This window comes from Variovorax sp. 01T432 (genome assembly GCF_056398605.1).
On record NZ_JBFTPS010000008.1, the window covers coordinates 1 to 54,062 of the forward strand.

58 protein-coding genes and 2 pseudogenes (1 of these 60 running past the window's edge) are annotated in these 54,062 nt (G+C 64.6%); 22 read left to right on the forward strand and 38 right to left on the reverse strand.

Going from position 1 to position 54,062, the window contains the following annotated elements; translation table 11 throughout:
- Positions 1-87: 87 nt before the first annotated feature.
- From AC1DNF_RS08625 to AC1DNF_RS08645, 5 genes and pseudogenes are all read left to right on the forward strand, one after another.
- On the forward strand, positions 88-501 hold the full coding sequence (locus tag AC1DNF_RS08625; protein ID WP_478148160.1) for an ExbD/TolR family protein: 414 nt from the start codon (positions 88-90) through the stop codon (positions 499-501).
- A gap of 151 nt (positions 502-652) precedes the next feature.
- Positions 653-1,138, forward strand: coding sequence for a copper chaperone PCu(A)C (locus AC1DNF_RS08630; RefSeq protein WP_478148161.1), 486 nt, complete (start codon positions 653-655; stop codon positions 1,136-1,138).
- A 414-nt stretch (positions 1,139-1,552) separates the two neighbouring features.
- Positions 1,553-1,699, forward strand: a pseudogene (locus AC1DNF_RS08635) (SGNH/GDSL hydrolase family protein); the annotation flags it as partial.
- A complete protein-coding gene (locus tag AC1DNF_RS08640) occupies positions 1,696-2,721 on the forward strand; it encodes a YVTN family beta-propeller repeat protein (RefSeq protein WP_478148162.1) in 1,026 nt (341 codons plus the stop codon). The pseudogene AC1DNF_RS08635 and the gene AC1DNF_RS08640, both read left to right, overlap by 4 nt.
- Before the next feature lie 51 nt (positions 2,722-2,772).
- The gene (locus tag AC1DNF_RS08645) at positions 2,773-3,783 is read left to right on the forward strand and encodes a sterol desaturase family protein (RefSeq protein ID WP_478148163.1); all 1,011 of its coding nucleotides are present in this window, start codon (positions 2,773-2,775) and stop codon (positions 3,781-3,783) included.
- Positions 3,784-3,988: 205 nt separating this feature from the next.
- Here the strand turns inward: AC1DNF_RS08645 and AC1DNF_RS08650 are convergent, their stop codons facing one another.
- The 5 genes and pseudogenes from AC1DNF_RS08650 to AC1DNF_RS08670 all read right to left on the reverse strand — a co-directional run bounded on the left by AC1DNF_RS08650 (position 3,989) and on the right by AC1DNF_RS08670 (position 7,890).
- A complete protein-coding gene (locus AC1DNF_RS08650) occupies positions 3,989-4,465 on the reverse strand; it encodes a hypothetical protein (protein WP_478148164.1) in 477 nt (158 codons plus the stop codon).
- 96 nt (positions 4,466-4,561) lie between these two features.
- Positions 4,562-5,147, reverse strand: a pseudogene (locus AC1DNF_RS08655) (peroxidase family protein); the annotation flags it as partial.
- Between the two features lie 236 nt (positions 5,148-5,383).
- Positions 5,384-6,406 (reverse strand): PTS sugar transporter subunit IIA, encoded by a 1,023-nt coding sequence (locus AC1DNF_RS08660; RefSeq protein ID WP_478148165.1) that lies wholly within the window; start codon positions 6,404-6,406, stop codon positions 5,384-5,386.
- 705 nt (positions 6,407-7,111) lie between these two features.
- Positions 7,112-7,453, reverse strand: coding sequence for a type IV toxin-antitoxin system AbiEi family antitoxin domain-containing protein (locus tag AC1DNF_RS08665; protein ID WP_478148313.1), 342 nt, complete (start codon positions 7,451-7,453; stop codon positions 7,112-7,114).
- On the reverse strand, positions 7,378-7,890 hold the full coding sequence (locus AC1DNF_RS08670; protein ID WP_478148166.1) for an AbiEi antitoxin N-terminal domain-containing protein: 513 nt from the start codon (positions 7,888-7,890) through the stop codon (positions 7,378-7,380). The genes AC1DNF_RS08665 and AC1DNF_RS08670 overlap by 76 nt, the downstream gene beginning before the upstream one ends.
- Positions 7,891-8,047: 157 nt before the next feature.
- Here AC1DNF_RS08670 and AC1DNF_RS08675 point away from each other — a divergent pair, with 157 nt between their 5' ends.
- Positions 8,048-8,356, forward strand: a complete 309-nt coding sequence (locus AC1DNF_RS08675; RefSeq protein WP_478148167.1) for a hypothetical protein — start codon at positions 8,048-8,050, stop codon at positions 8,354-8,356.
- Between the two features lie 113 nt (positions 8,357-8,469).
- Here the strand turns inward: AC1DNF_RS08675 and AC1DNF_RS08680 are convergent, their stop codons facing one another.
- On the reverse strand, positions 8,470-8,985 hold the full coding sequence (locus AC1DNF_RS08680; protein ID WP_478148168.1) for a hypothetical protein: 516 nt from the start codon (positions 8,983-8,985) through the stop codon (positions 8,470-8,472).
- Positions 8,986-9,221: 236 nt separating this feature from the next.
- On the opposite strand from AC1DNF_RS08680, the gene AC1DNF_RS08685 reads away from it, so the two are divergent.
- On the forward strand, positions 9,222-9,569 hold the full coding sequence (locus tag AC1DNF_RS08685; RefSeq protein WP_478148169.1) for a DUF1488 family protein: 348 nt from the start codon (positions 9,222-9,224) through the stop codon (positions 9,567-9,569).
- A gap of 326 nt (positions 9,570-9,895) precedes the next feature.
- On the opposite strand, the gene AC1DNF_RS08690 is transcribed toward AC1DNF_RS08685, so the two are convergent.
- The 3 genes from AC1DNF_RS08690 to AC1DNF_RS08700 are packed head-to-tail and all read right to left on the reverse strand — an operon-like array spanning position 9,896 to position 12,021.
- On the reverse strand, positions 9,896-11,035 hold the full coding sequence (locus tag AC1DNF_RS08690) for a site-specific integrase (RefSeq protein ID WP_478148170.1): 1,140 nt from the start codon (positions 11,033-11,035) through the stop codon (positions 9,896-9,898).
- 36 nt (positions 11,036-11,071) lie between these two features.
- Positions 11,072-11,662, reverse strand: coding sequence for a hypothetical protein (locus AC1DNF_RS08695; RefSeq protein ID WP_478148171.1), 591 nt, complete (start codon positions 11,660-11,662; stop codon positions 11,072-11,074).
- On the reverse strand, positions 11,659-12,021 hold the full coding sequence (locus AC1DNF_RS08700) for a type II toxin-antitoxin system Phd/YefM family antitoxin (protein ID WP_478148172.1): 363 nt from the start codon (positions 12,019-12,021) through the stop codon (positions 11,659-11,661). The genes AC1DNF_RS08695 and AC1DNF_RS08700 overlap by 4 nt, the downstream gene beginning before the upstream one ends.
- 872 nt (positions 12,022-12,893) lie before the next feature.
- Here AC1DNF_RS08700 and AC1DNF_RS08705 point away from each other — a divergent pair.
- Positions 12,894-13,334 carry a cupin domain-containing protein gene (locus AC1DNF_RS08705; protein WP_478148314.1) on the forward strand — a complete coding sequence of 147 codons (441 nt, stop codon included), beginning with the start codon at positions 12,894-12,896 and terminating at the stop codon, positions 13,332-13,334.
- Between the two features lie 277 nt (positions 13,335-13,611).
- Here AC1DNF_RS08705 and AC1DNF_RS08710 read toward each other — a convergent pair whose 3' ends face one another.
- On the reverse strand, positions 13,612-14,538 hold the full coding sequence (locus tag AC1DNF_RS08710; RefSeq protein WP_478148173.1) for a LysR family transcriptional regulator: 927 nt from the start codon (positions 14,536-14,538) through the stop codon (positions 13,612-13,614).
- A 115-nt stretch (positions 14,539-14,653) separates the two neighbouring features.
- Between AC1DNF_RS08710 and AC1DNF_RS08715 the strand changes: the two genes are divergently transcribed.
- On the forward strand, positions 14,654-15,886 hold the full coding sequence (locus tag AC1DNF_RS08715; protein ID WP_478148174.1) for an MFS transporter: 1,233 nt from the start codon (positions 14,654-14,656) through the stop codon (positions 15,884-15,886).
- 186 nt (positions 15,887-16,072) lie between these two features.
- On the opposite strand, the gene AC1DNF_RS08720 is transcribed toward AC1DNF_RS08715, so the two are convergent.
- Positions 16,073-16,636 (reverse strand): transposase, encoded by a 564-nt coding sequence (locus tag AC1DNF_RS08720; RefSeq protein ID WP_478148175.1) that lies wholly within the window; start codon positions 16,634-16,636, stop codon positions 16,073-16,075.
- Here AC1DNF_RS08720 and AC1DNF_RS08725 point away from each other — a divergent pair.
- Positions 16,539-17,033, forward strand: a complete 495-nt coding sequence (locus tag AC1DNF_RS08725) for a transposase (RefSeq protein WP_478148176.1) — start codon at positions 16,539-16,541, stop codon at positions 17,031-17,033. The two genes, AC1DNF_RS08720 and AC1DNF_RS08725, sit on opposite strands and share 98 nt — an antisense overlap.
- A 494-nt stretch (positions 17,034-17,527) precedes the next feature.
- On the opposite strand, the gene AC1DNF_RS08730 is transcribed toward AC1DNF_RS08725, so the two are convergent.
- From AC1DNF_RS08730 to AC1DNF_RS08745, 4 genes are read right to left on the reverse strand one after another with little or no spacing between them, the layout of a single operon-like run.
- Entirely contained in the window at positions 17,528-18,523 is a 996-nt protein-coding gene (locus AC1DNF_RS08730; protein ID WP_478148177.1) for an NAD(P)H-quinone oxidoreductase, read from the reverse strand.
- 14 nt (positions 18,524-18,537) lie between these two features.
- Entirely contained in the window at positions 18,538-19,242 is a 705-nt protein-coding gene (locus AC1DNF_RS08735; protein WP_478148178.1) for a Bug family tripartite tricarboxylate transporter substrate binding protein, read from the reverse strand.
- 32 nt (positions 19,243-19,274) lie between these two features.
- Positions 19,275-19,532 carry a hypothetical protein gene (locus AC1DNF_RS08740; protein WP_478148179.1) on the reverse strand — a complete coding sequence of 86 codons (258 nt, stop codon included), beginning with the start codon at positions 19,530-19,532 and terminating at the stop codon, positions 19,275-19,277.
- A 36-nt stretch (positions 19,533-19,568) separates the two neighbouring features.
- The gene (locus AC1DNF_RS08745) at positions 19,569-21,005 is read right to left on the reverse strand and encodes an NAD-dependent succinate-semialdehyde dehydrogenase (RefSeq protein ID WP_478148180.1); all 1,437 of its coding nucleotides are present in this window, start codon (positions 21,003-21,005) and stop codon (positions 19,569-19,571) included.
- 112 nt (positions 21,006-21,117) lie between these two features.
- On the opposite strand from AC1DNF_RS08745, the gene AC1DNF_RS08750 reads away from it, so the two are divergent.
- The 3 genes from AC1DNF_RS08750 (at position 21,118) to AC1DNF_RS08760 (ending at position 24,153) form a co-directional block, all read left to right on the forward strand.
- Positions 21,118-22,047: a LysR family transcriptional regulator gene (locus AC1DNF_RS08750; RefSeq protein WP_478148181.1), complete on the forward strand. Its 930-nt coding sequence runs from the start codon at positions 21,118-21,120 to the stop codon at positions 22,045-22,047.
- A gap of 601 nt (positions 22,048-22,648) precedes the next feature.
- Positions 22,649-23,785, forward strand: a complete 1,137-nt coding sequence (locus tag AC1DNF_RS08755) for an NAD(P)/FAD-dependent oxidoreductase (RefSeq protein ID WP_478148182.1) — start codon at positions 22,649-22,651, stop codon at positions 23,783-23,785.
- A 20-nt stretch (positions 23,786-23,805) separates the two neighbouring features.
- On the forward strand, positions 23,806-24,153 hold the full coding sequence (locus AC1DNF_RS08760; protein ID WP_478148183.1) for a UBP-type zinc finger domain-containing protein: 348 nt from the start codon (positions 23,806-23,808) through the stop codon (positions 24,151-24,153).
- Positions 24,154-24,279: 126 nt separating this feature from the next.
- Here the strand turns inward: AC1DNF_RS08760 and AC1DNF_RS08765 are convergent, their stop codons facing one another.
- From AC1DNF_RS08765 to AC1DNF_RS08810, 10 genes are read right to left on the reverse strand one after another with little or no spacing between them, the layout of a single operon-like run.
- Entirely contained in the window at positions 24,280-24,732 is a 453-nt protein-coding gene (locus AC1DNF_RS08765; RefSeq protein ID WP_478148184.1) for a VOC family protein, read from the reverse strand.
- A gap of 60 nt (positions 24,733-24,792) precedes the next feature.
- On the reverse strand, positions 24,793-26,907 hold the full coding sequence (locus tag AC1DNF_RS08770; RefSeq protein WP_478148185.1) for a molybdopterin cofactor-binding domain-containing protein: 2,115 nt from the start codon (positions 26,905-26,907) through the stop codon (positions 24,793-24,795).
- Entirely contained in the window at positions 26,904-27,386 is a 483-nt protein-coding gene (locus AC1DNF_RS08775; RefSeq protein ID WP_478148186.1) for a (2Fe-2S)-binding protein, read from the reverse strand. Before AC1DNF_RS08775 ends, AC1DNF_RS08770 begins: the two co-directional genes overlap by 4 nt.
- A 23-nt stretch (positions 27,387-27,409) precedes the next feature.
- Positions 27,410-28,525: an NADH:flavin oxidoreductase/NADH oxidase gene (locus tag AC1DNF_RS08780; RefSeq protein WP_478148187.1), complete on the reverse strand. Its 1,116-nt coding sequence runs from the start codon at positions 28,523-28,525 to the stop codon at positions 27,410-27,412.
- 17 nt (positions 28,526-28,542) lie between these two features.
- Positions 28,543-29,685, reverse strand: a complete 1,143-nt coding sequence (locus AC1DNF_RS08785) for an amidohydrolase family protein (protein WP_478148188.1) — start codon at positions 29,683-29,685, stop codon at positions 28,543-28,545.
- A gap of 38 nt (positions 29,686-29,723) precedes the next feature.
- Entirely contained in the window at positions 29,724-30,440 is a 717-nt protein-coding gene (locus AC1DNF_RS08790; RefSeq protein WP_478148189.1) for an ABC transporter ATP-binding protein, read from the reverse strand.
- Positions 30,430-31,170, reverse strand: coding sequence for an ABC transporter ATP-binding protein (locus AC1DNF_RS08795; protein WP_478148190.1), 741 nt, complete (start codon positions 31,168-31,170; stop codon positions 30,430-30,432). Before AC1DNF_RS08795 ends, AC1DNF_RS08790 begins: the two co-directional genes overlap by 11 nt.
- Positions 31,167-32,105, reverse strand: a complete 939-nt coding sequence (locus AC1DNF_RS08800; protein WP_478148191.1) for a branched-chain amino acid ABC transporter permease — start codon at positions 32,103-32,105, stop codon at positions 31,167-31,169. The genes AC1DNF_RS08795 and AC1DNF_RS08800 overlap by 4 nt, the downstream gene beginning before the upstream one ends.
- Positions 32,102-32,962: a branched-chain amino acid ABC transporter permease gene (locus AC1DNF_RS08805; RefSeq protein ID WP_478148192.1), complete on the reverse strand. Its 861-nt coding sequence runs from the start codon at positions 32,960-32,962 to the stop codon at positions 32,102-32,104. The genes AC1DNF_RS08800 and AC1DNF_RS08805 overlap by 4 nt, the downstream gene beginning before the upstream one ends.
- Before the next feature lie 59 nt (positions 32,963-33,021).
- Positions 33,022-34,272 (reverse strand): ABC transporter substrate-binding protein, encoded by a 1,251-nt coding sequence (locus tag AC1DNF_RS08810; protein WP_478148193.1) that lies wholly within the window; start codon positions 34,270-34,272, stop codon positions 33,022-33,024.
- A 215-nt stretch (positions 34,273-34,487) separates the two neighbouring features.
- Between AC1DNF_RS08810 and AC1DNF_RS08815 the strand changes: the two genes are divergently transcribed.
- Positions 34,488-35,228, forward strand: coding sequence for a TetR/AcrR family transcriptional regulator (locus AC1DNF_RS08815; RefSeq protein ID WP_478148194.1), 741 nt, complete (start codon positions 34,488-34,490; stop codon positions 35,226-35,228).
- Positions 35,229-35,244: 16 nt separating this feature from the next.
- Here the strand turns inward: AC1DNF_RS08815 and AC1DNF_RS08820 are convergent, their stop codons facing one another.
- On the reverse strand, positions 35,245-36,138 hold the full coding sequence (locus AC1DNF_RS08820) for a LysR family transcriptional regulator (RefSeq protein WP_478148195.1): 894 nt from the start codon (positions 36,136-36,138) through the stop codon (positions 35,245-35,247).
- A gap of 258 nt (positions 36,139-36,396) precedes the next feature.
- On the opposite strand from AC1DNF_RS08820, the gene AC1DNF_RS08825 reads away from it, so the two are divergent.
- Together AC1DNF_RS08825 and AC1DNF_RS08830 are read left to right on the forward strand one after the other, a co-directional pair.
- On the forward strand, positions 36,397-37,674 hold the full coding sequence (locus AC1DNF_RS08825) for an MFS transporter (protein WP_478148196.1): 1,278 nt from the start codon (positions 36,397-36,399) through the stop codon (positions 37,672-37,674).
- A 40-nt stretch (positions 37,675-37,714) separates the two neighbouring features.
- Positions 37,715-38,416, forward strand: coding sequence for a VOC family protein (locus AC1DNF_RS08830; protein WP_478148197.1), 702 nt, complete (start codon positions 37,715-37,717; stop codon positions 38,414-38,416).
- Between the two features lie 114 nt (positions 38,417-38,530).
- Here the strand turns inward: AC1DNF_RS08830 and AC1DNF_RS08835 are convergent, their stop codons facing one another.
- The 7 genes from AC1DNF_RS08835 to AC1DNF_RS08865 all read right to left on the reverse strand — a co-directional run bounded on the left by AC1DNF_RS08835 (position 38,531) and on the right by AC1DNF_RS08865 (position 45,101).
- On the reverse strand, positions 38,531-39,706 hold the full coding sequence (locus tag AC1DNF_RS08835; RefSeq protein ID WP_478148198.1) for an FAD binding domain-containing protein: 1,176 nt from the start codon (positions 39,704-39,706) through the stop codon (positions 38,531-38,533).
- Positions 39,707-40,243: 537 nt separating this feature from the next.
- Positions 40,244-40,948, reverse strand: coding sequence for an ABC transporter ATP-binding protein (locus AC1DNF_RS08840; RefSeq protein WP_478148199.1), 705 nt, complete (start codon positions 40,946-40,948; stop codon positions 40,244-40,246).
- Between the two features lie 11 nt (positions 40,949-40,959).
- Positions 40,960-41,712 carry an ABC transporter ATP-binding protein gene (locus AC1DNF_RS08845; RefSeq protein ID WP_478148200.1) on the reverse strand — a complete coding sequence of 251 codons (753 nt, stop codon included), beginning with the start codon at positions 41,710-41,712 and terminating at the stop codon, positions 40,960-40,962.
- Positions 41,702-42,709, reverse strand: coding sequence for a branched-chain amino acid ABC transporter permease (locus tag AC1DNF_RS08850; RefSeq protein ID WP_478148201.1), 1,008 nt, complete (start codon positions 42,707-42,709; stop codon positions 41,702-41,704). Before AC1DNF_RS08850 ends, AC1DNF_RS08845 begins: the two co-directional genes overlap by 11 nt.
- Positions 42,706-43,581: a branched-chain amino acid ABC transporter permease gene (locus tag AC1DNF_RS08855; RefSeq protein WP_478148315.1), complete on the reverse strand. Its 876-nt coding sequence runs from the start codon at positions 43,579-43,581 to the stop codon at positions 42,706-42,708. Before AC1DNF_RS08855 ends, AC1DNF_RS08850 begins: the two co-directional genes overlap by 4 nt.
- A gap of 26 nt (positions 43,582-43,607) precedes the next feature.
- A complete protein-coding gene (locus AC1DNF_RS08860; protein ID WP_478148202.1) occupies positions 43,608-43,847 on the reverse strand; it encodes an oxidoreductase in 240 nt (79 codons plus the stop codon).
- A 36-nt stretch (positions 43,848-43,883) separates the two neighbouring features.
- On the reverse strand, positions 43,884-45,101 hold the full coding sequence (locus AC1DNF_RS08865; RefSeq protein WP_478148203.1) for an ABC transporter substrate-binding protein: 1,218 nt from the start codon (positions 45,099-45,101) through the stop codon (positions 43,884-43,886).
- A 121-nt stretch (positions 45,102-45,222) separates the two neighbouring features.
- Between AC1DNF_RS08865 and AC1DNF_RS08870 the strand changes: the two genes are divergently transcribed.
- The 3 genes from AC1DNF_RS08870 (at position 45,223) to AC1DNF_RS08880 (ending at position 47,733) form a co-directional block, all read left to right on the forward strand.
- Complete coding sequence (locus AC1DNF_RS08870) at positions 45,223-45,915, forward strand: TetR/AcrR family transcriptional regulator (RefSeq protein WP_478148204.1); 693 nt, start codon at positions 45,223-45,225, stop codon at positions 45,913-45,915.
- Between the two features lie 106 nt (positions 45,916-46,021).
- A complete protein-coding gene (locus AC1DNF_RS08875) occupies positions 46,022-46,489 on the forward strand; it encodes a VOC family protein (protein ID WP_478148205.1) in 468 nt (155 codons plus the stop codon).
- A gap of 26 nt (positions 46,490-46,515) precedes the next feature.
- The gene (locus tag AC1DNF_RS08880) at positions 46,516-47,733 is read left to right on the forward strand and encodes an FAD binding domain-containing protein (RefSeq protein ID WP_478148206.1); all 1,218 of its coding nucleotides are present in this window, start codon (positions 46,516-46,518) and stop codon (positions 47,731-47,733) included.
- A 116-nt stretch (positions 47,734-47,849) separates the two neighbouring features.
- Here the strand turns inward: AC1DNF_RS08880 and AC1DNF_RS08885 are convergent, their stop codons facing one another.
- Entirely contained in the window at positions 47,850-48,011 is a 162-nt protein-coding gene (locus tag AC1DNF_RS08885) for a hypothetical protein (protein ID WP_478148207.1), read from the reverse strand.
- Between the two features lie 63 nt (positions 48,012-48,074).
- Complete coding sequence (locus AC1DNF_RS08890) at positions 48,075-48,830, reverse strand: SDR family oxidoreductase (RefSeq protein WP_478148208.1); 756 nt, start codon at positions 48,828-48,830, stop codon at positions 48,075-48,077.
- Positions 48,831-48,922: 92 nt separating this feature from the next.
- Here AC1DNF_RS08890 and AC1DNF_RS08895 point away from each other — a divergent pair, with 92 nt between their 5' ends.
- Both AC1DNF_RS08895 and AC1DNF_RS08900 read left to right on the forward strand, forming a co-directional pair.
- On the forward strand, positions 48,923-49,825 hold the full coding sequence (locus tag AC1DNF_RS08895) for a LysR family transcriptional regulator (protein ID WP_478148209.1): 903 nt from the start codon (positions 48,923-48,925) through the stop codon (positions 49,823-49,825).
- 13 nt (positions 49,826-49,838) lie between these two features.
- Positions 49,839-50,018: a hypothetical protein gene (locus AC1DNF_RS08900; RefSeq protein ID WP_478148210.1), complete on the forward strand. Its 180-nt coding sequence runs from the start codon at positions 49,839-49,841 to the stop codon at positions 50,016-50,018.
- A 315-nt stretch (positions 50,019-50,333) separates the two neighbouring features.
- Here AC1DNF_RS08900 and AC1DNF_RS08905 read toward each other — a convergent pair whose 3' ends face one another.
- The 3 genes from AC1DNF_RS08905 to AC1DNF_RS08915 form a co-directional block, all read right to left on the reverse strand.
- Positions 50,334-51,410: a Fic family protein gene (locus AC1DNF_RS08905; protein WP_478148211.1), complete on the reverse strand. Its 1,077-nt coding sequence runs from the start codon at positions 51,408-51,410 to the stop codon at positions 50,334-50,336.
- Positions 51,411-51,577: 167 nt separating this feature from the next.
- Positions 51,578-51,907 carry a hypothetical protein gene (locus AC1DNF_RS08910; RefSeq protein WP_478148212.1) on the reverse strand — a complete coding sequence of 110 codons (330 nt, stop codon included), beginning with the start codon at positions 51,905-51,907 and terminating at the stop codon, positions 51,578-51,580.
- Between the two features lie 49 nt (positions 51,908-51,956).
- The gene (locus tag AC1DNF_RS08915) at positions 51,957-52,142 is read right to left on the reverse strand and encodes a hypothetical protein (protein WP_478148213.1); all 186 of its coding nucleotides are present in this window, start codon (positions 52,140-52,142) and stop codon (positions 51,957-51,959) included.
- A gap of 977 nt (positions 52,143-53,119) precedes the next feature.
- Between AC1DNF_RS08915 and AC1DNF_RS08920 the strand changes: the two genes are divergently transcribed.
- Positions 53,120-54,062, forward strand: partial view of an extracellular solute-binding protein gene (locus AC1DNF_RS08920; protein WP_478148316.1) — the 5' portion only. The gene runs 134 nt beyond the window's last position; 943 of the gene's 1,077 nt are visible here — the first part of the coding sequence; it begins with the start codon at positions 53,120-53,122; its stop codon lies beyond the right edge, outside the window.

Consider the following 54,062-nt stretch of genomic DNA (forward strand, 5'->3'; position numbering starts at 1 on the left):
CCTGCATGCCTACTTCGTGACCGGTGCACGCGTTCAGAGCGGCAGCGTCGAAGCCACTGTCGTTCCGCTGAAGAAAGGCTGAGCGCCATGGCCTTCGGAACTCAAGACGAACCCGATGAGGTGATGAACGAGATCAATATGACGCCGCTCGTCGACGTCATGCTCGTACTCCTGATCATCTTCATCATCACAGTTCCGGTGATGAAACATGCGGTCAACATTGATCTGCCCCGCGCCAGGAGCGAGCCGGAGCAGACCAAACCCCAGAACATCCTGCTCAGCGTGGCCGCGGATGGCAGTTACTACTGGAACGACCAGAAGATCGAGGATGCCGCACTGACGGGCCGACTGGCAATAGAGGCTGCGAAGGATCCACAGCCGGAGCTGCACATCCGCGGCGACAGGGCGGTACGCTACGAGCGCGTTGCGCAAGTCATGTCGGCGGCACGCGAAGCCGGCGTTCGCAAGATCGGCTTCGTCACAGAACCAGAAGCCAAATAGACCAATCATGGCGCCGAACAAAAGGCTCATGCTGCGCTCGAATCGGCTGCCAGTCTTGCGGTGTGCGGACTCCCAGCCGGTGGCCGACTTCGAGGCCGATCCGCAGGCTGATCGAGTCCAGCTGACTTCTCTTTACATTCAAGGAGCTTCCATGAAACGTCCTCTCGTGTTCACACTCACCGCTCTGAGCTTTGTTATGGCGCACGCCCAGGTCACCGTGACCGACCCGTGGGTACGGTCGACAGTGCCGCAACAGAATGCGACCGCGTTCTTCGTCAAACTCATGGCGGCCAAGGACACGCAACTCGTCGCCGCGAGCTCGCCGATCACACCGGTCGCAGAGATCCATGAAATGGCGATGGACGGCAACATCATGAAGATGCGGCAGATCCCGGCGCTCGACTTGCCTGCAGGCAAGATCGTGGAACTTACGCCGAGCGGCTACCATGTGATGCTCATGGACCTGAAGCAGCAGGTGAAGACAGGCGACACGATTCCTGTGACGCTGGTGTTTCGAAGCAAGGATGGCGAGCGCCAGACCGTCGAGGTCAAAGCGCCGGTACGCCCGCTGAATGCGGCCGCGCCGTCGGCGACGACGCAGCCGTCGCCGACGCAGATGCACATGCACATGAACTGAATCGGCAGTGATCCGGCATCAGCGTCGAAAATGAGGCTCCTTGCCCTTGCCGCCCTCTGCTGTGCGGCGCATCTTTCGCCGGCGGCGGCGAGGGCGGCGTCCGCCGCCGACGCGGCCGATTCACCCTGGGTCAGCGCGCGGGCGACCGCGCTGCAGGAGATCCCCGAGCGAAGCGACCTGCCAACCTTGTACCGAGCGCCGGACGTCGCAGGCCGGACGGTCCGGCAGATCGTCCATCCGTCGCTGGACGTCAGTGTCGCGCGCCTTCACTTCAGCAATCGATACGGGCGCGCGCCCTTGGTCCTCGGCGAGGTTCGCATCGCGCGCTCTGCGAGCGCGGTGAAGGCAGAGACGTTCCCGGGCACCCGCCTGACCTTCAGAAGCCAACCCACCGACGGCATGAAGTCAAGCCTCGATGCGGCGCTGCGCGACCCCGGCGCGCCGGCGCAACTGCAAACCCGCTACGACAGCGGCGACCACATCCACCCGAGCGACGCCGGCTACGCTGCCATGGCCGACGCGGTACCGCGCGACGCCATGCACCTCACCAAACATCCATGACTCTGCAAACGAACCCATCCTCCCTGGCCGCTTGGCTGAAGATCGCTGCAGCCGCTGCCGCGATCGGCTGCGCGCTCTGTTGGAGCAGCGCATCGAGAGCGGCCGACCGCGTCATCGTGCTCGATTCGGCGCAAGCACAGCTGACGCTAATCGACGCATCGACGCACAAGGTCGTCGACAACCTGCCGACGGGCAAGGAGCCGCACCATCTGCTCATCACGCCCGACCAGCGTTCGCTGATCGTTGCAAACTCCGTGTCCAACAACCTGATGCTCGTCGATCCGCGCACCGGCAAGCTCCAGCGCCGTATCGACAACATCGACGACCCCTACCAGCTGGGCTTTTCGCCGGACCACAAGTGGTTCGTCACCGCGGGGCTGCGGCTCGACCGCGTCGACATCTATCACTATGACGGCCAGAACTTCGCGTTAGCGACGCGGGTTCCGCTCGCGAAGACGCCAAGTCACATGACCTTTTCGTCGGACAGCCAGACCGTCTTCGTCACCCTGCAGGGCTCGGACGAACTGGCCGCGATCGACTTGGCGAGCCACGCGGTGCGCTGGCGGATGCACGTGGGTGACACGCCGGCGGGCCTCTGGATGACACCGGGTGACAAATACCTGCTCGTCGGCTTGACCGGCGAAGACGGCGTAGCTGTGATCGATTGGCGCAAACAGCAGGTCGTCAAGAAGATCCAGACAGGTCGCGCGGCGCACAACTTCCGCTCACTCAGCGATGGCAGGCATGTGGCGGTCAGCAACCGGGTCGCCAACACGATCAGCATCCTCGACTTCGACACCCTGACCAAGGTCGATGACATCACCGGCCTGCTGCCAGGGCCCGACGACATGGAGTTGTCTGCCGATCGGCGCTACTTGTGGGTAACCTTCCGCTTCGCCAGGCATGTGGGCATCATCGACTTGACCACCCGCAAGCTGGTCGAGACGATTCCCGTCGGACGCTCCCCGCACGGGATCTTCTTCGCCGACCGCGCACCGGTTCTTCCGCCCAACGCGGACTGAAGTGCCGGGTTTTTTCGCCAGCATGCATGGCTCTCAGTCGAGGAAGCATTCATGATTCAGGACCTCATTGCGCGCGCCGACAACGCGATAGCCGGGCTGCAGACGCTGTTGTATGCCGACGTCGTGCAGCCAGTGTTCTTCCGGCTCGGCCTGATGCGTTACGACGAGGATATGTACGATGCGCTGTACTGGGTGATCGTCGGCGCGCTGCAGGTTCTTGCCGCCTTCCTCGTCCTGCGCCCGCTGGAGGCATGGCGGCCGGTCGAGAAGTGGGCCGACCGCCGCGCGCTGCGCGCCGACGTGATCTACACCTGGATCGCGAAGTTGGGGTTTCTCAACATCGCGTTCTTTTTCCTGCTCCAGCCGCTGTTCAATCGCTGGCAGAGCCTGATGACCATCTACGACCTGCCGCATGTCGACATCGACGAACTGCTGCCAAGCCTCACGGACCAGCCGGTCGCATCCTTTCTGCTCTACCTGGTCGTGCTCGATTTCGCAGGCTACTGGTATCACCGCTGGCAGCACCGTTTCGGAATCTGGTGGGAGTTGCACGCGGTGCACCATAGCCAGCGGCAGATGTCGTTGTGGACCGACGACCGCAATCACTTTCTGGACGATATCGTGCAGGCAGCTTTCTTCGCCTCGATCTCGCTGGTCATCGGCGTTGCGCCTTCGCAGTTCGTGCTGCTGGTCGCCATGGGTAATTTCATGCAGAGCGTGCAGCACGTGAATGCACGGTTGCCCTACGTCCCGTTGTTGCGGCGCCTACTCGTCTGCCCCGCCTTCCATCGGCGCCACCATGCGATCGGCTCCGGTCATGAAGGCGCGCATCACGGCTGCAATTTCGGTGTGTTGTTTCCGTGGTGGGACATGATGTTCGGGACGGCGTCCTGGGTTCACACGGTCGAGCCGACTGGCATCGGTGATCAGTTGCCAGCGCCCGAAGGAATAGGCCGCAGCTATGGCAGCGGCGTGTGGGCGCAGCAATGGAGCGCATTGGCCCGGATCGGCATGCGCTTGCGCTTGCTGTGGGTGTGCACAGTTCATGAGCTTTGGTCCTAGTTGTTGATCTAAAGCTGCTCACCGTTCGTGAGCTGTGCCCCGTGGGCGAGGCCTGTGGCATGCTCTGGGCGGTGTCCACCGTGTCCGGACGTTCACCCACGGCGGCTGAAGGGCACTCCGGTGCTTGAGCCAACAACCTCCTCAGCACCGCCCGTGCCCGGCGAGGCCGCCGAGAAGGCAACTTCAGTCTTGGTGGCCGGGTCTATCACGCAACAGCGCGAAGCAGCCACGAGCCGATGCCCTTGCTGGCAGCAATGACCAGGGCGGCCAGAGCAAGATGTTTGCCGATCTCGGCCGCAACGGGCACGCCGCGTTGTCTCGCGAGCATCGCTGTCATGACGCAGAGGATGGTGTTGCCCCACAAAATCGCGGCGATCACGGCGATCTTCACGGGTGCCAGAGCGACAATCAGCACAAAGCTCAGCGCCAAGGCGAACCGAGTGGCGAAGTTGGTCAATGTGGCGCGAAAGGCGGCACGGCCTTCGATGTGCTCGGACTCCTGATAGATGTGAATGCTGAGCGAGTCCGAGAGATTGTCGGCAACGGCGAAGATCAGGAGGCCAGCGATGATCGTCAAGCGCGTGCTGTTCGCCGCGTCCAGGCCGGTGACCAGGGCCATTCCGGTGACGACTGCCGAGGTCGCCCCGTAGCTGAATTGGCGTAGATCCGCGTCGCGGTCCATCAGCGCGAGCGTAGCGCATTGCACCGATGGCTGGAACCGACGCCGATCGCGCGTGCGGTGTAGGACCGACGGACCGACAGAGCCGTTGCTCAGAGATCACGCAAGGTCGAAGCGATCAAGGCTCATCACCTTGTTCCAAGCCGCCACAAAGTCACGCACGAACGCCTGCTGCGAGTCGCTGCACGCATAGACTTCCGCGAGGGCTCGCAGTTGGGAGTTCGACCCGAAGACGCGATCAACGACGGTGCCCGTCCACTTGAGTTCGCCCGTCGCCCGATCGCGCCCATCCAACGCGCCTTCAGATGTGGCGGACTTCTGCCACTTCGTGTTCATGTCGAGAAGATTCACGAAGAAATCATTGGTCAGTGTTTCGGGTCGCTTGGTGAAAACACCGTGCTTGGACTGCCCGAAGTTTGGCGCGCATGCCACCAACCAGAACCGTCATCTCGGGAGCCGTCAGCGTCATCAATTGCGCCTTGTCCACCAGCAGCTCAGCCGCCGATTCCTCGAGTCGCTTGCGCAGATGGTTGCGGAACCCGTCCGCGGTCGGCTCCAGTACGGCGATCGAGTCCACATCGGTCTGCTCCTGCGACGCATCCATGCGCCCCGGCGAAAAGGGAACCTTCACGTCGTGGCCGCCCTTCTTGGCTGCTGACTCGACGCCTGCGCAGCCGCCCAGAACGGAGGGGAAATGTATGAGATTTCATAACCAACGGTGTTATGAGCGAAAAAAGGCCTTAGCCCGGCATGCCCTCATCTCGGCCTGCCGAACAGCCACCGCTTCTTTCTGCGCTTCAACGATCGTGGAGACACTGGCCGTCCGACAGGACGATGACCCCATAGTCGACGTCGGGCGCCTCGCGAACCGTGGAAAGCACGACGTCGCTGGTGTGCGCGCCGGCGAGCACTAGACTAGGTCTAAGCGGCGAGCACGCGCGCGATTCCAGCCCTGAACACATCCGCCGCCGCTGCCGCATTGGCTGCACCATCCAGTTGCAATCGAAATAGGCGGTCGGAAAACAGCCGGGCGACCAGCGCAAGGAGTTGAAGGTGATCGTCCTCCGCGCCGTCCTCGGGCACCATGATGACCAGCAGTTGGGAGACCGGCTCCCCGTCCAGCGCATCGAAGAAAATTGGCAGCTTGGCGCGCATGAACAGAGTGATCGGTCGAGAAATTCCGCCAATCCTTGCGTGCGGAATCGCCAAGCCTTCGCCGAGGGCGGTCGATCCCACCTGTTCCCGCCGCCAGAGCGCGCGTGAGAGTGGCGCCGGGTCGAGCCCGCGAGCGCGACCGATCGCCGCGGCCGCGACCTCGAGTGCGTGCGGCCGGTCCCGGACGTCGACGTCGAACAGGATGTCCTGGGGTTGTAGCCATCCGGCGATGCGGGTGATGTCGCTGACCGTCGAGCCGTCCCCTTGTCGTGCGCTTGCCTCCCCGTGCCGTCCGCGCGAGTCTTGGCTCATGCGGATCTGTCGCGACTCGCCGTGTACGACGACGCCGTGAATCGGGCCGCTCGAGGTGACGATCGTGACAGGCACGTGAGACATGCGAACGAGCTTGTTCGCCAGCGTCGTCGCCTTGAACACGCCAATCGCCGTGTGGCCCGGAGTGCCCATGACGACGGCATTGCAGTCGTTTTCCGCGATCGCCTGACAAATCGTCGGCGCAACCTCGCCCACCTTGACCTGCGCCACGTAGGTGGCGCCGGCATCGTCCAGGATGCTGCATGCCGGTCCCAGCGCGGCTTTCCCGCGTTCCTCTTCGAGCTTGTGCAACGCATCCAGCGACCGGTACGCGCATGCGCGCCCCTGTTCCAGCGGGGCCTGAACATTCAAGAGCACAACTTGCGATACGCGATGTTCCTTGAACATGGAAGCAGCGAAACGTACTGCGCGCAACGCCTGCTCGGAGTCGTCAACCGGCACCAGAACCTTCAGCATATCCACCACCTTGGAGCTTTGCCCCGTAAGCCTACAAGCGCAATACTGAGAAGAGTCGCGCAAAAACGGTGTAAAGATTTCCTGATCGGCCTCGAAATGCTGCCCTTGCGCGAAGTGCAGTACCGCGGCCGCACGCTGGCCGAGTTAGAGCCGGCTTGCGCGCGAGTGCGGGGTCGAGGCGTCGAGGCGTCGAGGCGTCGAGGCGTCTCCATTCTTGCCCAGATCCCCGGCGTCGTTGCATCCGGTGACTCGCGACAGTACTGTATGAACCGGGACCTGCTGACCACGATGGTCAGACATCGTTGAGACCGCCTGTTCGACGAAGGGCTCGATTCGACGGCGCTATGAACCCCGAGGGCTTGCTCGTCCAAGTGCGAGAGGGGTCGACACCTAGACTAGGCCGCAACACGAAATCACGCCCGCACATTCCACGCCTTTGCTGCCCTTCGCAAGGGAAGCCAACTGCACTCTTCGAGCGAAGGCGTGCTGGTGCTGCAGAAGTGGACAACATCTACGTCGGGACCGCGCGCCTACCCGAACTGTTACACGGCGCAGGCAGGCAACGTGCTGCCGCTCTTGACTGCTGGGCCACCGGTTTACACCGGTGCTCCCGTTCTCGGCAATGACTACGTGCTGCCTGCCAATTGGAGGGGTGACGTCATCTTGCACCGGGACAGGATGTTGGCCTGCTCGCCGGATCAGGTTCTAACCGTCGAAGCCTGGGAGATGTCCTGAAGGGGCCTTAAGCGTTTGGGAGACCCAGGGCCGATCGCTACCGGTTGGCAGTCCAGCCGGGTCCAGCTTCTTCGCCCAGGGCAGGGACAGGTCATTCCCGAGATGCAGGCAGAGGCGGACAGTCTTCACGTTCGTGCACTCCCGGAGCAGTTCTCCGAGAACGGATGCGCGCAGGTTGTACGTGCTTTCGGCCAGCGCGCGCGCTTCGGCCAGCGGCTGTCGCACCCCGACTTCGCTCAGCAGCTCCAGGAACGCGCGCTCCGGTGCAGAGACTTTCGGGCCCGTTCTGCGTTCGAAGGGACTGACGCGTATTTCATGTTGCCGGCGTTCTGCATGACGACCGCGTCGCTGCTGAAGATCTGCTTGCGGTGGTGCTCCGCCGGGAAAGCATCTGTGAACCATGCGGGCAACTTGGCCGACTTGAGGCCGTACAGCAGGAGCCTGGGCTCCTGGGCGACGTAGTGGCGCACGCCATGCCAGTCCAACGCCGCCTTGCCACCGACGTGCAGGCCGGAGATCTGTCGCTGAAGAAGGGCCAGGCAGGGGTCGCGGAGCAACGGGGCCCCTGGTCGGGTGTACACGCCGCGCGCAATACGCCGGAGCCATCCCGCTCGAACGTAGTGACCGGCCAGGTCGGCGGAGACGCGGCGAGGTCCTCGCTGGTGACGGGCGTGCCGTCCGAAAGCCGCGCGAGCAAGCCCTTTAGTATTGTCCGAGTTGTCGTAGCCACGTGCCGATTGTTCCGACACTTCAAAGCGAGCGCAAGGCTCGGTACGATGGCCGTTTCGGCATCAACCCCCAGCTGCGGGTTTGCAGGAAATCCTATCGCTTGAGTTGAAGGTGACGCTCATCCGCATCTGCGCCGCGATCTAGCGCTGAGCCAGGAAACTCCCATAACATGGGCAGATGACCCGAGACGATGAAGAGCAACTCTTGGCGTTTAGCGCCGAACAACGCGCCCATTTCGATGAGGCGGCATGGGTGAAGCTTGCCGAGACCGGCCCTGTCAGCCGCGACGAGGTTGTTGCCACGGCACTGTTTCTCGGCGGGGGATACTGGTACGGCCACGAGGAGGCGCTGTACCGCGTCGCTGAACGCCTGGCACCAGGTTCCGTCGGCCACTTTGCCGATCGAGCAAGAGCCGTCCAGTTCAATTGCAGCCGCTTCGACAGCATGCTGAAGACCCGAATCGCACATGAATCACGCCACGCCTGAGCTCGCGGCAGCGCTTTCGACAATGCTCGACCGGATCGACGAACGACACGGCCGCAGTCATCCTCGCGGTGGGCCGCTTGCTTCTTGCTTCCTCGCGCGTGCGGCCGCACTTGCTACAGCTTGAACCTAAGCGACTGATTGTCTTGGACTTCCGGGTCCGCTTGAAACAAAGCGTGCATCTCCAGCCAGCGCGTTGGCTCTGGCTCGATCTCCATGTGCCTCGCGACACGAAGCAAGCGCTTCATGTTGAGCGAAGTCAGGTCGGTGTCCAAGGGTGGACGAGTCATCCGGCTTCGGGTCGACGCGCCGAGATAGATCCAGTCCAGAAGCGCCTTCTCTGGCGTGGCGCGCGGATAGTCGAACCTCTGGTCACGCACGTCTTCGCGCACTTTGGCATCAGCGCCGTCCATCACGAGCCGCGCCGGCATGGCGAAGAAGCGGAAGGTGCCGGCCTGAGTCCGGCGCTCACCCACCTGTGGATTCGTCCAAGATGGATCGGTGGGGATCACGCAGGTGATGGTGTCGTCGAAGTTGTAGGTGATCCCTTCCTGCTCGAGTACTCGAGACTCACGACGCTTCGGGCGCGCACGTATTGGGCGGCCGCAGCCGGGCACGCTGGCGTGCCCCATACAGATCGATATGGCCGGGCAGCGGGTCTCCGCCCCCGGGCAAGTGCTCCGCCGCCTCGGCCCACGGCGGCACGATCGTCGGGAGGGGCAGGCGACCATGCGCCCGGCGTGGGATCGAGCTGGAGATACCGAAAGCCTGACCGGCGACGGGCGTCGCATCCTGCTGGGGGCCGATTATTCGGCTTGCATCGCCTCGAATCCGACCTGAAGATCCGGTCATCAAGCAGGAGTACGCAATGCCTGAATCGCCAACCAGTCCCTTCGTCGAACCCGGGGACACTACCAACGTCGAACCTACGGCAGCTGTCGACGGTGACGTGCCGGCCGCGTATGAAAATCTCGAAGACAAGGGAGGTTGCCTAACGGTTCGCGTCAGGCGGCCGGGCGGCGGTTCGGTCCCGGTTCGCATCGCGAGGGAAGCAATGGAAGATCACTTCGGCGCCGGGCGAGGCGAGAAAAGCCTCGCCGATGCGTTCATCGCGCACAGAGAGGCCATCCTTGCCAAGGTGGCCGAGCTGGCTCCGTCGGGCGACTTGTACACGACCGAGAACCCGATGCGCCTCGACGTCGACGATTTTGACTAAACCTTTGGACTGGCGCCGGGAATCAGTTCCCCGCTGCGGCTGACCACACGGCATTTCAGCATCGCGGCGAGCAACTCATCGCGCCCGGGTCCGAGCACGCCCCGCAGCCGGGGCAGAAGCCGGCTCTCAAGCATCCTGAGGAGGAGGGCGCGGACACGAAAGAGACGGATGACACGTCCGGTGCCAAAACTGTCTGAATCGCCTGCGAGTACTCCAGTCTCGCCCGACGTCGCTGGGGCGCAGCTCCGAAAGGCAAAGCAGCCACCAGAACGGTTGGTCGCGAGCGCTATGTGAGCATGCTCTCTGTCGCCTGTGCCTTCGGCCGGTCAACCTTCGTCGGGCCTTGGTGTCTTCGAATCCATCATCCGCGCCACGGCGCTCGTCTGCGCTGCTCCCGCCCGGAAGTAACCCGTCACGGTGTCCGCGCTTCGATGCCCGGTCATGGCCATGGTCTCCTGCAGGGGCATGTTCTGCCGGCCCGCCTCGGTGACGAATCCGGAGCGCAGGGAGTGCGCCGAGAAATCACCGCCTACGCCGGCGAGCGCGCAACGGGCCTTCACGATGTCGCGGATGGCCGTTCCGGTGAGGCCGTCTTCGCCTAGCCTGCCGGCCTTGTTGATCCGACGGAAGAGGGGGCCCGAGCTGATCCCGCTCGCCTTTAGCCAGGCGTCCATCGCAGTGGCGGCCGAGCCGACAACGGGCTTCACGTCCTCCGCGCGCACCTTGCCGTTGTGGTTGGTCTTGGAGTGCGCCAGCGTGTAGAGGTAGGCCCCTTCGTCGACCCGCCGCAAATTCTCGAAGACCGCCTCCGAGACTTCAGATCGTCGACGGCCACCAGAGGCCCAGGCGAACAGGAGGAGGGCGCGGTCGCGCTTGCCTCTCAGCGAGTCGTCGCAGGTCTCCAGCACCGCCTCCAGCGGCTCCTTGGTCAGCGCGCGCTGCTTGTGGGGCAGAGCGCTGCGTTTCGCGTAGGCCTTGCGGGTCTTGCTGAGCAGGGCCTTCACCGCGGGGTCGATGCACGGGTTGAGCTGCTTGGCCAGGTGGTGGGCCATCGACAGGACCGAGATCCGGTGCATGAGCGTGTTCAGGGCCGGCGCGCCGGGCTTGCCTTTGAAGCCGGCCTCGACCAGGGCTGCATCGATTTCCGGCGGCAGCTGGTGCACCAGGCCGGCCTTGGTCGAGCGCTCGGCGTGGTCGACGACGAACTGGACGACGACGGGCACCGGCACCGGCAGCTCCATCTGGCGGCCGTAGCGCGCGCCGAACCAGGCGGCCCAGTAGCGCATGGCCGTTCGGTACGAGATACGGGTGTTGTCCGACTCGCCCTCGGACATCAGATCGTGCGCGGCTTCCTCGGCCATCTCGGACAGCTGGCCAGGATCCAGCAGCGCGTGGTTTCGCCTGAGGGGCGTCAGACCGCCCGGCGAGGGAATGGGTCCGGCCGGCTGCATAGTGAGTTGGCGCATTTGCTTTCAACCAAGCGAGGGACTGTTCCGCTCGCGCTATCCAAGCGGGGGGATGCGTTCGGTCCAATTCTCGTCGCCCGTTTCGTCTCCGGAGAAGCGCAGGTGCCTTCGCAAGATCTCATTGCCCCGTAGGTCTACAGCTCGATCGAGGATCGCCTGTGCGTCATCGAGTTTTCCATGGCGTTGAAGGCCGAAGAGAAACTCCGACGTCGAGGTGACCGCAACGTCATCGGGCAATCGAATCAGGAAGTTCTGCTTGCGAACCATGCTGTCCTCGAACACGAGGATTGCACCGAAGTCAGCGTTCTCAAGCTCCCGCGCAAGGACCTCTGCGGCCGCTTGTTCACCGCGATCTTTCGTCTTGGTCAGAGGGTTTACACTGCGCAGCACCTCGAACTCCTCGAACACTTCGGTGCTAGCGATCCGCACGCGCAGGGGTTCGTTGGCGCGGATCCAGTCAGCCACCTCTCGCGCGCCCGGCTTGTCGAGGTCACGGATGACTTCGAACCGGACCATATCGGGAATGATCACCGGCAAGCCGAGGATGAGAAGAGCGTCGAGCGCGGCACCGGCGGCGAGCGTAATTAGGGGACCGGAATCCGTGACGATGAGAGCGAGAGGCTTCATTCGCCACCGCGCAAGGCGCGCTCAAAAAGTGCATCCTGCTCGGGCCGGCGCTTTGGGGACACGCGCGGGAGTGCCAGGCCGCGTTTGCCCAGTTCGATTAGCACCTCGCCATATGCGAGGCCAGTCGAGCGCGAGAGTTCTCGCCAGGTCAGCGTCCCCTTCGCATAGAGCCCCAAAAGCAGTTCGACTTGAAGCCGATTCTGCGACGCGGCTCCTGCATTGGGCGCGGCGGGGGTGAGGATGCCCACGGCCCGGCCGTTGCGGGTGATCGTGACCGGACCTTCCCCAGGCAGGGACGCTAGGAGCTCGCCGAGCCTGGACTTGGCTTCGGAAGCGGTGATCTCGCGAATAGCGCTCATGTGGAGATGCTAGCCCAGTCAGGCAAATTGAACAATTCAGGCAATTTGGGCGGTGCGGTGCGGCGTGCCGCTGGCTCGCAACGGACGTCAGCGCGGCCTGAAGGTAATGGCCGACTGATCCCAAGCAATAGGCGTTCTTTCCACCAGGGGCGCACTGCAGTCGCAACGGTAGGCCCGCAGATAACTGGCCCTTATTGAGGGGGAAAGATTGCGGGGCAGGGCGCCTTGAATCGGAGGAGTGCGACGGTCGACACATGAGCGAAATCCCGGGAAACCGGTAGCCGCGGAATCCAGGAAGCCGATGTCCGGGCGGCGCCCGACCAAGGGCTCGCCGAGGGCCTCAGGCCCACGGGACCGAGAGCTGATATTGCCTCGCTGGGTCACCGGTTGGCGGGCGCGCGGCCTCTTCGGGTCTTTCGGCGGGCGACCTGCCCCCTCCTGCCGTGCCATTCAAAAATCACGAGGCAGTCCAGGACGACGAAGAAGGCCGGTGTCATCTCTGATCTTCGAGTGACAGGAGAAAGCTTGCTTGCAGTTGGAACCCGCTGCTGACGGCCAGCCCATCCGCCGAGCGGGCGACCTAGGGGCAGGCGCTCCTGTCAAATGTTGCGGGTCCGCTTCGGTGCGATGAACGACCGACCGCTGCCATCCAGACCGGCATTCGATGCTTCCTAGCGCGCCCGTGTTCTTAACCTAGCAGCCCCCCCAGCGTTCAGCCGGCGAACAACTCGACCCGGCCGCTGCGAATCAGCCGGCCGACCGGTCCGATGTAGTCATCGAGCCGGCCACCATCGAGTTCACCGCCGGGCGCGACCCTGTCGCGCATCGAAAACAACAAGCTGTCACCGACCTTCGGCGTACTTGCGCGCGTGATGATGGGCCTGGGGATCGACTGGGTCGAGCTCACTGCGCCAAAGACCCCTGAGCCCGGCGAACGGCTTGTGAGCTTCGCAGAGCCGGGTGACGGCGATAAACGCACGGTGCGCGAATCGACGGCCGTCGTGCTGCACTCGCATGAATCGGCACTCTCGCTGCAGTTGCTCGTTGATGTGCGCACGCGCGACCTCGAAGCCTCCGGCGGACTGATCGGTCATCGCGGCGAAGAGTTCTGCTACGTGCTGTCGGGCAAACTGGCGCTGCATCTCAAAGGCCAGGCGACGCGCGTGATGACGGCCGGGGCGAGCGCGCTTTTCGACAGCGCCACACCGCACGCCTACGTGGCCGCTGGCTCGGGCGGAGCGAAGATTCTCATCGTGGTGAATCGGCAGTTCGGCATGCTGGGCGGCGATCGAGGCGAGTCTGTGCCCGCCTGAGGCTCGAGGTCTTCCGAATTTGCAAAAGTCTGTACCTGGACGCCGATGATGACTTGGCCAGGGCCATCCGGGCGCTGACCGCCGAGATGCGCGGCGCCTTGGCGGCCATTAAGATGGACGCTGACGGGCTGCCGAAGGAGCGGTTGGTCCTCGTGCGCGGCCTGTTGCCTCCCGTTTATCGGGCCGACCTGTTGGCCAGCCGGATGCTGGCCAACGCCGGGGCCCAATCCCTTGCGCTTGCAAAGCGGTCTACATCGGCTAACGCCGGGCCCTGCGCCTACCTCGGCCACTCGAAGCGCATCGCCTCGATGAATCGCTTCAGCTTCGGCGGCTGGAGTCGGGCCTGCGGGTAGACCAGATAGACCGGCAGGGCGGCGGCCTGCCAGTCGGGCACCAACTGGATCAGGCGGCCGTGCGCGAGGTCCTCGGCCAGCAGCCAGGTCGACCCCACGCACACGCCCATGCCCCTCACGGCGGCGCTGCGTAGGGCGTAGAGACTGTCGGTGCTCAGGCGCGGGCGCAAGGCGACGCGGCAACTCTCGCCGCTTTTCGAATGCGACAGCAGGATCTCTGTTCGGTAGAAGGTGCGCAGTGCGAGCCAAGGCAGTGCCGCGAGTTCGCGCGCTTGCGTCGGTGCCGGCAAGTCCTCGAGCACTGAAGGCGCAGCGACCACGATGCGGGGTACCTCGCTCAGCTTGATGGCGACGAGGCCGAGGTCGTTCACTTCACCGACCTGAATCGCGCAGTCGACCCCCTCGGCGATGAAGTCGGGGCGCCGGTCGTGCAGTAGCCATTCGACGCTCACCCGCGGATAGCGCTGGACGTAGGCGGCTAGCGGCCCGACCAGCAATTCCTGGCCGAAGGCGTGCGGCGCCACCACGCGCAGCATGCCTTCGGGTTCGTGCTCGTCACCCCGCAGGTCGGACTCGAAAGCCTGCCAGCTCTCGATCAAGTCCCTGGCGCGCTCGACACAGCGCTCGCCGTCCTCGGTCAGCTTCATCGCGTGCGTGGAGCGGCGCAGCAGCCGCACCCCGAGCAAGCGCTCGAGCGCCTGCAGCCGGCGACTGACGGTCGGCTGCGTGGTTCGCATCTGCGCCGCCGCGGCCGACAGGCTGCCGGCCTCGACGATATGCACGAAGGTCTTCATCAATTCGATGCGATCGGACGAGGCGGCGACGGAGGAGGGGAAGGTGGACGGGGTCATGGTCGCAACTTTCTTGTATACGCAAATCGTATAACTGTTGTGCACTCGTCGCGGCTACCAGCGGGAAGGAAGTCGGCTCAAACTAACACCGTCCTATCAATAAAGGGTTTGTACCATGTCTTCTATTCAAACAGCGCATGCAGGTGCTGCCCGCGATGGCGAGGCGACCGCAGCGCAAATGCCGCCTTTGCTGGTCTTGCTGCTCGCCAGCGGCGCCGGCCTCGCGGTGGCGTCGATCTACTACAGCCAGCCGATGCTGGGCGTCCTGGGCGCCGACATTGGCGCCTCGACCCGTGAGGTGGGTCTCGTGCCCACGCTGACGCAGCTGGGCTACGCGCTCGGTATCCTGCTGCTGGCGCCGCTCGGCGATCGCTTCGACCGTCGTCGGATCATTCTCGCAAAGGCAGCGGTGCTGTGCGCGGCCTTGCTGCTGGCCGGTGCGGCACCCGGCATCGGGCTGCTGCTGGTGGCCAGCCTCGCGATCGGCCTGGCCGCCACCATGGCACAGGACATCGTGCCCGCCGCGGCCACTTTGGCACCCGAGTCGCATCGCGGTAAGGTGGTCGGCACGGTCATGACGGGGCTGCTGCTCGGAATCCTGCTGTCGCGCGTCGTGAGTGGCTTCGTGGCCGAGCATTTCGGCTGGCGCACGATGTTCGTGGTGGCGGCGGCCAGCATCGCGCTGATCGGCGCTGCGGCTTGGCGCGGTCTGCCGCGCTTCCGGCCGACGACGAAGTTGGCCTACGTTGCGCTTCTGGGCTCGCTGGCCGCGCTGTGGCAGCGCCATCCCGGCCTGCGCCGGGCGACGCTGGCGCAGGGGCTTCTGGCGATCGGCTTCAGCGCATTCTGGTCGACGCTGGCCGTGATGCTGCACGGCGAGCCCTTCCATCTCGGCAGCGCCGCGGCCGGTGCCTTCGGGCTGGCTGGTGCCGCCGGCGCGCTGGCCGCGCCGCTCGCCGGCCGGCTGGCCGACAGCCGCGGTCCCGAACTGGTGACGCGCCTCGGCGCCGGGATGGTCGTGGTGTCGTTCGCGGCAATGGCGCTGATGCCGCTGCTGTCGCCCCACGCGCGGCTGTGGCTGCTGGCGGCCAGCGCCATCGGTTTCGACCTCGGTGTGCAAGCCACGCTGATCGCGCACCAGACCATCGTCTACGGCATCGAGCCCGCGGCCCGCAGCCGGCTCAACGCCGTTCTGTTCACCGGCATGTTCATCGGCATGGCTGCCGGCTCTGCGCTCGCCGCGCTACTGCTGCCCCAATGGGGCTGGATGGGAGTGACCGTGCTTGCAACGGCATCGGGCGTCAGTGCGCTGGCGACGCGCCTGTGGCCTGCGCGGCGGACGGGCTAGCCCAGGGCTAGCCCCAATACTCATCACGTAATGATTTGAATCGTCTCATTGAAGACGACTGACTCCAGGGGCTTGGCATGACGTCGTCGAAGCGGCCAGTTGCTCATCTTTCGTTTGACGCCGCGCGGATTGCGACGCCCGCTACGCCTGGCAACGCGCTCCTGCAAGATCTCCTCAAGCACGCCCTCATGGAACGCTTTCCTCTGCACAGGGGGGAATAGCGTTGAAGGCGGGGAGTTTGCGGGACAGCCGGTCGGGATCCACATTCGCCTTTAGCCCCGCCTCGTGCATCAGCGCGCGCACCGCGAAGCGGGTCATCAGGAGCCCGTAGAACTCCTGGCACACCAGGTCCGGGGTCTTGCTTCGCAAGACGATCCGGGCCCCGCGCAGGTGGGTCTTGAGTTCGTCCAGGGCTGCTTCGATCTCCCAGCGCTCGTGGTACAGCGCGGCCGGCTCCTGGGCGAGGGCTTGTTGTGCGTTCAGCACGCTGGTGACCAGGCGATAGATCGGCTCGGCTCCGGCCACGCCCTCCAGGCGGTACTCGATCACGCGCAAGACAATTGCGTTGGTCTGGTGTCGGCGATCGCGCTCGGACGGATAGATGCGACTCAGGTAGGAGCCATCGGCCAGTCGCCGCTCGCAGGAAAAGCGCATGTTCTTGCGGGTCCTCCACAGCAGCTGTACCTGCGTGGCGAGCGCCTCGCGCCACATCTCGAAGCCTAAGAATCCCCGGTCGGCCAGGCACAGCATCGTGCTACCCGCACACAACGAATACAGCGTCCTGCAACTCATCGCCGAAGTCGGGACCGACCTCACGAAGTGGCCCACTGACAAAGACTTTGCCGCCTGGACGGGCCTTGTCCCTGGCGGCCATCAAAGCGACAAACGAAAGCGGTCGGCCAAGCGAAGTCGCAATCGTGCCGGCAGGATCTTCTGCGTGATCGCGCGAAGCCCGGCCCGCGGCAAGGACATCGCCTTGGGCGGCTTCTACAAGCGCATGGCCGCACGTCGCGGCGGCCTGGCCGCAAACATCGCGCTCGCACGCAAGCTCGCCGCCTTGTTCTGGCGCGTGATGGTCAAGGGCATGCACTACGTGGAGCAAGGCCTGCAGCAATACGAAGCCAAGGTCCTCCAGACCAAGCAATGATCCCTACGCCGACTCGCCCATGAACTCGGTCAGCGGCTCGTGCCAATGTCCAATTCAGCGCGAACCGCGAACCCATCTGTAAATAGCGCCAACTCATGAACGGTGACGTTGTCATTCAGGTTCATGGAAATCGATCGGGTCCCAAGGCGGAGCGCGACGTCGCGGCCCCCCCGGGGCGAGTCGCATCTCGATCGACAGGTTGCGTCTGGCGATCACAACAGCCGGGAAACTCCCTTGTTCGCAGAGAGTATCGCCCGTGCAGCGGCGGCGCCAAATCGCGCGAGCTTTGTGCTCTCGTCACTCGCCGGTGAATTGACCGAGTTGGAGGGCGAGGCACTCGTCGTTGGGAAGGTTGAAAAGTTAGCGGCTCCCGATGGCTCGAGTGAGAACGGGTCGTCGCGACCTCGGCGACAGACGAGGTCGCCGTACGTGCGATCGCCACGATGGGGCGGCCCACCCCGCTCGACGGAGCGGGTGACCTGCGGACCGGTTCTTCAGCGCGCAGCGTGACCGGGCAGCAACAGGATCTTGCCGATGCTCTCGCCCGATTCCATGCGCCGATGCGCCTGAGCGGCATCGGCGAGCGGGTAGGTGCTGTCGATCACAGGGCGGATCGCGCCGGTCGCCAGTGCATCAAGCCATCGCTGCGCGAAGCGTTGAGTCATGGCTTGCTTGACCTCAGAGGGTCGCGACTTCATCACCGTGCCGAGGATCTGCAAGTGGCGGTACAGCAGCACGTCCATTGGAAGCGCTGCGCCTTCTGCGCCCCCGAGCAAGCCCACGACCACCATGCGCCCGCCCACCGCCAGCGAACGCACGTTGCGCTCCAGGTAGGGGCCGCCGATGAAGTCGATCACGACGTCCACGCCCTTGCCTTCCGTCATCCGGGCCACCTCGGCCTGGAAGTCTTCACTGCGGTAGTCGATGACCTCGTCCGCCCCGAGGCCCAGGACCGCATCGCGCTTGTCGCCGCCCGCGGTGGCGAAGACGCGCGCGCCGGCAGCGTGCGCAAGTTGCACCGCGGCCGAGCCCACCCCGCCCGCCGCCGCATGGATCAGCACCGACTCGCCGGCTTGCAGTCGGGCCAGATGAAACAAGGCCTCGTGCGCGGTCACGAACACCTCGGCGACCGCACCGGCATCGACCAGCGCGAGCTCTTCTGGCACGTGCATGGCCATGCGATGATCAATGCGTGAGAGTTCGGCATAGGCGCCGCCACCCACAATGCCCATGACGCGGTCACCCACGGTGAAGCCCTGCACCAGCGGCCCCACCTCGACCACGGTTCCGGCAATCTCCAGGCCCATGGTGTCCGCATCGCCGAAGAAGGCGCGGCCGTAGGCACCCTTGCGATGCGAGAGATCGGCGCGGTTGACCCCGATGGAGGCGTTGCGCACCAGCAGGTCGTGGGGTCGGACTTCCGGCGCGGCGATCTCGCGGCTCACGAGCACTTCGGGTCCGCCGAAATCGTCGAAGACGATGGCTTGCATGGGTTTTCTTTCTTTCATTCGAGGGTGATCTTCAAGTCCTTGACCGACTCGGCCCAGGCCTTGTCCTGCTGCGTCAAGAACTGTCGGAATTGCTGCGTCGTTCCGGTCTCGGGCTGCATGCCAAGCTGTTCGAGCCGCTGGCGCAACGCAGGATCGGCAAAGGCCTGTACGGCCGCCTTGTTGAGTTTTTCCACAATGGCTGGCGGCAGGCCGCGCGGGCCGAAGAACCCGAACCAGCCCTGTACGCCGAAGCCGGGATAGCCGGATTCGGCCACGGTGGGCACGTCCGGCAGTATCGGCACGCGGCTCGGCCCCGTGACGGCAAGCACCTTGATGCGCTTGCTGGCGTGATAGGTCATGGTGGTGGCCAGCGAAGTCTCGAACGACAGGTCGACAATGTTAGCGAGCAGATCCTGCATCGCAGGCGTGGCGCCCTTGTAGGGGACGTGGACCATATCGACCTTGACCGCCTTCGCCAGGATCTCCGCCGTCAGGTGCGGAATCGAACCGGGGCCCACGCTGGCATACGTGACCTTGCCCGGATTTGCCTTTGCATACTTCACGAACTCCGGGAAATTGTTGAATGGTGTGTTTGGAGCAGCGATCACGGCGCCCGGCGTGTTCACCAGGTTCGTGATGGGGGTAAAGTCGCGCGCGGGATCGAAGGGCAGCTTTCGGCTCAGGTGCGGGCCGATGGACAGGGCGCTGACCGTCAGCACGCCGAGAGTATGGCCGTCCGGTGTGGCGCGGGCTACGGCGTGCGTGCGATGTTGCCGCTGGCGCCCGAGCGGTTGTCGACGACCACGGCTTGCCCGAGCGACGCACTCAGGCGATGGGCCAGTTCGCGCGCCACCACGTCGGTGACGCCACCGGCCGGGAATGGAACGATGAGCGTGATCGGCCGGCTCGGGTAGCTGTCCTGCGCGAAGGCGCCACTGCACAGGGCCCCCGCCGCGCAGATCAGCGCGGCGGCGCAGCGGCTCCAGGTACTGCGGTTCATGAGTTTCATGTTCTTGTCTCCTTGGTCGCCCTGCGAAGGCAGGCTTCAGATCTGGCTGATGAACTTCGTGGTGAGGTAGCTCTGGATGCCTTCGGCACCGCCTTCGGAGCCGTAGCCGCTGTCCTTGATGCCGCCGAATGGCACCTCGCAGACGATCATCTGGGCGTGGTTGATACCGATCATCCCGGCTTCGAGTTCGTTGCCCACGCGCACGGCGGTGCGCGCCGACTCCGTGAAGGCATAGGCCGCCAAACCGTAGGGTAGGCGGTTCGCCTCGGCAAGGGCTTCGTCGATCGTTTCGAACGGACACACCACGGCCAGCGGGCCGAAGGGCTCTTCGTGCATGACCTTGGCATGGCTCGGCACCTCGGTGAGGATGGTGGGCTGCCAGAACAGGCCCGGACGGTCGATGCGTTCGCCCCCGGTGCGCACGGTCGCCCCACAAGCACGGGCGTCGGCCACCAGGGCCGCGACGGCCTCGACGCGCCGCGCGTTCGAGATCGGACCCACCTGCGTGTCCGGATCCAGGCCATCGCCAATCTTCAATGCCTGCGTTTCGGCGACGAGCTTCGACAGGAAGGCCTCATACACGGGGCGCTGCACCAGGATGCGCGTCGGCGACAGGCAGATCTGCCCCGTGCCGCGAAACTTGCCTGCTACCACCAAGCGGGCCGCCGCGTCGAGGTCGGCGTCGGCGAACACCAGCACCGGCGCATGCCCGCCCAGCTCCAGCGTGATGGGCTTGAGCGCCTGGCCCGCTTGCGCTGCGAGCAGCCGCCCCACCGGCACCGAGCCGGTGAAGGAGACCTTGCGGATCACGGGCGACTCGATGAGGTGGCGCGAGATCAGGTCGGGCATGCCGAACACCACGTTCAGCACACCGTTGGGCAAGCCGGCGTCGTCCAAGGCGCGTGCAATGGCCAACGCGGTGGCCGGGCACTCCTCTGCGGGCTTGATGACCACGGAGCAGCCAGCCGCCAGCGCGGCCGCGATCTTGCGGCTGGGCGTGATGGCCGGGAAGTTCCAGGGTGCAAACGCCGCCACGGGTCCGATCGGCTCCTTGTGGACGCGCTGATACACCTCCGGGCGCCTCGAAGGCACGGTGCGGCCGTAGACGCGGCGCCCTTCTTCGGCGAACCATTCGAAGTAGTCGGCGGCACTGGCGACCTCGTACTGCGCTTCGTGCAGGGCCTTGCCCTGCTCCAGGGTCAGCTGCCTGGCGATGGCCTCGGCGCGCTCGCGCAGCAGGGCGGCCGCACGGCGCAACACCTTGGCCCGGTCGTAGGCGGGCGTCCTGCGCCAGACCTCGAAGCCACAATCCGCCGACTGCAGTGCGCGGTCCAGATCCTGTGGACGCGCATGAGGCACGCGACCGATCACCCCGCCGGTTGCCGGGTTGAACACCGGCGAGTTGTCACGGCCCGCCCCGTTGATCCACTCCCCTTCGATGAAGAGAAACAGCTCGTCATACCAAACAGACACACGATCTCCTTTGCATTGCATGCTTAAATCGATGAATTCGGGGGATCGTAGAGGCGCAGTTACCAGCGAACAATCCCTTCCCCCGCGAAACATCTTTGCAAGGAGCGCAAATATGAGCCAGGCCCGCACCATGGAAAACCTGGAGGTCTTCGTCGACACCGTGCGTGCCGGCTCCTTCTCCGCTGCGGCGCGGCGCAGGGGCGTGGCCGTGTCCTCGGTGGCGCGGCAGATTGATGCGCTGGAAGAAGAACTGAAGGCGTCGCTATTCACACGCTCCACCCGGGCCATGCGCCCAACCGACGCGGGCGAACTGCTCTTCCGCCGCGCCGTCCAGATCCTCAGTGACCTCGCCGACGCCCGGAGCGAGGTCAGCTCGGTCGAGGCCGCGGTCGAGGGCGTTTTGCGGGTGAGCTGCCTGCCCACCTTCGGACGGCGCTACGTGGTCCCCTGCCTCGCCAAGTTGTTTCAAGCCCACCCGGGCCTGAGCGTGGAGCTGGACTTGACAGAGCGGCTGGCCGACCCGACCACGGAAAGGCTCGACCTGGCCATCCGCTTCGGCAACTTGCCCGACAGCGCCCTCTTCAGCACCCGGCTCGCCGACCAGAGCTACGTCGTGTGCGCTGCGCCGGACTACTTGCGGCGTCACGGCCCGTTGCAAGCGCTGGATGCCCTGGACAATCACCGGTTGATCGACAAGCGCCGAAGCCAGAGCCCGCTGGGCTGGCGCGAGGTGCTGGGAGATGACCTGCTGCAACACGGCTGCTGCGCGTTCGAAGCGGACGACTTCGACGCCCAGCGTCAGGCTGCCGTCGCCGGAGTCGGCATCGTCCGCCTGCCCGATTGGGTCGTCGGGCACGACATCGGCCGCGGGGCGCTGGTGGCGCTGCGTCCGCAGGGCCTGCCACTCGCCGAGGCGACTGGAATTCATCTCGTGCGCGCGCTGCCGCGTCCCAGTGCTCGCCTGAAGGCCTTCGCGACCGCATTGACTGACTTCGTCGGCCGGCCGGCGAGTTGGCAGCGCGCGATGGGCGGCGAGGCCTGACGACGAACCAGATCAAGGTGCGACGAAGCTAACCCGCCCGCCGCACAGGCCACAGGCGCAGCGCGAGCGCGCCCGCCCCGACGCCGTCGCCAGCGCAGTCACGCCCATCCATCCCCATTGCGGCGGCAGCAGCGCGGCCGGTGCAGAGCCGGCGGCCATGCCGATGAACATGCCGGTGAACAGAACCGCGTTGAGCCAGCTGCGCGCCGCGGGCTCGATGCCATAGACGATGGTCTGGTGCGCGAATCAGCATGGCCTGCACGCCGAGCTCGAAGCCGACGGCGCTGGCCGCCAGCAGCCACAACTGGCTGAGGGCCGCCGCACTTACGCAGTCCTGAATCTTGCATCTGCAATACACCCGAAGCTGCATGAAACCGGCTCGCAACGCCGGCCGTCGACAGTCGAGGAGTCGCCCAGCCGCGGCTCACCAAGGAACACAGATGACCCCCCCGGGCAGCGCGACCCGCACGCCCTCCGGGGGATCTCATGACGGACGAGGATCCTTCCGCCACGCCGCCGACATCGCCAGCTGCGGTTCATCTGCTCTAGGGCGCCCAACTCGCCGCGGGCCTTCGAGATCTGCGACTTCCTGAGCCGCAGCATGGTTCCCTATGACTGGGTCGAGCTCAACGAGGCCTCGGCCCGCAGCCTCCCGGGCGTCAGCGGGCTCGACGATCCGGCCCTGCCGCTGGGCGAGTTCCCCGACGGCACGCGACTGCTGTCGGCGAGCGTGCCCGAGATCACCCAGCGGTTCGGCTGGGTGAGTCGGCCGCGGCTGGCGCGCTACGACATATCAATCTACGGCGGCGGGCCCGCCGGGCTGAGCGCCGCGGTGTATGCCGCATCCGAGGGCCTGAAGACCGTGCTGGTCGAGCGCCAGGCAATCTGCGGACAAGCGGGCAGCTCGTCGCTGATCGAGAACTATCTGGGCTTTCCGTGCGGCATCTGCGGCGCCGAGCTCGCGGAACGCGCTCGCCAGCAGGCCGTGCGCTTCTGCGCCGAGATCCTGCGGCTGCGGGAGGGAACGCACGCGATGTTCGTCGACGATGGCATCCGCGTCGACCTCGCCGACGGCAGCCAGCTGTCGGCCCGCGCCAACATCTGCGCGACCGGCGTCGAGTGGCGCCGCCTTGGCCTTCCCAACGAAGAGCGGTTGCTGGGCGCCGGCTCGTTCTACGGCGCCGGCTCGAGCGAGGCACCGATGTGCGCCGGCGAGACGGTCTGCGTGGTGGGCTGCGGCAACTCGGCGGGACAGGCGGCGATGAAGCTGTCGCAGTACGCACGCGAAGTGGTGCTGCTGGCGCACGGCGCACGGCGCACGGCGCAAGGCGCAAGGCGCAAGGCAAGCCGACACCTTGTCAGACTACCGGAGGCGCAAGATCGTCGACTCGCCCAGGATCCGGGTCGTGACCTGATGCGAAGTGATCGCACTGGCCGGCGACCGGTTCCTCGAGGGGATCACCGTGCGCGACCGCCCGAGCGGCCATCTGGAGGCGTTGTCCGCGCAGCGCGTGTTCGTCTGCATCGGCGGCCTGCCCAATACCGAATGGGCCCGCGACACGGCCATCGTCCGGGATGCCGCGGGCTACCTGGTCACCGGTCCCGACCTGCTGCTGACGCCCGACCACTCAACTGGAGCCTCCATCGCCCGCCCTTTCACCTGAAGAACAGCGTGCCCGGGTCATTTGCCGTCGGCGACGTGCGGCACGGCTCCGTCAAGGGGTGGCGTCCGCGGTGAAGGCGCGATGGCTGTTGCCGTTGTCCATCAACATCTTGCCACTTCATGAGGAGTTCGACACGACCAAGCCATGCACGCATACCGCCGGCATCCGCCACATGGTGCCCAGCGTCAGCGGCTGCGAGGAATGCCTCAAGACCGGCAGCACCTGGGTGCATCTGCGGCTCTGCCGGACCTGCGGCCACGTGGGTTGCTGCGACGAGTCGCCAAACCGCCACGCACGCGCGCACTTCCATGCGACATCGCACCCGATCATCGAAGGCTATGACCCGCCGGAAGGCTGGGGCTGGTGCTTCGTCGACCGCGTCGGGCTCGACTTGGGCGACGACACCACGCCGCAGATCGGGCCGATCCCGAGATACGTCTGATGCGGCGGCATCCCGTCGAGGTCCTTGAGATTCGGAAATGGGTGGCTCCATTACGCCGGTAGGTGACACCCGGCGAGCCACCGATGACCAGCGCCTTGCGCGCCGGCTTCGCGGATTGCGGCGCGTTCATGCCTGCGCTCCCTGGCCCCGTGCCTCGTCGGCCGGATAGTTCAGCTCGATCATCACGCCCGACGGATCTTCGACGAACACTTGGTGCAAGCCTATGCTCGGGACAGTGCGTTCGCGGAAAGCCAGGCCAGCCTGCTTCAGCCGTCGGCGCATGTCGCGCAGGTCGGTCGCCAGGAAAGCCAGGTGGTCGATTGCGGCGCTGCCGTGCAGAGACTCTTCGCTCTTGTCGCCGAGGTAATCGACCAGCCCCTGGGGAGCGTCGGGGTCGATGCCGATGATGTGCACCACGCCGTACTGCGCCTCGTCGTCGCCCTTGTAGAGCCAGAGGCCGGGAAAGTCGAAGGGCGGCCTGAATCCTTCGCGGAAGCCGAGCACGTCGACATAGAAGTGGCGCGAAGCCTCTAGCTGTTTGGTGCGTACCGAGTAATGGGCAAGGTGCTGGATGGCCATGACGAGGTCCTTGGACGTTGGATTCGGAGCGGGTTCGGATCGAGTTCGGATGACCGGCGCTCAGCCCGCGTTGATCAGATGCGCCAGGCGTTCGGCAGAAAGCGGCAACTGCCGGGCGCGCAGGTCGAGGGCGTGAGCGACGGCGTTGGCCACGGCCGCGGCGGCCGGGCCGGCGGCCGCTTCGCCGACGCCCAGGCTGGGTTCGAGCGGCCGCTCCAGCACGCGCACGGCGATCTCGGGGACCTCATCGAAGCCCAGGATCGGGTAGTGCTCCCAGTCGAGCGACGTGATGCCGGTGTGGTCCCAACTCACGCTTTCCTTCAGCGTCCAGCTGAGTGACTGCAACAGGCCGCCCTCGATCTGGTTGACCAGCCCGTCGGGATTGACCACATCGCCGGCGTCGACCGCGACCCAGGCCTTCTCGACCCGGACCTTCTCTTCGACGCTAACCTGTATCGCGATGGCGCAGTAGGCGGCCTGGTTCTTGTAGCGCCCGATGGCAATGCCCAGGCCGCTGCCGGTGCCGCTCTCCCCGCGCCGGCCCCAGCCCGCCATCTCGGCGGCGACCTCCAGCACCTCGCGGGCGCGCTTGTCGCCGAGGTGGCGCAGGCGGAACTCGACCGGGTCGCAGCCGGCGAACTGCGCCAGCTCGTCCATGAAGCTTTCGATCGCATACAGGTTGGCATAGGAACCGAGCGAGCGCAGCGCCGAGACGCGCACCGGCGAGCCGGCGATGAAGTGGTAGTCGACCTGCTGGTGGGGCAGGTCGTACAGCACGATCGCGTTGCGGTCGCCGCCGCCCGCCGGCAACGGCAGGTCGCGCGGAGCCGGCCGCGGCAGCGGCGGGTCGATCTCCCACGCACCGAGCAGGTTGACGCCATCGCCCCAGCCAGGCCGGTTCATGTGGGTGTGGCTCCACAGGGACAGGGCCCAGCCGCTGATGCGTCCGGCATTGTTCAGACCGGCCGTAACCTGCACCACGCTGGCCGAGCCGAATGGAGACATTGACATCTCGTCCTCGCGCATCCACTGCACGCGAACCGGAAGGCCGATACGCGTGGCGACGAAGGCGGCGTCGAAAGCTGCATCATCGGCGCCGTTGTGGCCGTAGCAGCCGGCTCCCGGTGAATGGATGACATCTACCGTGCTGGCGTCGCGTCCGAGCGCCGCGGCGATCTGGTCACGCAGCGGATAGACGCCCTGCGTGTGCGACCAGACGCGCAGCCGGCCACCGCGCGGATCGGCCAGCGCGCACGACGGCCCGATCGACGCGTGAGCGAGGTATGGACGCGAGTAGGCGGCGCTGTGGGTCTGGAGCCCGGTCCCCGGCGTGCCCGCCTCGTGGACGCGCCGCGGGCTGGCGGGCAGGCCCTGCAGCAGCGAAACCGTGTCCTGGCCCGCGTGCGGGTCGAGCATGGCATCGAAGTCGAGCAGCTTGCGGGCCTTCGGCAGCGCGCGCACCAATGCGCCTTCGTGCGGGCCCACGAGGGCCAGGAAACGGCCGCTGTGCACGACCTGCGACACGCCCGGCAGCGCCTGCAACTCGGCCAGAGGCACCGCCGCCAGCTGCTGCGCGGGATGCCGTCCACGCAGCATGCGCACGTGCTGCATGCCGGGAATGACCAGGTCCTGCAGGTAACCCGCGCCGGTCAGCTTGGACATGAGGTCAACGCGTGGCAGCGAGCGACCCACGTAGGGCTCGGATGCATGGCGAGCAACGGGGGGCGGCGCGACGATCGGGATATCGAAATCGGTCGCGGGCGCGAGTTCCCAGTAGTCGGTTCGCCGCTCGTCGCCGACAGCCCCGAAGCAGCCCGCCTCGACCTGCAGTTCGGACGGCGCAACGTCCAGTCGCCGCGCCGCATGGGCATTGAAAAGCGCGTAGGCATGCGCGCAAGCCCAGCGCAGCGCGGCGCCGCCATACTGAACCGAGAGGCTGCCTGCCGTATAGCCCTCGTCGGGCGAGCAGTCGGTGTGGCCGGCCACAAGCCGCACCTGCATCGGAGTCAGGCCGAGCGCGTCGCAGGCGATCTGCACCAGCGCCGTCTCGATGCCCTGGCCCAGTTCGACCTTACCGGTGAACACCGTAACCTGGCGTTCCGGCCCGATGCGCAGCCATTGGTCGAGCCGTGGGTGGGCCAGGATGGCCGGCGGCGTGGGGGGCACGGAGCTCATGGTCGGCCTTGCGTGCGAAGTCGGTCCGCCGCCGCGTCGATCGCCTTCAGGATGCGCGTGTGGGCGCCGCAGCGACAGAGGTGCCTGTGCATCGTCTCGTGCAACTCGGCCTCGGTCGGCGCGGTGGTGCGATGAAGCAGGGCCGTCACCGACATCAGGATGCCGTTGATGCAATAGCCACACTGCGCGGCCTGCAGCGTGACGAAGGATTCGAGCACCACCGCGCCGACCGGGTCTTCCCGCAAATGCTCGACCGTGGTGAATTCGCGCCCTGCCGTGCCCCACAGCGGCATGTCGCAGGACTGGACCGCGCGGCCATCCATCCAGACAGTGCAGGCGCCGCAGTGGCCGGCCCCGCAGCCGAAGCGCACGCCCTTGCAGTCGAGGTCGTTGCGCAGCACGTAGAGCAGCAGGTCGTTCTCGTCGGCCTGCACGTGGTGTGCGCTGCCGTTGACCTTGATTTCGAAGGAGGAAGTCATGGAATCGATGGAAGGTGTCGGGCTCAGGCAGCGACCGGCGCCGTGGCCGGCTTGCGAAGACCGGCCGCGCGTTGATACGGCGGCGGGTAGTAGGGCGTGATGCCGAGCGTCTCGGCCGCCCGCCAGACCCAGCGCGGGTCGGCCAGGAAGGGGCGGGCCAGGGCCACCTGGTCGGCTTGGCCCGAAGCCACGATCTCGGCCGCCTGCGCCGGTTCGCTGATGCCGCCGACAGCACGCGTGGCGATCCCGCTGCGGCGCCGGACCTCCGCGGCCAGCCCGACTTGATAGCCGGGGCCGAACGGAATGCGCTCGCCGCGCACCGCGAAGCCGCTGCTCACGCAGACGTAGCCGAAGCCGATGTCTTTCAGGCCCCGCGCCAGCCGCACTGCGTCATTGGGCCCAAGGCCGCCCTCGGCCCAGTCGGTGCCGGTGATGCGAGCGCCGAGCACGTGGCTGCCGGACACATGCTCGCGCAGTCGCCATGCGATGTGAAGCGCCAGCCGATCGCGCCCGGCCGCGTCACCGCCCCAGGCGTCGCCGCGCCGGTTCGTGAGTGGCGACTGGAACTGGTGCAGCAGGTAGCCATGCGCGCAGTGCAGCTCGATGACATCGAAGCCCAGTCGAACAGCCCGCCTGGCGGCGTCGACGTAGGCATCGGACAGACGCTCGATGCCAGCGTCGTCGAGCGCTTCGGGCGTGTCCCACTCCGGCGCGAAGGGCAGGGCACTCGGTGCCGCGCAGAGCCAGGGCGCCGCGCTGTCGTCGCCAGGCTGCAACGGACCGCCGCCCTCCCACGGCACGTGGGCCGACCCCTTGCGGCCCGCGTGGCCCAACTGGATGCCGAAACGCGTGCCGGGCGCGGCCACCGCGCGTGCCGCCATCAGCACGCGCGCCAGCGCGGCCTCGGCGGCATCGCTGTAGAGGCCGAGACAGCCATGCGTGATGCGCCCGCGGGCCTCGACCGCGGTGGCCTCGACCATGACCAGGCCGGCACCGGAAAAGGCGAGTTGCATCAGGTGCTGCACGTGCCAGTCGCTGGCAACGCCATCGCGCGCGGAGTACTGGCACATGGGGGAGACGACGATGCGGTTGGGAAACAGCATGCCGCCGATCGCGAGTTCGCTGAACAGGAGGGACATGGGAGATGCTCCGGGTTTCAGCGCTGCGGCGCGATGTGGAGCAGCTCCACGGCATTGAGCCCCTCGATCCGCGCGACCTCTTCGCTCGACAGGCCCCGCACCGAAGCGATCAGCTGCCGTGGGTGTTCCTCGCCCATGTCGTAGGGATAGTCGGTGCCGAGCAGAACGCGCTCGGCACCGAAGAGGTCGACCAGGTGGCGCAGCATCTCGGGATCGAAGACCATGGTGTCGACGTAGAAGGTCTTGAGGTAGCTCGAGGGTGCGCGATCGATCACCGTGCGGCAATCCGGCCGCGCGCGCCATGCGTGGTCCATACGCGCCCAGTAGTGGGACACGTAGCCGCCGCCATGCGCGGCGATGAACTTGATGTTGGGATAGCGCGCCACCACGCCGTCGAAGATCAGGTGGCTTACGGCCACGCTCGTGTCGAGCGGGTTGCCGATCACGTTGTTGAAGTAGTGGTCAGTCAGCCGGGCGCCCTCTGAAAAGCCGACCGGATGCAGGAAGAGCACCGCGCCGAGTGCATCGGCGCGGGCGAAGAAGGGCTCCAGCCCAAGCTTCGCATCAGTCAGGTCGAGGCCGTTGACGTTGGTGTTGATCTCGATGCCGCGCAGGCCTAGCGCGCCGATCGCATGGTCGAGTTCCTGGATCGCGAGTTCGGCGTTCTGCAGCGGCACCGAGCCGAGGCCGACGAAGCGCTGCGGCGTGGCGGCCACGAGCGCCGCGATGCCTTCATTCACCTGCCGTGCCAGCGCCGCGCCGCGCTCCGGCGGCGTGAAATAGAAGTACTGGAACGGCGCCGGGCTGATCGCCTGGATGTCGATGCCCATGCGGTCCATGTCCTCGAGGCGTTGGTCGATACCGGTCAGTTTGGGTGCGCGTTCCCGCATTTGCGCCACGTTGGTCTGGCGCGTGAGTTCGTTCGCATGGATCACGCTCGGGTCGTGGCGGCCGACATCAAGGTCGCTCGCCGCCTTGGCGACTTCCGGGTTCAGGTAGTGGCAATGGACGTCGACCACTGGCGGGCGGTCGCCGCGCACCGGGGCGGACGCGCTGGCCGTGCGAGCCATCGAGAGAGCCGCCGACCGCGCGCGGCCGCTGGCGGCCGGAGCGTGGCGATGGGTCGGGTCGGTGCAGTGGGGGGAGCAGGTGTAGAGCACGTGAAGTCCGTTGGGGGGGTGTGATTGATGGATTCGGCCTAGAAGACGCCGAGATGGCGCGTGGCGAGTTCGGGCTCGGCGCGCACCGAATCGGCGCTGCCGGCATGGACAATGCGACCGGTGTTGAGCACGACCACATCGTCCGCCACTTCGAGCGCCAGGTGGAAGTTCTGCTCGACCAGCACGATCGACAGGCGGTCGGCCTTGAGCGTCCTGATGGCCTGCGCCACCTCCGCGACGATCAGCGGCGCGAGCCCCTCGGAGGGCTCGTCGAGCAGCAGCACGCGCGGGTTGCCCATGAGTGCGCGGCCGATGGCGAGCATCTGCTGCTCGCCGCCGGAGAGCGTGCCGGCGCGATGCCGCGTGCGCTCCCTGAGGCGTCCGAAGGTGGCGTAGACGCGATCGAGGTTCCAGGCATGCGCGCGGCCGCCTGCGGCTTGCGCTGCCACCTGCAGGTTCTCGAGCACCGTCAGGCTCGGGAAGATGCGCCGACCCTGCGGCACCAGCCGCATGCCGGCGCGTGCGATGCCTTCGGGCGACATCCGTTCGACCGGGCGGCCCGCCAGCCGGATGCTGCCGCTGCGCGCCTGGTGCAGCCCGGCGAAGGTGTTGAGCGAGGTGCTCTTGCCGGCGCCGTTGCGTCCGAGCAGGGCGAGCACGCGGCCTTCCCGCAGGTTCATCGAGAGCCGGTGCACGACCTGGCTCTGACCGTAACAGACGTCGAGTCCGCTCACGCTCAATGCATCAGTGGCCAAGATAGATCTCCCGTGTTCTCGGATGATTCACAACGGTGCGCCGGTCGCCTTCGACGATCACTTGTCCGTAGTGCAGGACCGTAATCTGTTCGGCGAACTCGAGCGCCACGTCCATGTCGTGTTCGATCATCAGGATCGCGGTCTCGCGAGGGACCTGGGCGATCAGCCGCTGCACGACCACGCGCTCGTCCTGCGACAGGCCCGCGAGCGGCTCGTCTAGCAGCAGCAGACGCGGCTGCTGCGCCAGCCCGAGCGCCAATTCGACTCGCCGCTGCTCGCCGTACGACACGTCGCACACGCGATGCAGCGCCTTGGCGCCGAGCCCGACGCCGTCGAGCAGCTGCATCGCGCGATCGTGCAGCGTCGCGTGCCGCGACAGGTCGGTGCCCGCGTCGAGGCGCAGCGGAAGCAGGGCCAGCAGCCCCAGCACGACGTTGTGCGCCAGCGTGTCCTTCGGAAACAGCGTGATGATCTGGTAGGTGCGCGCGAGCCCGCAGCGTGCGCGGGCTCGTACCGGCAGCTTCGTCACATCCTCGCCGAAGATGCGGATCGAGCCGCCGTCCGGCCGGATCTCGCCGCCGATCAGGCCGAAGAGCGTGGTCTTGCCGGCGCCGTTGGGTCCGATGATGAGGCGTCGCTCGCCGGGCTGCATCGTGAGCGAGACACCCTGCGTGACGGCGATTCCGCCGAAGGACTTGCGGAGTCCCTTGATCTCGAGGGCAGCGGTCATGCGCGGCGCCCCTGCAACCGAGCCAGCAGCGCGCGCAATCCGGGCACGATGCCGTGCGGCATCACCAGCACGATGAACACGAACACCGCGCCCAGCAGCATGTTCCAACGCTCGACGTAGCCCGACGCATAGTTCTTCAGCAGCACCACCAGCACGGCGCCGACGGCCGGCCCGGCCAGCGTGCCGGCACCGCCGGCGATCACGCTCAGCAGCACCTCGGCCGAGGCGGTCAGCGACAGCATGCTCGGATGCACATACTTGTGGAAGTAGACGTAGAGCAGGCCCGCCAGCGCACCCACGAAGCTCGCGCCGACGAACGCGCACCAGCGGATCGCCCAGACGTTGTAGCCGAGCGAGCTCATGCGCCGCGGCTGGTCGCGGGTGCCGCGCAGCGACGCGCCGAAAGGCGAGTTGACAAGGCGCCCCACCACCAGCAGCACCACTGCGGCGATCAGCAGCACGAACCAGTAGTAGGCGTTGCTGTTCTCCATGTCGATGCCGAACGGGGCCGGGCGCGTGAGGCCGGAAAGCCCGTTGTCGCCGTTGGTGACCGAGGTCCAGCGGTAGGCGAGGCCCCAGACCACCTGCGACAGGGCCAGGGTCAGCATCAGGAAGCTGAGCCCGGAAGCCCGCAGCGCGATCCATCCGAAGACGGCGCCGATGGCCGTCGTGGCCAGCAGCGTGAGTGGCGCCGCGACGGCATGGCCGATGCCCAGGCGCAGTGCCAGCCAGGCGGCGATGTAGGCCGACAGACCCAGGTAGGCTGCGTGGCCCAGCGAAGTCAGGCCGGCGTAGCCCACCAGCAGGTTAAGACTGGAGGCGAAGATCACGGCAATCAGCATCTGGCTGCCGAGATTGACGTAGTACTCGCCGAGCACCGCCGGCAACAAGGCCAGGACCGCGAGCAGCAGCAGGCAACGTAGCGTGGTGTTCATGCTCGGGCACCTCCGAGCAGGCCGGCGGGCCGGAAGGCCAGCACCAGGATCATCGGCAGGAACAGGATCACGTAGGCGAGATCCGGGACCAGAGCGATGCCGAAGGTGTAGATGAAGCCGATGATGAAGCTGGCGATGAAGGTGCCCATCAGGCTGCCGACGCCGCCCAGGATGACCACGATCAGCGCCAGCGGCAGCATGTCGGCGTCGAGCCCCGGATAGGCCGACAGCATCGGCCCGCCGAACGCGCCGCCGAGTCCGGCGAGCATCGCGCCGAGGCAGAAGACAGCGGTGAACAGCGCCGAGGCGCGGATGCCGACCGCGCGCGCCATCTGCATGTCGTCGACGCCGGCGCGGATGCGGGCGCCGAGCCGCGTGCGCTCAAGGAGCAGGTACAGCACGGCGGCGGCCACCAGCGCCACCACGATCACGGCCAGCCGGTAGCTCGGGAAGCTGAAGCCGAGCCACGACGCCGGGCCGCTCAGGAAGGCCGGCGGCGAGACTGGGATCGGATCGCCGCCCCACAGCACCAGGCAGAGGTCCGCGGCGATGAAGGACAGGCCGAGCGTGGCCAGCACCTGAGCCTGCGCATTGCCCGCCAGGCGGCGCAGCACCAGGCGCTCGAACAGCCCGCCGATGGCCGCGGTCGCGAGTGCCGCGAGCACCACTGCCGCCGCGAAGCCCCAGCCGGCGCGCGCCACGCTCGCGGCCACGTAGGCACCGATCATGAACAGCGCGCCATGCGTCAGGTTGGCGATGCGCATCAGTCCGAAGATGAGCGCGAAGCCCGATGAGAGCAGCAGCAGCAGGCCGCCGAGGGCCAGGCTGTTGAGTGTCTGAGTCAACCAGAATTGCATGTTCTTGACGTCGTGGCCCGCGACGATGCGGCGGCGGTCCGTGACGCTCCGGTGTGAGTTCAGGCGGCCAGATTTCTGGCGGGCGGCCAGTCGCGCGAATAGACCGGCTCGGCCAGGAACTTCTTCGGGTCATAGGTCCAGAACTGGCTTACGTCCGGATAGGTCTCGATGATCGTGTTGACCAGCCGCCCGTCCTTGCGCTCGACAGTGCGCACGTACACGTTGCCAACCACGTTGCCCCAGGCGTCGAACTTGACCGGGCCGCGTGCGGTCAGTACGTTCGTCTTCTGCAGCGATGCCCGCAGCAACTCGCGATCGAAGGCGTGGCCCTTCAGCGGCTGCAGGGCGGCATCGAGCACCGATGCGCTGACATGGGTGCAGGCGGCATAGAAGCCGGGGTCGTAGCCATGCGCCTTGCGGAAGGCTCCAACGAACTTCGTGTTGACGGAATTCGCGAGTTCGGCGGAATACCAGTTGACCGTGACGATGCCCAGGGCCTCGTCGCCCATGTTGCGCAGCACGGCCTCGTCGAGCGCCGTCATGCCGCCGACCAAGGCCAGCTTGCCGCGCAGGCCGTACTCGTTGAACTGCCGGATGAAGCGAAAGCCGTTGGAGCCCGCGAAGCCGAGGAAGACCGCGTCCGCGTCGCGGTTGAGCTGAGCCAGGAAGGTGCCGTAGTCCGGCGCCGTGAGCGGCGGGAACAGCTTCTGCACCACCTTGCCGCCGGCTTCCTCGAACACGCGCTGGAAGCCGGCCGTCATCTCGTGGCCGTAGGCGATGTCATCGGCCACCAGCACCATGCGCTTGTATTTCAGCTTCTTCGCGCAGTAGTCCGCCAGCGGATGGGCGCATTGGGCCGAAGTCGAGCTGGCGCGGAACAGCCAGGGGTTGGCCTTGCGCTGGGTCATGTCCTCCGCCGCCGCAACCGGGAAGACCGGGATCTTGCGGGCGCGCATGTAGTCGTCGGTGGCCAGTGCCTCGAAGGCGGCCAGCGGGCCCATAAGCACCTGCGCGCGCTCGCGCTCGACCAGTTCCTGGGTCTTGCTGCGGGCGGTGGACGGCACGCCCCCCGTGTCGGCCACGATCAGCTCGACCTTGCGCCCGCCCAGCATCTGATCGTTGGCCGCCAGGTAGCTCTGCAAACCGCGTTCCATGTCGAGCCCGCCGGAGGCAAAGGGCCCGGTCTTGGCGGTAAGCAAGCCCAGGCGCAGCGGCTCGGGCGCGCCCTGGCTGCGCACCAGGGAGGGGGCCGCCAACGCGGCGCCGGCGGTCGCGGCCGCCGCAATGAAATTCCTGCGATCGATCGTCATGCTGTCTCCATCTTGCGTAAGGTTTGTTATTAGGTGATCAAGCGATCAATAATAAGTGCCCAAAGATGTTGGAGCAAGCCACGTCCATCAGAAGCAGATAGGGGTTTACCCCGAATGACTGGCATTGCGGGTCCGGCGAACTAATAATCGAACGATCGTTCCATGCAGGCGTCGGGCGGGCCGCATGACCCGCCGACCCATCGACACAGACCTTGATGACCGCACCCATCGCCAAGACCGACGAGACCCCGAAAGAAGGCGCCAGCGGCGCCAAGCAGCGGCGCCGCCTGGCGCCCGAGGACCGCGAACACGAGATCGTGCAGTCGGCGATCAGCTTCTTCGCGAAGCACGGCTTCGAAGGCAGCACGCGCGACCTGGCGCAGCGCCTGGGCGTCTCGCAGCCCCTGCTGTACCGCTACTTCCCCACCAAGGAAGCGCTGGTCGATCGGGTCTACGACGAGGTGTTCGTGAGGCGCTGGAACCCCGAATGGGAAGAGTGGCTCGCCGACCGCACGCATTCGCTCGACAGCCGCCTCAAGCGCTACCTCAAGGACTACGCGCACTTCGTGCTGCGCGGCGAATGGGTGCGCATCTTCATGTATGCGGGCCTGAGCCGCGCCGGCGTGAACCAACGCTACCTCGCGCGCCTGCGCGAGCGCCATTTCCTGCTGATCGCGCGCGAATTGCGCTTTGCCTACGGCATTCCGGAGCCCGAAAGCAGCGAGGCTGAGGATGAAGAGGTCGAGCTCATCTGGGCCATGCACTCCAGCGTGTTCTACATCGGCGTGCGCAAGTGGGTCTACGATCTCGCGGCTCCGCGCAATATTGATCGATTGATTGATATGCGTGTCGAATCTTTCCTGCACGGGGCCCCCAAAGTGCTCTTGGCCGACCGCGCGGGGACCGTGCCGCTCGGAGGCGCCGGTCCGAAGAGGGGCCGCAGGCCGGCCGCCTGATCGGGCCGCCCGCAACTCAGGCTGGCCGCTCTAGCAGCGCATCGAGGAAGCGGGCGGCTGCTGGCCCCAGCGCGTCCGGGCGCCAAACAATGCGGTAATCGGTGCGCATGTCCAGCAGCGGGAGTTCGCGGACCACGATGTTCTCGCCCGAGAACTGCACCAGGCTCTCTTGCGCGGCACACAGCCCAAAGCCGCTCGCCACCAGCGCGAGCGCCGAGATGATGTCGCCCGCGACGCAGGCAACGCGCGGTTCGAAGCCTAGCCGGTGGCAGGCCAGCATGAACTTGGCGCGCAGCGAGGGGCCGTTGCGCTCGGGCGTCACCACCCACTCGGCATGGATCAGCTGGCTGGAGGAGATCTCCGGCTCCGCGACCAGCGGGTGGTCGCGTGGTGTCAGCAGCACGTAGCGCTCGGAGCTGAAGACCGCTGAGGCGAGCGAGGGATCGTTGAGTTCCTGGGTCTGAACCGCGAAATCCAGGCGTCCGCGACGCAATTCCTCCAACTGATCGCTTTCGAGCGCGCCCTCGAACTGGAACCGTATCGCGGGATGCGCGGCCTGCACGCGCTTGGCGATGACCGGGATGATCCCGTTGTATAGCGCGCCGGGCATATGGCCGATGACCACCGTGCCGCCGGTGCCGCCGGCCCTGCGTTGCAGGTCGAGCATCAGTTGCTCATTGCTCAGCAGCAGCTTGCGCGCGTTGAGCAGCAGCTCCCGTCCGGCATTGTTGAGCCGCAGCCCCCGGCCGACGCGATCGAACAAGGCAAAGCCGACCTTCTCCTCGAGGTTGAGGATGGTGCGGCTCAGCGGCGAGGCCGAGATGTGCAGCATCTGCGCGGCCCTGGAAATGCTCTCGTTCTCAGCCACGCAGATGAAGTGCTTCAGCGTCCGCAGGTCGATGAGGTTCATGGTGGCTGTGCTTGGGGCGAGCGGCACAGTCTACGGAGTTCGGACCTCGAGTGTCCGTGATTGTGAGAAAGATTGTCCTTTTCAGTCATCTTCTCGTTAGCGATCATTTGATCAACGCTGAGTTCGGAGCACCCGCCCAGCCGATACTGACCGCGGGCTTGCCCGCCAACCCTCCGAAGCCCTTGGGCGTCCGACATGACTCAAACCCTTCCAGACTGCGTACGGCGCAAAGTGATCAGGCGGATCATTCCCATCCTGATGCTGATGTACACCATGGCGTACCTCGATCGCATCAACATCGGGACCGCCGCGCTGCGCATGAACGCGGAGCTCGGCATCAGCCAGCAGGTGTTCGGACTGGCTGCGGGCCTGTTCTTCATCGGCTACCTGGCGCTGGAAATTCCGAGCAACATCATCCTGCACCGGGTTGGCGCGCGCGTCTGGCTCACGCGCATCATGGTGACCTGGGGGCTGATCTCAGCGTGCACGGCCTTCGTGCAGAACGGATGGCAGTTGATCGCGGTGCGGATGTTGCTCGGCGTGGCAGAGGCCGGCCTGTTTCCGGGCCTGATCTATTGCCTGGCATTGTGGTTTCCGCCCGGGCTGCGCGGTCGCATGCTCGTGATCGCCGTGCTGCCCTGGGCGGTCATTGTGGGCACGCCGATGTCCGCCGCAATCGTCCAGTATGCCGATGGCCTCTTCGGCTTCTCGGGCTGGCGGATCATGCTGTTCGTCGAAGGGCTCCTGCCGGTGCTTCTGGGCTGTTACTCGATCCGGTTCCTGACCTCGAAGCCGGAGGAGGCGGACTGGCTGAGCGACGAGGAGAAGCGCCAGGTCATAGTCGCCAGGGACAGCGGCGACGCTCCCGAATCCGTGGCCGCGGTTCCGCTTAGAACCACCTTGCTCCAGCCGCACCTGATCCTGCTGTCGCTCGCCTATGCGACCGCGCAGATGGGTTTCTACGCCAGCCTGATCTTCACGCCCCAGATCGTGCAGGAGTTCGGCCGCCTCTTCGGCGTCACGCTCTCTACCATCCAGGTCGGCCTGCTGGCGGCGATCCCAAGCGTGTTCGGCATGGTGATGTACTGGCTCTGGGTCGCGCATTCCGACCGTACGAACGAGCGGGTCTGGCATGCCATCGCCTCCTTCGTGACCGCCGCGCTGGGGATCGGCATCCTGGTCGGCATCCACGACCTGTATGCGTCGATCGCCGGCCTGTCGCTGCTGACGGCGGGGCTGGTCAGCGGGCCGATCTGCATCTGGCAACTGACCGGCATCGGCGTCAGGGGTAAGACCGCCGCTGTGGTGTTTGCCTACGTCAACTCCTTCGGCATCGTCGGCTCGATGTTCAGTCCGTACTTCATCGGCCTGCTCAAGGACCGCACCGGCTCCTATGACGCAGGGCTCGTCTTCCTCGCCATGGCTGCGCTGCTCGGGGCCGCTTTCATCTACCTCGCCAGCCGACTCATGCGTCGCAAGTCGCTCATCAGTTCTTCCACTTCGCCGGCAGGTGAATTTGAGTCGGTGACCTCGTAGTCCGGCAGGTTGTTCAACTCACCCCATCAAAGGCATATCAATGATTCACTTCGACCATGTCTGCATGGCAGCCCCAAACGTCTACGAGTCCACGTTCCGCCTCAGCAACGAGACCGGCCTCGGCAACTACGACGGCGGTTTCTTTCCGCTCTATGGCATCGGCCACCGCGTCGTGCCGCTCGCGCCCGACATCTATATTGAAGTCGAGAGCGTGATCGACCGCCGGCCCCTGCAGCACGGCGAACCGCTGACGGTTTTCATGGAGCGCCAGACGCGCGAAGGCGACCGCTTCATCGGCTGGTGCCTGCGCTCGGACACGCTCGAAGAGCTGGAGGCCTTCGCGGCGCATCACGGTACGACGGTGGATCCCGACACCACCGGCCGCGAGGCAGGCCGCCAGCTGATGAACGGCGCGCGCGGCTTTGCCCTTCAGGCGCCGAGCGCGACGGTGGCGTGGCCAATCGGCAAACCCAATCTCTACTTCAAGCCGGGCGGTGGCCCCCATGTCGCCAGTCTGCCGGTGGTGCCGGGATCTGGCGATGTCCAGGGGCAAGGCCTGGCCTGGATCGAGATCGGCGGCACCCATTCGGACCTCAAGGGATGGCTCGGCGATGTGGCGTCTCCATCAGACTTTCCATTCGAGATTCGTTACAACGGAGGTTCTTCGGGTCTTTACGCGATGGGCGTGCAGACCCACCGCGGCGTGGTGCAGATTCGCCGCCCCCCGGTCCATATCGGCTGACGCTCGCCGCGTGCCTGCGCTGACCGCTGGAAGCGCATCGCCTCGATGAATCGCTTCCACATCGGCGTCTGGAGTCGCGGCAGGTCGCGCCGATCATCTGGTCGAACTTCAGGCTCAGGCAGCCTTCAGCATCACGTTGCAGCGCGGGATGTTCATGATTCGGTCGCCAATGTTCATGCCCCATTCGGTCATGCCGATGCCCTCGCGCAGTTGCCATGTCTGCCATTCCGACAGGGCCTCGTCGATGTTGGAGTCCGTAGGGTGCAGCGCCTTCGCCAAAGCCAGTGCATTGGCCGCAGCCTTGGCGGTGCTGCCGGCTGTATGGGGCCGGGGGACGAACGCGGCATCACCAAGCAGGATGGCGCGACCGAACACCATCTGCCGCACCTGCAGGTCCAGGATGGCCTGGACGAAGGGTTCCCTCGTTGCCTCGAGCAGAGTCTGAAAGGTCGGCGCCAGCAAGTCCTTCGACGTCTGCTTCAGACGAGCGAGGTCTTCATCCTTGGGAGCACCTGGTGGCAGCGAGAACGAGTGGCGGACCCCGAGCCGGTCGGTCATCAACGCCGAGAGTTCATCGCCGTGCTCGAACTTCTGGTACCAGACCCAGTTCCAGCGCCGATGACCTTCCTGGATCGATTGATCTTCACCCGGCACCAGGTATTCGAGCATCAGATGGCCAGGGCCCTGCTGAAACGCAAAGGTGCCCGCAAGCACGTCAGCGGCGCTCGCAGGGAGCTCCTTTTCAGGCACCAGACCGCGCCATGCGACATAGCCAGCGTAGTTGGGAGCGAGACCAGGGATGACTTGCTCGCGCACCGCGGAACGCGCACCATCGGCACCGACGAGCAGGTCGCCGGTTTCGACGCGGCCGCTCGCGAAGTGGGCGGTGATGCAGTCGCCATGTTGTTCGAAACGAACGAAACTCTCACCCGGATGAAATATCTCCACAGGCAGGTGCTTTTTCATCGTGCCGTAGAGCATGTTCCACGACGTCTGGCTCTGCGGCATGTAGCTGCGTTGGACGACGCGGTCGTCGCGGTCCAGGTAGATGCGGTCGCCCGACTTGACGCCAAGCGCGCCCATGGACTGGACGCCCGCGAAATGGAACGCGGACAGCACATCGCCCTGCAGCACGACACCGCCGCCGCGGCTGTCTAGTTCATTCGGCGAGCGCTCGAAGATCTCGACCTCCCACCCGATGGCCCGTAGCGTCGTGGCGGCGAAGAGTCCGCCGAGGGAGCCGCCGATGATCAGCGCACGGGGCTTGTTGTTCATGGTGTGGGTGGTCATGGATCTTTCCAGGCTGCGCATGGCGCGATCAAGCGCTGACTGTGACGGGAGCAACGAGGCTCTCGAGGACTTCGCGGAATTGCTCGGGCTTGCCGAGGAACTGGCCGAGGAACTGGCCGAGATGAAACACCTGAAGCTCCCCATCCTTTTCAAGCGCCAAAGTCGGGAAGCCGCGCCCACCCGCGCCCCGCCGCGAGTGCCTTGCAGGGAATTTAAGTCGCGGCCAAGTTCTGCGACCTTAGACAATCCGGGGACATGCAGTTCATCGAAGCAGCCGATCTGGCCGGGGTACGCCTTGGCGCACTCCGCACATGACTTGCCGCGCTCACTAGGTTGCCGAATCGATCTTCGGTGCGCATTCGAAGCCATGTCAATTCGGTGGCACTCATGACGCCGTCCTCGTGACTCAGTTGGTTGGTCATCGGGGCCAGCATCAGGTGGTCCTTGGTGCCGATGTCATTGACGAACCGGAATGCAGCCGTCGGTGCTACGCAGGTCATCTTCTTCGTTCTGATCGTTGATCGTCTTGCACTGCGCCTAGACCGCGCAGTAACGCTCCTGGATGGCTTCGTCGGCCAGCATGGCTTGCGCGTCGCCGCTGTAGACGATTTCGCCTTGGTCGAGGATGTAGGCGCGGTCTGCAATCTTGAGAGCCAGGCCGACGTTCTGCTCGATGAGAAGGATGGTCACGCCGCTGCGCTTGAGCGCAGCGAAATACTCGAACATCTCATCGACCAGCACCGGCATGATGCCTTCGGAGGGCTCGTCGAGCAGCACGATCTTCGGCTTGGACGCCACGGCGCGCGCAATGGCAAGCATCTGTTGCTCCCCGCCTGACATCGTGATGGCCATCTGGTCGAGGCGCTCTTTCAGACGCGGGAAGGTTTCCGCGATCTCCTCGATGACGTCCGCTTCATGCCGGCGCAACGGCGAGGCGAGGAGACCCAGGCGGATGTTCTCTCGTACCGTGAGACCAGGGACGATGCGGCGCTCCTCCGGAACGTAGGCCAGGCCCTTGGAGAACCGGGTGTGCGCCGGCTGGCCGAGCAACTCGACGCCTTCGAACTTCACGGAGCCCTTCGCTCTGTGAATGAGCCCCGCGATGCTCTTGACGGTGGTGGTCTTGCCCGCACCGTTGCGACCGATCAGGCAGACAAGCTCGCCCTTGCGGACCTGCAGGCTGACACCCTGAAGAATGTGACTGGTGCCGTACCACGCGTTCAGATCTTTGACTTCAAGCATTCCGCACTCCCTCAGTGGTTGCCTTGGCCGAGATAGACGCGCTTGACCAGGTCATTCGCGCGAATGTCGTCCGGGGTGCCTTCGGCGATGAGTTCGCCATGGTGCAGGACGACGATGCGCTCGCTGATGCCCATCACCATCTTCATCTTGTGCTCGACCAGAACAACCGTGCGCTCTTCGACCAGCTTGCGAATGAGCGCCATCATGACCTTGGTCTCTTCGGGACTCATGCCCGCCGTGGGTTCGTCCATCAGGAGGAGCTTCGGCTGGCCGGCCAGCGCGACCCCGATTTCGAGTGCGCGCTGCTGGCCATGTGCCAGTTCCCGCGCGATGTGATTGGACCGCTCGGCGAGACCGACCGTCTCCAGCACCGTCGCGGCCTGTTCGCTCAAGCCATGGAGCGCCGAACGCCGGCGCCACAGTCCGTAGCGCGACACGTGCGCCTGGAGCGCGATGCGCACGTTCTCCAGCGCAGTGAAGTTCGGAAACAGGTTCGTGATCTGGAAGGACTTGGCAATACCCGTGTGCGCAAACTCATGCGGGCGCATCCCGGTGATGTCCTTGCCCATGAACACGATCTGGCCGTCGCTGGGTGCAAAAGAGCCTGAGAGCATGTTGAAGAAGGTGCTCTTCCCCGCGCCGTTGGGACCGATGATGGAGGTCAGTATCCCCGGGCGAATCTTCACGCTCACGTCGTTGAGCGCCTTGAATCCGGCGAAGCGCTTGCTGAGGCTTCGCGTCTCGATGATGGCATCAGCGTTCATTGGAGACCTTTTGAAGGAACGTGCCCCAGACCCCCTTGGGGAAGAACAGGACGAAGAAGACGAAGACGCCGCCGACAAGGAGCTGCCAATGCTCCGTCCAGTTGGATGCAAGGTCCTGGATCAGCAAGAAGAGCGCTGCGCCGACGAAGGGGCCGAAGTAGGTGCCCATGCCACCCAGGAGGCACAGCATGACCACCATGCCCGAGGTGGCGTAGTCCAGGGTCTCGATGGGAACGCTGGAGAGATGGATCGCGTTGAGCGAGCCGGCGAGGGCGCAGAACCCGGCAGAAAGAACGAACGACAGCAACTTCGTGCGCTCGATGTCGAATCCGCAGGCCCGGGCCCGAGCTTCATTCTCACGGACTGCTTCAATGGCGCCGCCGAAGGGCGAGGCCAGAATGCGCGAGAGCAGCCACATGGCGATCGCGACGAAGCCGAAGACGAAATAGTACTTCTGCAGCGGGTTCAGCAGGTCGAGCTTCAACCCCAGAATGCTGACCTCAGGGACGTTGACGCCGCGCAGGCCATTCTCTCCACCGGAGGCCGGTAGCTGATACACCAGAAAGTAGACGCATTGCGAAAGTGCGAGGGTCACCATCGCGAAGTAGATGCCGCGTGTCCGGATGGCCAGCAAGCCCATCACCAATGCGACCAGGCATCCGGCTGCAACGGATGCCGGCACCGCCCCCCACCATGGCACGTGGTGCTGGGCGATGAGAATGCCAGCTGTGTACGCTCCGACGCCAAGGAATGCGGCGTGACCGAATGACAGCAGGCCGGTATAGCCGAACAGCAGGTTGAAGCCAACAGCGAAGAGGCCATAGATGAGGATGTTGATGGCCAGCGACTGATAGGGCATCAGCCAGGGGAAGATGGCAAAGAAGAGGACGGTTGCCAGGACGCGATGCTTTGCAACCATCCTGAAAGCTTCTTCCCAGTTGCGCGACGGGGTGGTCGTGGCGGGGGGCGTGACGGCGCTCATGGTCAGTTCCTTCATGACATCAGTCCAGTGCGACCGAAGAGACCCTGTGGACGAACGAGGAGCACGGCAGCCATGATCACGAACATGGAGACCTTTGCCGCTTCCGGGAAGAACAGCACAGCCATGCTCTCGACCACGCCAATCAGGAGGCCGGCGACGACGGCGCCCATCAGCGAGCCCATGCCGCCGACGACCGTGACCACGAATGCGACCGTGAGCACCGAGGTGCCCATCTCGGGCGAGACTCCTTGCATGGGCGCCGCGAGTACGCCGGCGAGGGCGGCGATGCCCGTGCCGACGCCGAAGACGATGAGCCAGATGCGGGAGACGTCCATCCCGAGCACGCGGACGATGACCGGGTCCCGCGCGCCGGCTCTGACGACCAGTCCGAATGAGGTGCGCTCGATCACGAGCCACAGGGCGAGGAGCAGTACGCCAACGACGCCGATGACGAACAAGCGGTAAGTCGGGAAGTCGGCGAACCCAAGATTGGTGGCACCCTGCAGCAGCTCGGGGGTGTCGAAGGGCAGGCCGGCTTTGCCCCATGCGATACGCACGCCTTCCACCAGCATGTAGGCAAGGCCGAAGGTCAGCAGCAAGGGGTAGTCGATCCCGCGGCCGTACAGTGGCCGAATGAGCCAGCGTTCAGCGAGCATGCCGATTGCGCCGACCGCGACGGGCGCGATGAGCAGAGCCAGCCAGAAGCTGCCGGTTTTCTCGGCGGTCAGCAAGCCGATGTAGGCGCCCAGCATGAAGAAGGCCCCGTGCGCAAAGTTCACGACAGTGAGCATGCCGAAGATGAGCGAGAGGCCGACAGCCAGCAGGACATAGACAGCGCCCAGGGCAAGTCCGGTGAAGAGCTGCAGCGCGAGGAGGTCGAACGTGATTTCCATGGAAGTGCCTTCGACACATCTCAGGCAGCGTGCGCGAGTCTGTAGATGTCCGGCGCCCTTTCGAAGGCGCGGCTCATCGGCGTCACGTTGGTTGCCTCGGCGATGATGAGGCCCGCGGACGCGCGTTGGCCATGGTAGTTCGCGTTGTCGCGGCTGGGGACGTCGCCTTCGGTCGCGCGGGAGCGCGTCAGCGGTGCCATGGCGATGCGGTTGCCGAGTGTCGGTCTGTTCGGGTCGACGGGGTCGAAAAGGCTGGGCATGGTTTGCTCCGATCGTTGGGAAGTGGTGGGTCGGCCTCAACCCTTGAAGCCGAGTTCCTGGCAGGAGCGCAGGAGCTTTTCATCCGCCGGCTCGACGTGGAGTACCTTGAATACATCCGTCGGGTCGCGCGCCTCCTTGCTGTTCGATTCGATGACCAGGACCGACTGCACGGACTGGTGATCGCACGCGCGGTAGTACTGCGGGCCCTTGTACGTGTCGTACTTCAGGGCCGCCAGGGCGGCAGAAACCTTGTCACTGTCCGTCGCTCCCGCGGACTTGACGGCCATCAGGAGTGACTTCACCGCCGAATAGGCCATCGCGCCGTAGTCCGAGGGGTACTTGTTTTCGTTGGCGGCCTTGAATGCGGTATTGAAGGCCTTGGCTGCCGGCGTATTGCTTTCGATCTCCCAGAAATACTGGGTACCGCCGACGACGCCCTCATAGGTCGATGCACCCCCGGACACGCGCGCGGTGTAGGTGAGGATGGGCGTGACGAACTTCATGCCCTTCTTCATTCCGAACTCGCCGGCCTGCTTGATGGAGATGCGGTTGTCGTTGCCGAAGTTGTTGAAGACGAGCACATCCGGCTTCATCGCCTGCAGGCGTGGCAAGAAGGTCGAGTAGTCTTGCGCGCCCAGAGGGTGCTTGACCTCGCCCACGATTTCGGCACCGAGCTCCTTGGCGACGCGCGTGAAGCCTCGTGTCATCTCTTGGCCGTAGGCATAGTCGGCAGTCAGGAAGGCCACCCTCATGCCCTTCTTGAACACATAGCGACCGACTGCCTGGGTTGTCATGTTCGGATTCAGTGCCTCGTGGAAGGTGTACGGGCCGGCGTCGCTCGCCTCGTTGATGGCATCGGACTGGCTGATGGAGACGTAGATGACCTTGCGCTGTTTGGTCACGTTGTTGATGGACAGTTGGGTCGCCGCGGACAGTCCGCCGACGATGAAGTTGGCGTTGTCCTTCTCGAGCAGCTCCAGCGTGCGGGTGGCAGCCTCGCCGGGGTTGAGTTTGTCGTCGCGCACGAGGAGCTCTGCCTTGCGGCCGTTGAGTCCACCAGTGTCATTGAACTCCTTGACCGCCAGTTCGGCATTGCGGACCTGATCCTTGGCCTCAGCGCCGTATGGACCCGTGAGTGGCACTGGCAGCCCGATCTTGATGGTCTGGGCTTGGACGGTCCCAAGGACCAGACCGAGGCCGGCTATGACTGCGGCCCAGCGGGTCAGTGGGAGAGGGGTGGAATGTTGTCTCATGGGTTCTCCTGTTGGCGCGATGCGGAATCGGACGTACATTTATATTGATCGTTCGATAACTTTGACGGAAGTCAATTAAATTGTCAATCGATAAATAAACTAGGGATAACCCCAGCTGCAAATGAAGAAAACGAAGTCACTTTTGGCGGTGCAAGCGCCGTCTTCAGGCGTGAATGCGGGTCCGCTGCCGCGTCGGCGGCTGGCGCCGGAAGATCGCGAGCACCAGATCGTTCAGGCGGCGATCTCGTTCTTTTCCAAGTACGGCTTCGACGCCAGCACGCGGGACTTGGCCAAGGAGTTGAACGTCACGCAGCCGTTGCTCTACCGGTACTTCCCGACGAAGGAGGCGCTCGTCGACCGGGTCTATGAGGAGGTCTTTGTCCGTCGGTGGAACCCTGAGTGGGAGGAGTGGCTTGCCGCCCGCGAGGTGCCGCTCGCTGAGCGGCTGAAACGCTATCTCAAGGACTATGCGCGCTTCATCCTGCGCAGCGAGTGGGTGCGAATCTTCATTTACGCCGGGCTCAGCCGAGGCGGCATCAATCAGAGGTACCTGACGCGTCTGCGGGAGCGCCATTTCCTTGTCATCGCGAGGGAACTGCGCCACGAGTTCGGCATCCCCGAACCGCGGGACGCCGATGAAGAGGATGAGGAGGTCGAACTCGTGTGGGCGATGCACTCGAGCGTCTTCTACATCGGGGTGCGCAAATGGGTCTATGACCTTCCCACGCCCAAGCGCCTGGAGCGCCTCATCGACATGCGCGTCGATGCGTTCCTGCAGGGCGTTCCCCAGGTTCTTCGCGCAGAGCGCACCTGAAACTTTGCGAATGGGGCTGCAAGGCGCAGGTGGAACCGCTTGCGGTCCTCTGTCGCATCGGCTACTATTGATCTAACGATCAGTTGCTGATTTTTTGGAGCGAACTATGCCGATAAATAAGCTGGCCCATTTTTCGGTGCGAACGACCGATATGGACGCATCCAGGCGCTTCTACGTCGAAGTGATGGGCTTTCGCGAGGGCTTCCGTCCTCCCTTCAGTTTTCCGGGGCTGTGGCTCTACAGGGGGGGCGACGAATCCGACTACGGTGTCGTGCACATCATCGGCATCGACGCCAACGACCCTGCGGGCCTGACGGCGTACCTCGGCGACAAGGCAGAGGACTCGTTGCACGGCAGTGCGGCAGTCGACCATCTCGCATTCCTGGCGACGGATCTGCTGGACATGCACCGTCGCCTCAACGCCGCCGGCCTTCAGTTTCGCGAGCGCACCGTACCCAGCCTGAGGCTGCACCAACTGTTCGTCGAAGACCCATCTGGCGTGACCATCGAGCTCAACTACCCCGCAGCGGAGGGGATAGCCGCAGCAGGGCGTGCAAGCGCCGCAGTGAACTGAGCCCGCAAAAAGAGAAGGAGACAGCGATGACACAAGGAAAGACCGTGATGGTCGTGGGCGGCTCCCTTGGAGGGCTCCTCGCGGCAAACATGCTGCACCGAGCCGGCTGGGACGTGCACGTGTATGAGCGCGTGGCCGAGGAACTGGAAGGTCGCGGGGCAGGCATCGTTACGCATCCGGAGCTAATGGCGGCGCTGGCCCAAGCGGGCGTGGTCGTCGATGACTCCATCGGCATTTCTGTCAGCGAGCGCGTCACGCTGGCCCGCGACGGCTCGGTGCTCGGCACCCGAGCCATGCCGCAAATCCTCACAGCCTGGGGTCGGCTGTACAACGTTCTTCGGGCAATATTCCCGAGCGAGCGTTATCACAACGGGAAGCAGCTGACGTCGTTCTGTCAGGATGACGAACAGGTCTTCGCAACCTTCGCAGACGGCTCTCAGGCCCGCGCGTCTCTGATGATTGCCGCCGATGGCGTCCGCTCGCTCGTGCGGCAAACGTTGCTGCCACAGGTCAAGTCCCAGTATGCAGGCTACATCGCATGGCGCGGCCTCGTCGAGGAGTCGGTGCTGTCGCCTCGGACCTTGAAGGAGTTGTTTCCCTACTTCGCTTTCGGACTGCCTCCGCGCGAGCAGATGATTGCCTACCCGGTCGCGGGCAAGAACAATGCAGTCACGCCAGGCTCGAGGCGGTTCAACTTTGTCTGGTACCGGCCGGCTGACGAAGGCACGACCTTGAAGGACATGGTGACGGACGAAAGCGGCAAGGTGTGGCCTGACGGGATTCCTCCACCGCTCATTCGCGCCAGCGTCCTGGAGCAGGCGCGTCAAGCAGCGCGGGAGGTGCTGGCCCCTCAGTTTGCCGAGGTTGTCGACAAGACCGAGGCTCTCTTCTTCCAGCCGATCTTTGACCTGGAAAGCTCTCAGCTGGCGTTCGGTCGAATCGCCCTGCTGGGTGATTCTGCGTTCGTTGCGCGGCCTCACTGCGGGATGGGTGTGACGAAGGCAGCCGGCGACGCCGTCGCTTTGCTCGAGGCCTTGAGCAGCCATGGCGATGTGCCCGCTGCCCTCAAAGCCTACGAGCGGCCGCGTATTGAGTTCGGGGAGTTCGTTGTGGAGCATGCGCGCGCACTCGGCGCATACATGCAGGCGCAACTGCGCACGGAGCACGAGCGACAGATGGCCGAGGCCTACCGGACGCCTGAGGTCATCATGCGAGAGACGGCCGTTGCCCCTGTTGCTCACTGAGCACGACCATGGCCACGACCCAAGGATCGCCTTCGGTGCCCTGATCGCCCGCATGGATGTGGCTGATCTTCATGGCCATCGGTACAGCGCGTTGACCCAGTGCTTCAGCCGTCCCTTCACCCCGCGACGCTGTCCAGGTAGGCTTTGTCGTGACCTGTGGCCGGCGGAAATTCGCTGTCGGCGAACTGGGGCAGCAGATGGCCCCACGAACGGTCATTCAGTTCGCGCCGACCGACGACTGCTTCGGTCAGAAGCAGTCTGAAGTTGGACAAGTCCACTGGCCGTCGTTTGCGGTCCAGATTGCTTGTGCCGATTCTGGAAGCAATCTAGTGCATTTGCCCTCAAACCTGCGCTTGACCCCCATCGACGGCAAGCTCGACTCCGTTGACAAAGCTGGAGTCGTCGGATGCGAGGTAAAGCACGCCCTTCGCAATTTCGTCCGGGTGGCCGACTCGGCCCATCGGGACAGAGGCTGCGAGATGGTCGAGCAGCCCTTGCTGGGCTTGTGCATCTGGGCCCGCCAAGTCAACAAGCCCCGGCGTGACCGTTGGTCCCGGGCTGATGGTGTTGATGCGAATGCCTCGCCCCTTGAGGTCCAAGATCCAGTTGCGCGAGAAAGAGCGGATGGCGGCCTTGGACGCGGCGTATACGCTGAAATTTGCGGTGCCGCGATTTCCGGTGCTGGAACTTGTCAGTATGACGGACGAGTTGTCGCTGAGCAACGGGAGTGCCTTTTGCACGGTGAAGAGAACCCCCTTCACGTTGCGGTCGAATGTATCGTCGAAGTGTGCCTCGGTCACCTCGCCCAGCGGGACCATGCTTCCGCCGCCAGCATTGACGAAAAGCACGTCGATGCGCCCCTTGGATTTCTTGACCTGGGCGTAGAGCTTGTCTAGGTCGTCCAAGTTGGACGAATCGATCTTCAAACCGGTGGCGTTGTCGCCAATGCTGGCCACGGCCGCATCGAGCTCGGCTTGGCGGCGCCCGGTGACGAAAACATATGCGCCTTCTGCAGCAAAAAGTCTCGCGGTGGCCAGGCCAATGCCCGAGGTGCCACCTGTTACAACTGCGATTCTTCCATCAAGTTTCTGTGCCATTGGGGTTCCTTTAAGTTTCGTGGGGTGAGCTTAGGGTTAAACCCAGCATTACAATATGGAAATGCCGGAAAGACACCGTTGCAGAAATGTAGATGACAAACCTTCCTGACTTTGAGGGGCTGGCGTTCTTTGCAAAGGTCGTGGAAGAGCGAAGCTTCGCCGGCGCGGCTAGGGCGCTGACGACGTCCGTCGCCACCGTCTCACGCGGCGTCACTCGTCTGGAAGAGCGGCTTGGTGCCCGGTTGTTCAATCGAACTTCCAGGCAAGTAGCGTTGACGGAGTTCGGAAGGAACCTCGCGGTTTCTGCGACCAGGATCCTTCGCGAAGCGGAGGATGCGGAAAACGCGGCGAGAGAGCTATCGTCGAATCCGCGTGGGTGGGTTCGCCTCGCCGTGCCGATGTCGTTTGGCTTGCGATGGGTAGCGCCGCTCATGCCGGAGTTCCTCCGGCTGTACCCCGACCTCTCGGTCGACCTTCACCTGTCCGATGAGAAATTGGACCTCGTCGGCGAGGGGTTTGATGCGGCGCTTCGCATCGCGGTCATGCCCGATTCGTCTTTGGTGGTCAGACGCATTCGTTCCGTCTCGCCTCTTATCGTTGCGAGTCCCAAATACTTGGCCCGCTGCGGAGTGCCAAAGGCCCCCAGAGAACTGGTAGCACGAGACTGTCTCGGATATGCCTACCGCGCTCGCACTGATGTATGGCGTCTGGTCAATGACGCGGGCGAAGAAGAAGTGGTCACGCCCAGTGGGAGGCTAAAGGTAACCAATGTGGACGCATTGATTCCAACCTTGCTTGATGGATTGGCCATTGGTGAGTTGCCCGACTTCATCGCCACAGAGTATCTACGTGATGGTCGGCTGGAAGAAATCCTCAAGGAATGGTCGCTTCCGAAGGGAGGTCTATATTTCGTGATGCCATCGGGCAGATCTCGAGCGGCCAAAGTAGAGGCACTCAGTGACTTTCTAGTCGAGCGGTTGTCGGACACTGCATAGCGCCCTCCGTCTATTGGACAGCATTTCAACCAATGCGCGCTATGTGAAGGTGAAGGCCATCGAGGAAGTCAAGGCCTACCGGGCGCCCACCGATGAAGACGCCGCAATGGTGCCGGGCACCGACGGCATTGAGCTGGCCAAAGAAATTCGCCTTAGATGGCCGGACATTCCCGTCGTATTGACCACTGGCTAGAGCCATGTCCCGGCCGACGACTCCAGCATGGATTTCGAACTCTTGCAGAAGCCATATTCTGTTCGAGAGCTGGAAGCGCTTTTCGAACGAGCACTATCGGGCGCGGCCGGGTGAAGGGCTGTTATGTCGGTCAGGCCGTCGGGGCTTCAGGTCTTCGGGTCGATTCCCCGGATTCAGAGTCAAATGCTTCCGATTTCCACGCGCTCCTTCTCGTTGGCCTCGGATCGAATTTCTCTGGTCGCGTCCCATTCCGTGGGGTAGGTCCGCAGCCCGGAGAAGCACACCTTTTTGGTGAAGCTTGGCGTGCCCATGTCTTCAAGAGGTGCGCCGCTCCATAAGGATCCGATTCAAGGCGATGTTGATGTAGTAATTGCCTCGGCCGATTTTCTGTTTCTGCACGAAGCCCCCTTCCGTCAGTGCGTCCAGGTACTTGGTCGCGGTCAAGCGTGAGACTTTCAGGTCTCGCTGGACAAATTCAATCTTCGTGTACGGGTGCGTGAACAAGTTGTTGATCAGATCCTGGCTGTAGAACCGGTAGTCATTGCGGATTCGATGCTTGTAGTCAAACAGTGCCTTCTTCACGGCATGGATGGTGTGGATGGTCTGCGCTGCGGTCAGCTCGACCGCCTCCAACAGGTAGAGCACCCAGTCCTCCCATGCATCATGGTCGCGAACTGCTTGCAGCAGCCGGTAGTAATCCGATTTAGTGCGGACGATGTGGCTGCTCAGATAGAGCACTGGAATGTCCAGCAGTCTCTCCTTGACCAGGTAGAGAACATTCAGGATCCGTCCGGTGCGTCCATTCCCATCGTAGAAAGGATGGATGCTTTCAAACTGGTGGTGGATGAGCGCCATCTTGATCAAGGGATCGACCGCCAGTTTGTCCGGCTCGTTAATTGCCGCTTCCAAGTCGCGCATGAGCGCCACGATCTCGTCCGGGTCCTGGGGTGGCATGTAGACTGTTCTGCCACGACCATCGCGCAGAGCAGTTCCGGGCAGCTTTCGGAAACCCGCGTTGTTGCGCTCGAGTTCTGCTTGGATCTCGGCGATGTGATTGGCGGTCAGCAGCCGGGTGGTTTGCACTTGCTCGAAGCCCACCCTTAGCGCCTGGCGGTATCGCAGGACCTCCTTGCCCGCTGGACTGGCCGCCTCCTCCGCCGCCAGGTCGTCCTTGAACAGTTCATCGTGCGTCGTGACGATGTTTTCGATCTCGGAGCTATCCTTGGCCTCTTGCAGGCCCAAGGTGTTGATCAAAATGCCTTGGTTCGGGATCGAGGCGGCGATTCCCTTGAGCTCCGCTAATTGACGGCTCGCGCTCGCCAGCTTCTTGAGGAGGACGGGTTGGTCGAAACGCTGGAAGTTCAGACGGTGGAGCGGACCAAGTGGCGGCATGTAGTTTCGCACATGTATAGAAAACACCGATTTTTGTACATAAATTCCAGCACGTGCTAAACAAACGCACTTTTCTACGCACCCGCACGCCCCCAGCCACCAAATCTCACGCCAAACAGAACTCTAGGCACGTTTCCGGGTACGCGATATCGCCCGCCCGAGGCTTGTCAAGATCCGTCATCGCCGGCGCCCGCCCGAGGCCCAGGCGAGGGGAGGAGGGCGCGGTCGCGCTTTCCCTTGAGCGCGTCGCCGCGGGTCTCCAGCACCGCCTCGAGTGGCTCTTTCTTCAGCGCACGCCGCTTGTGGGGCAGAGCGTTGCGCTTCGCATAGGCCTTTCTAGCCTTGCTCAGCAGCGCCTTCACCGCCGGAGCCACGCACGGATTGGGCTGCTTGGAAAGCTGGTGGGCCATTGAGAGCACCGAAATCCTGCGCGTCAGGGCGTTCAGCGCCGGCGCCCCGAGTTTCCTTGCGTGGTCGACGATGCACTGGATGACCAACGGACACCAGGACCGGCGGCCCCATCTGGTGCCCGTAGCGCTCGCCGAATCAGGCCGCCCAGTAAGCGTATGGCGGCCCAGTACGCCACACGGGCGTGTCGGACTTGCCCTCGGCCATGAGGTCGTGCGCGGCATTTTCGGCCATGTCCGACTTCTGGCTGGGATCGAGCAGCGCATGGTCGCGGTTCAACGGCATCAGCGCCTTGGAAGGCGGCATTTCTTCAACAGATTTCATGGACGACCTCAAGCCCGCATCGATTCAGGGATGACGACGGCCATCGTCGGCCTGAACTTGTCAAACGAATATGTGGTTCTAGTAAATCGTTTGACATTTGGCATCGCTCCCAGCGATTCACATCCAAGGGAACCGGTGTGGTCAGAAACCGGCGTCCAGGAAATCTCTTTGCAACAGTCAAGGCAAACTCTTTGTCAAACTTAGAGTTAAAGGCAATTTCTGCGGCAAACATCGAGCACAGTGAACGCATATGTTCATTGAAGAAGTCGGGATTGCGCTCTATCGATCGTGGCGAGATCGGCACCGCTATGGCAGGACGATGTAGCCGGAACGCAGGCCGCATGATGCGCAATCCACATGCGCCGGACGCTCTGGGCCGACCGAGCGACGACTCGCGTTGTCGAGAATGAGCACAACAAGACTTGCCAAAACGAGGGGTGTCGCCTATTTTTATTTTTTTCGAAAGGCTCGGTCATCCTGACGTAGACGAAAACTGAGAGGGGCAGCTCGATTGCGGCGAGCTGCCCCTTTTTGCCTCAGAAGCTTTCCTGGTCGGAATGCGCTGTAAATATAGCGCAGAGGGAAGCCTTTTTCCAGTTTTCTCAACGGCGTGAGCATGGTCGTGAATGCGCCATGGATGCAGCGATCATCAAATCCGCTCGCGGACGCTCTCCGCTAAAGCGCGCCGAAGTACGAAAGCGGGGAAAACGGCCCGGCAACCTCTGCTACTCTTACGGTGCGAAGGTAGATCGGGATTGGGTGGCAAGGAGTTCAATCGAGCTCGCGGCCATGCTGCACGCCGAGGCCTCTCAAGACATCCTCTCGTACAGCTGCGACCCCGATCTGATCTGGTCCGAGCTGTCTTCAGGAGGCTTCCGGGGCTCCAAGCCGGACATGCGCCTTCAGCGCCGCGGAGGTCCGCCCGAGTTGTGGGCAGTGGGCCACGGTGCGGCCGCTGGAAGTGGAAACCTGCCCATCTGATCAAGGCCGCAGGCGCACTGCCCGTACTGTCATTCGCCACGCTCGCGGCACGCACCGCCTTCGCCTTCGACGGCCCCGAGCTCTATGCGGGCGAGAAGGCGCTGTACGCCGAGGCGCAGAAGGAAGGCCTGTGCGTCTCCTTCGACACCGGTCCCGAATGGGCCAACTGGAAGTCGCTGTTCCGCGACTTCAAGAAGCGCTACCCCGAGATCGAGCTGACCTACAACGACATTGGCTCCGCCGCCACCGTGGTCGCGCTGGAGAAGACCAAGCGCCGCCCGCAGGCAGACACGGCCTACTACTTCGCCGCCTCAGGCGTCGATGCCGCGAAGAAGGACGTGGTCGCGCCCTTCAAGCCCGTCAACTTCGACAAGTTGCCGCCGGTGTTCCGCGAGGCTGAAGGCCGCTGGTTCACGATCCACACGCTGAACATCGCGTTCCTGGTTAACAAGAAGCTGGTGAAGAACGTGCCCACGAGCTGGTCCGACCTGCTCAAGCCCGAGTTCAATAGCACAGTGGTGTACCTCGACCCGCGCTCCACCGGCATCGGCCAGGTCCTGGCCTTCGCGGCGGCCTATGCCAACGGCGGCAGCGTCGACAACGTTCAGCCCGGCACAGGCTACCTCGGCAAGCTGCATGCGGCCGGCAATGTGCTGCGGGTGGAAGGCACCACGCCGTATGCCAAGTTCCTGAAGGGCGAGGTCCCGGTGTGGATCAGCTACGAGAACGACGGCCTCAAGGCCAAGCATGTCGATGGCATGGGCGATGCGGTCGACGTCGTGATTCCGAAGGAGGCTAGCGTGGCCGCGCCGTATGCGATCAGCCTGGTGAAGAACGGGCCGAACCCGAACGCCGGCAAGCTGTGGCTCAACTTCATCATGAGCGAGGCGGGCCAGGCGCTGTTTGCACAGGGCTTCGTGCGCCCCGCAGTGCCGGGCA

What these genes read in the sequence shown, in the direction of transcription:
- AC1DNF_RS08795 (WP_478148190.1), bottom strand. Translation starts at nt 31,170, where the DNA reads ATGACCGCTGCCCTCGAGATCAAGGGACTCCGCAAGTCCTTCGGCGGA.
- AC1DNF_RS08640 (WP_478148162.1), top strand. Translation starts at nt 1,696, where the DNA reads ATGACTCTGCAAACGAACCCATCCTCCCTGGCCGCTTGGCTGAAGATC.
- AC1DNF_RS08810 (WP_478148193.1), bottom strand. Translation starts at nt 34,272, where the DNA reads ATGACGATCGATCGCAGGAATTTCATTGCGGCGGCCGCGACCGCCGGC.
- AC1DNF_RS08805 (WP_478148192.1), bottom strand. Translation starts at nt 32,962, where the DNA reads ATGCAATTCTGGTTGACTCAGACACTCAACAGCCTGGCCCTCGGCGGC.
- AC1DNF_RS08730 (WP_478148177.1), bottom strand. Translation starts at nt 18,523, where the DNA reads ATGCAAGCCATCGTCTTCGACGATTTCGGCGGACCCGAAGTGCTCGTG.
- AC1DNF_RS08800 (WP_478148191.1), bottom strand. Translation starts at nt 32,105, where the DNA reads ATGAACACCACGCTACGTTGCCTGCTGCTGCTCGCGGTCCTGGCCTTG.
- AC1DNF_RS08905 (WP_478148211.1), bottom strand. Translation starts at nt 51,410, where the DNA reads ATGCCGCCACTTGGTCCGCTCCACCGTCTGAACTTCCAGCGTTTCGAC.
- AC1DNF_RS08775 (WP_478148186.1), bottom strand. Translation starts at nt 27,386, where the DNA reads ATGACTTCCTCCTTCGAAATCAAGGTCAACGGCAGCGCACACCACGTG.
- AC1DNF_RS08750 (WP_478148181.1), top strand. Translation starts at nt 21,118, where the DNA reads ATGAGCCAGGCCCGCACCATGGAAAACCTGGAGGTCTTCGTCGACACC.
- AC1DNF_RS08815 (WP_478148194.1), top strand. Translation starts at nt 34,488, where the DNA reads ATGACCGCACCCATCGCCAAGACCGACGAGACCCCGAAAGAAGGCGCC.
- AC1DNF_RS08820 (WP_478148195.1), bottom strand. Translation starts at nt 36,138, where the DNA reads ATGAACCTCATCGACCTGCGGACGCTGAAGCACTTCATCTGCGTGGCT.
- AC1DNF_RS08915 (WP_478148213.1), bottom strand. Translation starts at nt 52,142, where the DNA reads ATGAAATCTGTTGAAGAAATGCCGCCTTCCAAGGCGCTGATGCCGTTG.
- AC1DNF_RS08660 (WP_478148165.1), bottom strand. Translation starts at nt 6,406, where the DNA reads ATGCTGAAGGTTCTGGTGCCGGTTGACGACTCCGAGCAGGCGTTGCGC.
- AC1DNF_RS08690 (WP_478148170.1), bottom strand. Translation starts at nt 11,035, where the DNA reads ATGCGCCAACTCACTATGCAGCCGGCCGGACCCATTCCCTCGCCGGGC.
- AC1DNF_RS08830 (WP_478148197.1), top strand. Translation starts at nt 37,715, where the DNA reads ATGATTCACTTCGACCATGTCTGCATGGCAGCCCCAAACGTCTACGAG.
- AC1DNF_RS08765 (WP_478148184.1), bottom strand. Translation starts at nt 24,732, where the DNA reads ATGGCCATCCAGCACCTTGCCCATTACTCGGTACGCACCAAACAGCTA.
- AC1DNF_RS08865 (WP_478148203.1), bottom strand. Translation starts at nt 45,101, where the DNA reads ATGAGACAACATTCCACCCCTCTCCCACTGACCCGCTGGGCCGCAGTC.
- AC1DNF_RS08890 (WP_478148208.1), bottom strand. Translation starts at nt 48,830, where the DNA reads ATGGCACAGAAACTTGATGGAAGAATCGCAGTTGTAACAGGTGGCACC.
- AC1DNF_RS08700 (WP_478148172.1), bottom strand. Translation starts at nt 12,021, where the DNA reads ATGAGCGCTATTCGCGAGATCACCGCTTCCGAAGCCAAGTCCAGGCTC.
- AC1DNF_RS08705 (WP_478148314.1), top strand. Translation starts at nt 12,894, where the DNA reads ATGATGGGCCTGGGGATCGACTGGGTCGAGCTCACTGCGCCAAAGACC.
- AC1DNF_RS08725 (WP_478148176.1), top strand. Translation starts at nt 16,539, where the DNA reads ATGTTCTTGCGGGTCCTCCACAGCAGCTGTACCTGCGTGGCGAGCGCC.
- AC1DNF_RS08715 (WP_478148174.1), top strand. Translation starts at nt 14,654, where the DNA reads ATGTCTTCTATTCAAACAGCGCATGCAGGTGCTGCCCGCGATGGCGAG.
- AC1DNF_RS08835 (WP_478148198.1), bottom strand. Translation starts at nt 39,706, where the DNA reads ATGACCACCCACACCATGAACAACAAGCCCCGTGCGCTGATCATCGGC.
- AC1DNF_RS08895 (WP_478148209.1), top strand. Translation starts at nt 48,923, where the DNA reads ATGACAAACCTTCCTGACTTTGAGGGGCTGGCGTTCTTTGCAAAGGTC.
- AC1DNF_RS08875 (WP_478148205.1), top strand. Translation starts at nt 46,022, where the DNA reads ATGCCGATAAATAAGCTGGCCCATTTTTCGGTGCGAACGACCGATATG.
- AC1DNF_RS08650 (WP_478148164.1), bottom strand. Translation starts at nt 4,465, where the DNA reads ATGGACCGCGACGCGGATCTACGCCAATTCAGCTACGGGGCGACCTCG.
- AC1DNF_RS08840 (WP_478148199.1), bottom strand. Translation starts at nt 40,948, where the DNA reads ATGCTTGAAGTCAAAGATCTGAACGCGTGGTACGGCACCAGTCACATT.
- AC1DNF_RS08710 (WP_478148173.1), bottom strand. Translation starts at nt 14,538, where the DNA reads ATGACCCCGTCCACCTTCCCCTCCTCCGTCGCCGCCTCGTCCGATCGC.
- AC1DNF_RS08695 (WP_478148171.1), bottom strand. Translation starts at nt 11,662, where the DNA reads ATGAAGCCTCTCGCTCTCATCGTCACGGATTCCGGTCCCCTAATTACG.
- AC1DNF_RS08625 (WP_478148160.1), top strand. Translation starts at nt 88, where the DNA reads ATGGCCTTCGGAACTCAAGACGAACCCGATGAGGTGATGAACGAGATC.
- AC1DNF_RS08685 (WP_478148169.1), top strand. Translation starts at nt 9,222, where the DNA reads ATGCCTGAATCGCCAACCAGTCCCTTCGTCGAACCCGGGGACACTACC.
- AC1DNF_RS08680 (WP_478148168.1), bottom strand. Translation starts at nt 8,985, where the DNA reads ATGGGGCACGCCAGCGTGCCCGGCTGCGGCCGCCCAATACGTGCGCGC.
- AC1DNF_RS08845 (WP_478148200.1), bottom strand. Translation starts at nt 41,712, where the DNA reads ATGAACGCTGATGCCATCATCGAGACGCGAAGCCTCAGCAAGCGCTTC.
- AC1DNF_RS08630 (WP_478148161.1), top strand. Translation starts at nt 653, where the DNA reads ATGAAACGTCCTCTCGTGTTCACACTCACCGCTCTGAGCTTTGTTATG.
- AC1DNF_RS08770 (WP_478148185.1), bottom strand. Translation starts at nt 26,907, where the DNA reads ATGAGCTCCGTGCCCCCCACGCCGCCGGCCATCCTGGCCCACCCACGG.
- AC1DNF_RS08860 (WP_478148202.1), bottom strand. Translation starts at nt 43,847, where the DNA reads ATGCCCAGCCTTTTCGACCCCGTCGACCCGAACAGACCGACACTCGGC.
- AC1DNF_RS08675 (WP_478148167.1), top strand. Translation starts at nt 8,048, where the DNA reads ATGACCCGAGACGATGAAGAGCAACTCTTGGCGTTTAGCGCCGAACAA.
- AC1DNF_RS08870 (WP_478148204.1), top strand. Translation starts at nt 45,223, where the DNA reads ATGAAGAAAACGAAGTCACTTTTGGCGGTGCAAGCGCCGTCTTCAGGC.
- AC1DNF_RS08780 (WP_478148187.1), bottom strand. Translation starts at nt 28,525, where the DNA reads ATGTCCCTCCTGTTCAGCGAACTCGCGATCGGCGGCATGCTGTTTCCC.
- AC1DNF_RS08645 (WP_478148163.1), top strand. Translation starts at nt 2,773, where the DNA reads ATGATTCAGGACCTCATTGCGCGCGCCGACAACGCGATAGCCGGGCTG.
- AC1DNF_RS08755 (WP_478148182.1), top strand. Translation starts at nt 22,649, where the DNA reads ATGGTTCCCTATGACTGGGTCGAGCTCAACGAGGCCTCGGCCCGCAGC.
- AC1DNF_RS08880 (WP_478148206.1), top strand. Translation starts at nt 46,516, where the DNA reads ATGACACAAGGAAAGACCGTGATGGTCGTGGGCGGCTCCCTTGGAGGG.
- AC1DNF_RS08825 (WP_478148196.1), top strand. Translation starts at nt 36,397, where the DNA reads ATGCTGATGTACACCATGGCGTACCTCGATCGCATCAACATCGGGACC.
- AC1DNF_RS08740 (WP_478148179.1), bottom strand. Translation starts at nt 19,532, where the DNA reads ATGAAACTCATGAACCGCAGTACCTGGAGCCGCTGCGCCGCCGCGCTG.
- AC1DNF_RS08850 (WP_478148201.1), bottom strand. Translation starts at nt 42,709, where the DNA reads ATGAAGGAACTGACCATGAGCGCCGTCACGCCCCCCGCCACGACCACC.
- AC1DNF_RS08720 (WP_478148175.1), bottom strand. Translation starts at nt 16,636, where the DNA reads ATGCTGTGCCTGGCCGACCGGGGATTCTTAGGCTTCGAGATGTGGCGC.